The following is a 57,671-nucleotide window of genomic DNA, read 5'->3' on the forward strand; positions in this document are numbered from 1 at the left end:
GTTACATAAAAATGATGGGGGCAGAGGGATTAACCGATGCAACCAAAATTGCCATTCTGAATGCTAACTATATTGCCACTGCTTTAAAAGAAAACTATGGTATTTTATATACCGGCGAAAACGACAGGGTGGCACACGAGCTGATTTTAGAATGCAGGCACCTGAAAGCTTCGGCTGGTATTACTGAAGAAGATATAGCTAAACGATTGATGGATTATGGGTTCCATGCGCCAACACTTTCGTTTCCTGTGCACGGAACCTTAATGATTGAACCAACTGAAAGTGAATCGAAAGATGAACTGGATCGATTTATCAGTGCTTTAAATTCAATATTTGATGAGGTTAAGGAAGTGGAATCAGGCGAGGCAGATCAGCTTGACAATGTATTAAAAAATGCACCTCACACAGCCGAAAGCGTTTGCTCCGACGATTGGAATCATGCCTATGGTAGAGAAAAAGCAGCTTATCCATTAAGCTGGGTGCGCGAAAATAAATACTGGGTGCCGGTTGGCAGGGTTGATAATGCCTGGGGCGACCGAAACCTTATTTGTACCTGTGGGTCGCCTGAAGAGTATGAAGCTTTTACTGAAAAATAGAAAGTAACGAATATTATAGTAAAGCCGTCTGTATTTTCAGGCGGCTTTTTTATTTTTGCAACATGATTTCATTTCCCAATGCTAAAATAAATATTGGTTTAAATGTGGTTGAAAAACGTGCTGATGGCTACCACAATATTGAAACCCTGTTTTATCCGGTTGGCTTGTGCGATGTATTGGAACTGGCCGAAGCAACAGAACCTGCATTTTCATCATCGGGGATTGAAATTGATGCGGCACCCGAAAATAACTTGGTGTTTAAGGCCTACAAACTCTTAAAAACGGCCTATAACTTACCTCCAATTAAATTTCATTTACATAAGCTTATTCCTTTTGGTGCCGGTTTGGGAGGCGGGTCGGCTGATGCTGCTTTTGCCCTAAAAATGCTAAACGAGTTTTTTCAGCTTCAACTTACTGCTGAAGAACTCAGGCAGTTTGCTTCTAAAATTGGTGCCGATTGCCCTTTCTTTATCGAAAATCAACCGACATTTGCCTATGGCATTGGCAACCGGTTTAAACCAATAGAACTGGATCTTTCGGACTATAAAATTGTAATTGTTAAACCCAATGTTTCGGTTAGCACCCCACAAGCTTACAAAAATATTGTTCCCCAAAAAGCTCAGTTTAATCTGTTAAATATTGCTACTTTACCGGTTGACGACTGGAAAGATGTAATAAAAAACGATTTCGAAAGAAGTGTTTTGCCACAATTTCCGGAAATAGCAGAATTAAAGGAAAAACTCTATCAACTGGGGGCAGTGTACGCATCTATGTCGGGAAGTGGTTCTGCTGTTTTTGGCTTATTTCGCCATTTGCCGACTGATTTAGCTAATAGCCTACCTAAAGGTATTTTTATTTACCGATAAGCCCGGACGTTTACCGACCTTAAGAACTCATTAACATTTTTTTTATTCTTTTTAACAAAAGGTAATGTAACCTTTGTACACGTTAATAGTCTATTTAACTGAAAACAAGAAAACAGAAAAAGTCCTTAACGAAGGCAGATTTTGAAAACAAACAATTAGTTAGAAACAGTAAAAAACGAAAACATGAAAACTAGAATTAATTTAAAAGCAGTTGCATTAATGATAGGAGTGGCACTAGCAATAGGAAACGTAAACGCAACTGAAAAAGTAACAAAAGCCTCAAGTCATGAAAACATTATTGAAACATCGCTACTTCTTGAAGATTGGATGACCAGCGAAGCTATCTGGAATACTTCTGATGCCATACAATTTGTTGATGCACAGGAAGAAATGCTGGAGCTTGAAAACTGGATGACAAACAGCGAGATTTGGGATGTAGCCAATGTTTGGAGTAACCTGGAAACAGAAGCAGGTCTTGAGTTGGAAGAATGGATGACAAATGACGTAGCCTGGGAAGTAAACAACGGCCCTGCCTATGAAACAGAGTATGAAGACAACTTAAGCCTGGAGAACTGGATGGTTAATGATACAATTTGGAATTAATATTTTCTTTGGAAAAGTTTGATAAAAAGAAAACGCGATTAGTTTTATTTGGATTTTTGAGGGTTGCCGGAAGGCAGCCCTTTTTTGTGCAATGAAGGAAGTGCTTGTAATATTTATTGTGGAGTTTATTTAAGCAAATAAACTTATTTCTTTGAGGCCCATTCATCTTTTGTGTGAATAAATGGTTCTGCATGAGTGTTCAATACCATAATCACTTATATTTGCTCTGCTTTGTAAATTAAACTAATCTTGACTAACGTAAAAAACATAATTTTCACCATTGTCTTAGCCAGTTTTTGGTTAAGTACGTTTTCACAAGATGTTACATTTTCTCAGTTCTACGCTAACCCTGTGTATATGAATCCTGCATTCTCCGGTACAAGCGGTGTGCCTCGGGTGGCAATCCAGTATCGAAATCAATGGCATGGCTTTAGTAATGCTTACAATTCATACAGTTTTGCTGTTGATATTCCGGTAAAAAAACTACGCGGAGGTATTGGATTAAACTTTCTGAATGATGTTCAGGCTAGTGGTGCTTTAAGTGTTCTTTCCATAAATGCTGCCTATTCAGTTGGTGTTCAGTTGAATGAGAATATGTGGATGAATGGAGGATTGCAGGTGGGGTACGTAAGAAATTCATTAAATGTAAACGACCTGATATTTGCCGACAATCTGGATTCGAATTTTGGCAATCATGGCACCTCGGGAGAGCTGAATTATTTAAGCTCGCCCAATAACTCTTACCTGGATTATGGAATTGGTTCATTAGTTTTCAGTAAACGAATTTTTATGGGTGTTGCGGTTCATCACCTAACAGAGCCAACCCAGTCTTTTTCTGATGATGATAATTATGGAGAACCAGTAAAGCGGAAGTTTTCTGCTCATATGGGAGCTCGATTACCGGTATATCTGCACGGACATCAACGAAAAAAAATGGACATTTCGCCTCAATTAATTCTGCAAAGCCAGGGGGCTTTTCAGCAGGTTAATTACGGACTTTATGCGGCCCGAAAAGGAATTGCACTGGGCACCTGGTTCAGACAAAATTTTGGCTTGCGTTACGATGCCGTAATTTTTGTGATTGGCTTTGTCCGTAACCGAATTCAGCTCACTTATAGCTACGATTTAACAGTGTCGGGTTTGTCAGGCGCAAGTGGCGGAACAAGCGAGGTTTCGTGTACTTTCTTGTTAAAACAGCATAAAAATATCAGAACCTTACCTTTCTTCGACCGCTATGACGAGGAGTTTGGCGAAATGTGATTACCTTACCAAAAGAACCTGCCCTTTTTGGTTATGCTCAAAGCCTTGAATATCAAAATAATTCGACATCCATATGTAGTTGCCCATTGGTGCCGGGTCTCCGTTTTTATTGGTTCCGTCCCACGGATGATCGGGTGAGTCCGATTCAAAAATTAACTGCCCCCATCTGTCGAAAATTTGCAGGTTAAAGCGCGATTCATCTGCTCCCACACCAAGTGGCATAAATGTTCTGTTTTCCGCAATTTCGCTATCAGGTCTGAAGGCATTGGGGGTGAAAACCGAAAACGGAAGTATTTTTATAAGTAGTTCTGCGGTATCTTTGCACCCATAAATCGATTCGGCTATCATTTGAGCATTGTATTCGCCCAGTTCGGTATAGGTGTGAACCGGATTTTCTTCACTCGAAAGTGACATATCTCCAAAATCCCAGTTATAATAAGCGGCCAGTTCCGATTGGTTAAAAAATGAAATATCAGCGTGCTCCAACAAGGCCACCGGAAAATCAACTTCAAACGCGGCTATGGGTTTGGGATGTATCCATAACCACTTGGTTTTGGTTAATGTATCGGTACAGCCGGTTTCTGTAGAAGTCGCAATTAGGCTTACATCCATTCGTCCCGAATCGGGGAAGAAATAGACAGTACTGTTGCCTTGTGGATATGGGAATGAATCGGTAAGCCAATAAAATTTAAGCATCTCATCTTTTGGCTCGGCATAAATTTCGGTAGCCAAGGGCTGGCATCCTTCTTCATTGTCAACAAAAAAATCAAAATGTGGCTTTCTTTTTAACAGCACTTCTGCCGGTTCGCTTATACATCCGAACTCTTCAACAAGCAATTGAGCCCTGGCGATAGGCAGATCTATTGCCACCGTTATGGAGTCGTTTCCAGTTCCTGACTGGTGTGCCCCATCAAAACTCCAATGGCAAATTGACGAATCAATATTATTGATGTATACCAGTTTGGCCGAATCAGAATGACAAGATAACTCGTCTGCTTCAATTACTGCTTCCGGGGTTGGAAAAACTTTAATCATACTGTCGATTTTAAATCCAATCTGGCATCCTGACAAGGTGTTTGTAATTAGTAAACTGACGTCGAAAAATCCGGTAGAGTTATAAAAGTGCTCCACTTCCTGCTGGTTGCTTGCAGGAGAGCCATCGCCAAAATTCCACTCAAACTGCAGGGCATCTTCTACTTTCAATTCTCCTGTAAAAACTACGGTCAACGAGTCGCATCCGTTGGCTTTTTCTGTATCTAAGGTAAAATCGGGGTTTGCCCCCAATAGCGAAGCTGTGGTGTCGCTCCAACAGCCATTTTCTTCAACAAACAACAAAATGTACGGATTGGTATTGTAGGCGCCAATTGAAACAATAAAGTTATCCCAACTTAATGAATCGATCAGGCTTGCGCCGCCATAATCCCAAAAGTAGTTGGCATTGCTGGTGGCATTTCCTGTATATTTCACTTCGCGCGAGTAGCCTTTGCATTTATCGTCGGGATTTTCAACAAACTCAAATGCAGACGTAGGTGTAGGGTGAAAGGCAATAGTAATAGTATCGCCTGTCAGGCAGCCATCTGTGGTCGTTAACTCATACCAAATGGTGTAGACACCCCAGTTCCGCACTTCAACAGATGTACTGGTTTGTTGCGCATTGATAAAAGATAAATCGGTGTTGTTGCATTTCCAGCTAAAACTGCCGTCGTATTTCCAGACTTCTTCCGGAGCATCGGTAATAGAAAGAGTAAGTTCTGCTTGTTTTGCTCCACACAGGTGTTCTTTCCCACTAATTTCAACTTTTGGAACCGGAAAAACAACCAGGTTCATGGTGTCGCGGGCCGGGCAATTGTATTTGTCGAATACAGTAAGCCGGTATTCGTCTGTTTCTCTTGCTGTGTAAAGCTGATTCGTGGAAAGCGTATCATCGTTTTGGTTTTGCCAAAGGTATTTTTCAAATCCAGCTTTCCCATTCAAATCGATGCTGTAAGGAAAACATCCTTCATCGTGTTCAACGCCAAGCTCAATTTCCGGAGAGCTCACAAAAACATAAATCGAATCTTCCAGTTCGCAGCCGTCAATTGTTGTTGTGCGAACTTTGTACTTGCCACTGGTGGTTACTTCAAGTGTTTGAGTAGTGTCGCCACTATCCCAGGCATAAGTATCAAAATAAGGTCCGGCGTCCAACACCCGGGTTTCTCCATCACATAATAAAAGGGTATCGCCATTGAAGTTTATACTTTCTCCAAGGTCGAGCACGAGGTCTAAATTAAAACCAACACCGTAGCCATACGATTCAACGCCTCCGTAACCATAAACGTAAGCCAGAAAACCTCGATCCTGATTAATGTTATGAATGCGATAGGTTCCTCCCGAAATTGCTTTTTGGGCATAAGAATATTCGCTGTTGGGGAAAGGGGTAAAATCTGCAGGAATTGGTGTATCATCAAAACGAATATTATCGACCTCTGAAGTAAGCGAGATGATGTTTACATAATAACCTGAGATATTATCGGATTTATAAGTAACAAAGGTAACGTCGTTTTTCGATTGAGATGTTGAACTCAACACAATCATAAATGGATCTCCATTACCACCGGTATAGGTAAAATCGACATCACGCGATTGACTGAATTGAGCAACTAAAATTGGCTGTTCAGAATAAATTCGAGAGGGTTCATCGTGGTAAAGAATTATTTCTTTGAACTCACTTTTATTTAACGTGAAAGAACTTTCTCCTGAGATATGAACGGTGGTATTATCTTTTGCCGCCATAATTCGATATCGATCCGACTCGCGTGTGCGTAAGGGAACAGCATAGTATTCGCGTCCCCACGACTGAATTGGCGGTATCTGTTCGTAAAGATGGTCCCAGCAACAATCGCCGGTAGGTACGGCAGTGGCTAATGAGCCTGAGTAAAGAGCAATGGGCTTATCGCTTTGAATAAAGCTTTGGGTTAAGTCGCCCTGATTGGGGAGGTTGTAATCATTTTCCGATTGCACCTGAAATACCTCTCCTTTATTAAGCTCAATCAGTATTGAGTCGCCGGCTGCTACTAACTGATCTGTTTCTTTGCTCGGAATAATAAGCACGGCTGTGGAATCTTCAGTGGCCACAACTAAAAACTGACTATTTCTGCCATTTCCATAACCGCCCGAATTATTGGTATGTATATCAACATCGTAACACATGGCAAAGTATTCTTTGCCCAGTGATTCTACGGGGTAAATTACCGCAACATCAGCCGAGTTTTGATCATAATTAAGGGCATATAAATTTACCGGTTTTTCCGAAACCAGGTGAATTCCTTTTTCTTCAATATTTTCTGATCCAATTGCTTCAACCATTTCCCAAGGAATACGTACCTGTCGCGAACTGTTAGCAGCAACATTAAAGGTTCCTTCAAAAGGAGTTAAGTCTTTGCCGATAGTAATGGTAAATGTAGTACTTTCCCGCGCTGTAACAGTAATTTCAATGTAATGATTAGTGTTGTAGTTGCGGCTTTCCATAAAGCCAAACCAGAAATCGGTACCTTCGGTTGATTTTTTACACGGGTTGGCGTATTGTGCAAAAGCCAGAAAAGTAAAGCACCAAAAGGCAGTTAATAGTGTAAGTTTTTTAGCCATGATTTAATTGCGGCTAAAACTAACCATTATTCACAAAAAAACCGCACAAAAAAAATGCGCGGTTTTCTATAAATTACAATCGGTTGTTCTATATCGGTCGTATTTCCAACATCAGGTGACGTTTTGGAATAACATCTCCCTTTTTGATATGTATTTTTACGATTTCTCCGTTGAAAGGCATTCTTACCTGGTTCTCCATTTTCATGGCTTCAAGCAATAATAATGTTTCGCCTTCTTTTACCTTTTGTTTTGTTTTTACAAAAAGATCAATAATTGTTCCCGGGATAAATGAATAAATCTCATTCGGGTTGGGTGAAACGTAATTTACCCTGTTTTCAAACTTCTTGGTGAAAGTAGTTTTGTATACAGCGCCCTGAACAACTAAATTTTTGAATTCTTTTTCTTCTGCCATAATGCAAATGTTTTTATCGATTAAAACGGAGGAATTCCATGTTTTTTGGCTGGCATTGAAGCACTCTTATTTTCAGAAACCTGCAATGCATGCAAAATGCGCGCGCGGGTTTCACTTGGCTCAATTACCTCATCGATATAACCTTGAGCAGCCGCAACGTATGGATTGGCAAATTTTTGCTTATACTCTTCAATTTTTTGCTGACGCATTTCTTCCGGATTTTCGGCTTCTGCAATTTCCTTACGGAAAACAATATTGGCTGCACCTTCAGGTCCCATAACAGCAATTTCGGCTGTTGGCCATGCAAAAACAAAGTCGGCACGTAAATGGCGCGAGTTCATGGCAATGTAGCCACCACCGTATGCTTTGCGAACAATAACCGTAATTTTTGGCACCGTTGCTTCACTGTATGCATAAAGTATTTTTGCACCATGGCGAATAACACCGGCATGTTCCTGGTCAACTCCAGGCAGATAACCCGGAAGGTCTTCCATTGTTACAATTGGAATATTAAATGAATCGCAGTAACGAATAAAACGGGCAGCTTTATCCGAACTGTCAATATCAAGTACACCTGCAAGTACCATTGGCTGGTTGGCTACAAAACCAACTGTTTCGCCATTCATCCTACCAAAACCAATAATAATGTTTGGTGCAAAATCTTCCATTACTTCCAAAAATTCAGAGCCGTCGGTGATACTTTTTATCACTTCACGCATATCGTACGGAATTCTTGGATCAGCAGGAACGATATCTTCAACTTTAGTACCTTTTAATGGTGCTTTTGGCTTGTGCGCCAATGCTTTTCTGGAGTTGTTGCGAGGGATGTAACTGATAAGTGTTTTTATCTGTTCGAAACAATCTAACTCGGTTTGGGCATAAAAATGTGCGTTACCTGTTATTTCGGCATGCACGCGTGCACCACCCAGTTCTTCCATCGAAACTTCTTCACCCAAAACAGATTTAACCACCGATGGTCCGGTAATAAACATTTTTGAGATATTTTCCACCACAAAAACAAAATCGGTTAGTGCCGGCGAGTATACTGCACCTCCGGCACAAGGGCCAAGAATTACAGAAATTTGAGGAATTACACCAGAAGCCAATGTGTTGCGGAAGAAAATCTCTCCGTAACCGGCCAATGAGTTAACACCTTCCTGAATACGGGCACCTCCCGAGTCGTTGATTCCGATTAATGGAACGCGCATTTTTAGTGCGTGGTCCATAATTTTGGTGATTTTGCGGGCATGCATTAAGCCTAACGAACCACCGGCAACGGTAAAGTCCTGGGCAAAAATACAAACGGGTTTGTTGTAGATTGTACCGGTTCCGATGATTACACCATCACCATGCAAGGTTTTTCCTTCCATGCCAAAATCTTTGGCGGCATGTTCTACAAATAAGTCGTATTCGTGAAAAGAGTTTTTATCCAACAGGGCAAGGATACGTTCACGGGCTGTGAGTTTACCCATTTTAACCTGCTTCTCAATGGCTTTATCTCCACCACCTTTTTGTACTTCTTTCTTTCTTTTACGAAGATCGAGTACGTTACTTCTTAGTGACATAAAGTATTTTTTTAGTTATAAATTACCCGGTAGCTGACCGGTGTTATTTTTCTTTAGCGTGGGCAAAATTATAATTTTTTTTAATTGCCATGGGCTAATGTATTCCTGTACTACGGAAATTAACCAACATAGGTTCAGCAGCTTCGAATTATTGTATTGTATGTTTGAAAAATTGTTGGTATTTCAAGAAGAAACGTTGCAAATGCAAAAAATTCGGCACTTTTTTATCGGGCAGCCCAACGGTAAACAAAGAAAGCCAGAATAGCGTACATAAAGTTTGGTATCCAAACGGCGATAAACACCGGTGCTGTTCCGCTAATGGCAAATACAGTAGATATTTGCATAAATAAAATGTAAGAGAAAGCTAATAAAAGCCCAAGCCCAATGTGCAGTCCCAGTCCGCCTTTTACCTTGCGTGAGGCAAGCCCAACACCTATAAGTGTTAAAATAAATGCTGAAAAAGGATTGGCCAGACGTTTGTGTTTTTCAATTTCCCATTCAACATAGTTTACACCTCGCATTTTCATCAAATCAATTTCTTTTAACAGGGCGGGAGTGGTAAAGGTTTCCATCTCGTTTTTCAACATCTGAAAATCGCCGGGAGACATATTGAGCGTAGTATCCATGCGGTAGCCTTTTTCAAATGTTTCATGGTCTTCAAAAATATTACGTTTCCAATAGGAGTTAATCACCCATTTGCCCGATTTTTCATCCCAGCGAATGTTTTGAGCTGTAAGCTTTTCGGTAAGTTTTCCTTCCTCAAAATGCTCGAGGGTAAAACGTAAACCAACATTGTTGGAATTAAAACTTTGCATATAAATGTAGGTGCCCGGTTCAATTTGTCGATGAATATTTCGCTCGGTGCTAATGGTGCGGCTTCTAATATATTTGTGCCTAAAATTAATCATGGTTTTATTGGCCGGCGGAATAATATAATTACCAAGAATGAAAGAAAACAGGGCAATAACAAAGGCCGAAACCAAATAAGGGCGCATCAGTCGGGCGTACGAAACACCACTGCTTAAAATGGCAATAATTTCGGTATTGTAAGTCATTTTTGAGGTAAAGTAAATTACCGCAATAAAGGTAAACAGGGGACTAAAAAGGTTGGCAAAATAGGGTATAAAGTTAAGGTAGTAATCAAACACGATGTCTTTTACCGGAATTTCCTTCGACAAAAATTCATCAAGGTTTTCAGAAATATCGAAAACAATGGCGATACTCAGGATCAGACCAATGGCATAAAAGAAAGTTCCGAGAAACTTTTTCGAAATGTAAAAATCTATTGTTTTATACCACTTCATATCTTGTTAAAGTCTTTCTTTTAATTTCAAAACCATTTCATTTTTCCAGCTCACAAAATTGCCATCCTGTATTTTTTGCCGGGCAGTTTTTACCAGCCACAGGTAAAATGCAAGGTTGTGCTGACTGGCAATTTGAGCCCCAAGCATTTCGTTTGAAATAATCAGGTGCCGAAGATAAGCTTTTGAATACTGGTCGACAAACGAAGTGCCATTTTCATCGATGGGCGAATGGTCGTTTTCCCATTTTTTGTTTCTGATGTTTATAATTCCTTTGCTGGTAAACAACATGCCATTGCGTCCGTTTCGGGTGGGCATAACACAATCAAACATATCAATCCCACGGTGTATCCCTTCAAGAATATTTACCGGAGTACCAACTCCCATCAGGTAGCGCGGTTTATTTTCGGGCAGGTCTGCGGTGCACACTTCTGTCATTTCGTACATCTCGTGTTCGGTTTCGCCAACCGAAAGTCCGCCAATGGCATAACCATCGGCGTCAAATGTTTTTACGTTTGCAACAGCAGCCTTTCGTAAATCGGTAAAAGTATTTCCCTGTACAATTGGAAACAACGATTGCGAATAGCCATATTTTGGCACGGTATTGTTAAACTGTTTAAAACAACGTTCAAGCCATCGCTGGGTAAGTTCCAGCGAGCGTTTGGCATAATTGTAGTCGGCATCGCCGGGCGTACATTCATCAAAAGCCATAATAATATCGGCGCCAATGCTTCGCTGAATATCCATTACATTTTCGGGAGTAAACATATGGTACGACCCATCGATATGCGATTGAAAACGCGCACCTTCTTCACTGAGTTTTCGGATATCGCCAAGCGAAAAAACCTGGAAACCCCCGCTATCCGTCAGAATTGGCTTATCCCAACGGTTGAATTTGTGCAATCCACCTGCTTTTTCAATTACATCAATTCCCGGGCGTAAATACAAATGATAGGTATTGCCCAAAATAATCTGAGCTTTTATATCTTCCTTAATATCGCGGGTGTGAATTCCTTTTACTGATCCGGCTGTACCTACCGGCATAAAAATAGGTGTTTCAATTGCCCCATGGTCGGTGGTGAGAACACCGGCCCGGGCACGCGAGTTTTCTGCTGTTTTCTGTAATTCAAATTTCATTAACTACGAATTGCCTGCTTTGTTTATTTAAAAGTTAAGTGCCAATTGTAAGCGATGCAATCAAAAAATATCGATACACACTTTTTTCAAATAAATTTGAGTGGCAAATATAGCTATTTCGCCCGAATAGATTTGATTTCATTTACATAGATAGCTGTTAATAAAAACTAATTACTGTAAACAACTTCGAACTTTTTGAAAAAGATGATATGTGGAATTTTGTTAGTATTGTCGTGTTTTTAATACCGAATTTTTTCAATAGATGATTCAAAATCTGTTTGACACTTTTTATGCCTTGTCTGTTTTGCAGTGGACAGTAGTAGCCGTAGCCTTTTTATTGTGGTTTGGGCGGTTTTTGTATTTGTTGTTATTACCGCTTCGTCTGGTTTTTCGGAAATCCAACACTTCAGTTGAAAAGAAAGAACCTTTATCGGTTCTCGTATTGGTAAGAAACGAAGCAGAGAATTGCCGCGAAACCTTACCCCGCTTATTGAATTTAAAAGCTGAAGGACTGGAAGTTGTGGCCGTTGATGATTTTTCGCAAGACAACACCTTATCGGTTCTTGGTTTGCTTAAACAACAATACGGCAATTTAAAAATATCATCGCTTAGCCAGGAAACACGTTATTCTGAAAAATTGGCGCAAAACGTTGCTTTAAAATCGGCAACTAACAATTGGGTGCTGGTGTACCCGGTGGCTGCGCAAAATGTTTCAGCTGAATGGTTGAGCGGAATGAGCAAGGTTGTTGGAACTGGCGTAGAAATAAAAATAGGTTATTCAACCATTGAGCCCCAAAAAGGCTGGTTTAATAAATTATACCGCATCGAGAATTTTTTTCAGCAGCTTGGCAGTGCCGGTTATGTATTAAACAGACTTGCTTTTGTTTACAACGAAGAAAATATAGCTTTTAAAAAAGAAACCTATTTTAAACTTGGTGGCTATGGCGCTAAAGTGCAGGAGCCCTTTGCGAATTTAGAATTGGTAATAAACCGGTTTATTTCCCGAAAAAAAGCTGAATTAATTTTTAAAGCCGAAACGGCCATCGTGAAAAAGGTGGAAGTTAACCGTCTTGATTTCAAAAACCTGCTCCGGAAAAGTATTCGAATTGATAAACATTTAAGCACCTGGAAACGCCTGGTTTTGAATGCAGATTTACTTAGCGAGGCAATGTACCCCTTGGGAATTACTACAACACTGGCTTTTGTTTTTCCGATTTGGCCACTGGTTGGCATCCTTGTAGTGCTTAAGTTGCTGGTATTCATGGTTATCATAAAAATACTGCAGAATCGTTTGAATGAACGTAAATTATTCATAACTTCGTTAGTGTTCAGTTTTATAAGACCATACTATAAACTTATTTTCAGATGGCATTTTAACCGAATAAGCCGAAATTATAAATGGAAAAACAAGGGGTAATATTATCTGATAAAGCGCGGCAAGACTACGAACTGGTAAAAGCTGCTCTAACCGGAGATGATAAAGCCTTTGCCCGCTTGCTAAACCGCTACAAAGATGCCATTTATTTTATGCTGCTAAAAATGGTGAACAACCGCAGCGATGCAGAAGACCTTACGCTTGAGGCTTTTGGAAAGGCATTTAAAAGCCTGCACCAATATTCGCCCACCTATGCTTTTAGTACCTGGTTGTTTAAAATTGCATCAAATAATTGTATCGATTTTTTACGCAAGAAAAAAGGAGTACACGTACCCATCGATAACAATAGCCAGGATGAAAACAGCGAAACCATAAAACTTCGTTCAAAAGAACCCGACCCCGAAGAAAAATTAATTCGGCAGCAAAAAGCCATTTTGTTAAGGCGGGTAGTACGAAAGTTAAAACCGCGTTACCAAACATTGGTTGAACTTCGATATTTCCGCGAGTTTTCGTACGAAGAAATTGCAAAAGAGTTAGATTTGCCCCTCGGAACAGTTAAAGCACAGCTTTTCAGAGCACGCGAAATGCTGTTTAAAATGATTGAAAGCACCGAGATCGGTCGTAAAGATTAACTTTTTGTATGGATTTAATTCTAAAGTATTTTCCCCATTTAAGCGAGAAACAGTTGGAGCAGTTTGCAAAACTCGAACCCTTGTATGCCGATTGGAATGCCAAAATAAATGTAATTTCAAGAAAGGATTTTTCTGAATTTTACGAGCGTCACGTATTGCATTCGTTGGCCATTGCCAAATTTATTCGCTTTGCCGAAAACACCAGGATACTTGATGTGGGCACCGGAGGTGGTTTCCCCGGAATACCGCTGGCTATAATCTTTCCCGAAGTTCAGTTTCACCTGGTTGATTCCATCGGAAAAAAAATAAAAGTGGTTAATGGGGTATCGCAATCGTTGGGATTAAAAAATGTGCGGGCAGAGCAAATACGTGCCGAGCAATTGCAAGGGAAATACGATTATGTGGTGAGCCGTGCCGTTACACGTTTACCAGATTTTGTTACGTGGATACGAAAAAACATTGCCAAAAAGCAAAACAATCCGCTGCCTAACGGGGTAATTTATTTAAAAGGGGGCGATTTAACCGAAGAAATAAAACCTTTCGGAAAGAAAATATTTCTGCAGGATTTAGATGAATATTTCGACGAACCTTTTTTCGAAACAAAAAAGGTACTGCACCTACCTTTATAAAAAAACGCGCTGAATTTTTCTCAGCACGTTTTGTTATTTCTTATAGACTTAATAAAATCTTATTGGTACTCGTCGCCAAACGAAACGCCCATTTTTCGGGCTTTTTCAATCAACCCGAAATCGGGTTCAACCAGGCGTAATTTACCACCTACCTCTTCAAGCGGTACGGTTGTAAGTTCGTTGTTTTTTACGGCAACCATGGTCCCAAAATTTCCTTCTGCAATAGCTTTTGCTGCAAAGGCGCCGTAACGGGTAGCTAAAATCCGGTCCATTGGTGTTGGTGAACCGCCACGCTGAATATAGCCTAAAACGGTTTCACGGGTTTCAATACCGGTATAAGTTTCAATGGCTTTGGCAACGTGTGTTGCTGCCGACACATTTTTGGGATGATCGATACCTTCGGCCACCACCACAATAGAGTAGGGCTTATTACTTTCGTAGCGGCTTTCAATCTTCTTACAAACCGAACGGATATTGTACGCCAGCTCCGGCAGCAGAATAATATCGCCACCTCCGGCAAGTCCAGAATAAAGTGCCAGCCAGCCAGCATGGTGCCCCATAATTTCAATAATCATAACCCGTTGGTGTGAGTTGGCAGTGGTGTGTAACCGGTCGATGGCATCGGTAGCTATTTGCACGGCCGAGTCGAAACCAAAAGTAACATCGGTGCCCCAAACATCGTTGTCAATGGTTTTGGGTATCCCAATCACATTTAAGCCTTCTTTCGCCAACATACTGGCTGTTTTCATGGTGCCGTTGCCCCCAATACAAACCACAGCATCAAGCCCCAGGTCTTTGTAGTTTTGCTTAATCATTTCGGGTTTGTCAATGTCTTCCCTGGCATTTTTATCCATTTTAAAAGGCTTCTCGCGCGAGGTGCCTAATATGGTTCCGCCAAGGGTAAGAATACCCGAAAGTGCCGATTCTTTCAGGTGAATATAATCGCCATTTATTAAACCCGAATAGCCGGCATTAAAGCCAAGCACCTCCATGCCGTATTCAACTATTGCTGTTTTTCCAACTCCCCTAATCGCAGCATTTAGTCCCGGACAGTCGCCGCCTGCGGTTAAAATGCCAATTCTTTTTGGCTTTGCTGAATTACTCATATCCTCTATTTTGTATTGTCAATCGTTAAAATTGTAGCGAAATTACAAAAGAATGAGTTAATAATTAAACTTACAGGCATCAGGCTCGCGAATTTGATGTAAGCTTTTTTTTCAGCACTTACTTTCCTTGTTCCTTAATTTTGTACATTCGTGACTTATTCGCTAGAATAATTAATTTAATCTTTAACCAATTAAATGTAAGAGAAATGAAGAAGTTTTTTTCACTTTTGCTGGCTGTTGCCTTTGTGTTTTCACTATCGTGTAAAAGCACCAAAACAGGGGGTTCTGCCGGTTTAAATCAATTAACAAAACAAGAAAAAGAAGACGGTTGGGTGTTGCTTTTTGATGGTAAAAGCAGCGAAGGCTGGCGCGGAAACAACAAAGCGCATTTTCCTGCCGGATGGGAAATTGCTGATGGCACACTGCATTGCAAAGCTTCGGGGCAGGGAGAGGCCGGAGCCCGCGATGGCGGCGACATTATTACAACCAAAGAGTATTCGAACTTTCATTTAAAGCTGGAATGGAAAATTGCACCCGGCGGAAACTCCGGAATTTTTTACCTGGGACGAGAGCAGGAAGGATGGCCAATTTATAAAACGGCTCCTGAAATGCAGGTGTTAGATAATGAGCGCCACCCCGATGCCTTGTTGGGAAAAGATGGCAACCGTAAAGCCGGTTCCTTGTACGACCTTATTCCGGCAAAACCACAAAATGCCAAAGCTGCCGGCGAGTGGAATTCTGTTGAGGTTATTTGCTACAAAGGTACCGTGGTGCACAAGCAAAATGGCGAGACAATTGTTGAATACCACTTGTGGACCGACGACTGGAAAAAGCTGGTAGCCGGTTCAAAATTTCCCGGATTGAACCCCGATTGGGCAGATGTGCCCAAACAAGGTGTAATCGCTTTGCAAGACCACGGCGACGATGTGTGGTTCCGCAATATAAAAATTAAAGAAATGAATTATTAGGCTTCGTAAGCTGATATTGAATGGCCCGGTAGACCTCTGCCGGGCCTTTTTAGTCTCATAAAGTGTCATTACTGAACAGGCAGTAACTTTATCACTCCGGATTATACCCCGAATCATTTAAAATTTGCTGAAAATCGTAATTTGCCATCAGTTCAGGCAAAGTTACTTCTGGGTGTTTTTTCATGTACTGTCGCACAATTTGCCAGCCAATCCACACCCCGGTCCTTCCGGGCGAGTCGAGTGGAAAACCACTGGTTGTAGGTGCCGGGTTTATGTATCGAATAACATTCATGCGTTTGGTGGTGTACAGCATTTCGTGCTCAATGAGGTAGGTCCACATTTGTGGCTCGTTCATTTGGCACCATTCCAGCTGTTGTGTGGTGTAGCCAATTTTTAACGAATCTTCCATATCGGGCAGCATGGCATCAACTAAATACATCAGTTTGCCCTTTTCAACCATATTGCCCAGCAAGTTGGAGGCACGGTCGGCATGTTCAAACTCGGTAATACCCCAGGCAAATGCTACATCCGACAGAATTTTGTCTTTGTGCATATTTAGTATTTTGTACTGCGGGGTGGTATTTAGTTGCTGGTAGTAAGGGCAATTGCGCCCCAGGTATTTGTCGAGGCTAATGCCAATAATGTTTTCGGCTGTTACCACCGATTGGTTAAAGCCTGAAATATAAGTGTAAATGGTTGGCAGCTCTTTTTCAGGAAAATGGTAGCTGTAATATTTAAAGGCCTTTTTCAGGTCGTTGCTAAGTTCTGTGGGCTTGCTAAAAGCCGAGTCGGTTTTCGTTTTCACATCCGTAATAAGCGAGTCGGTAAGAAAAAGTCGCATAAGTTCGGGAAACAAGGTATCGCCTAAGCCACCCACTTGAATCACCCGGTAGGTGTACAGCTTAAAAAAGTCGGGATGGGCATTGCTCAGCTCAGCCATTGCTGCCAGCGTATCTTTTCCATCAAGCGCAAAAAGAGCCTCGCCAAACGGAACTACCTCAACCTCTTGGGTAATATCCGAAATGCTCACTTTCAAGGTATTTCGTTTGCATGCGAAAAATAGCAGGGCAATAACACCCATTAAAACCACCGTTTTTATCCACTTCATTTTACAAGAAATTTAAATCAATACGCTTACACTTCTTATTTATTGCAAAACTGAACTAAAAATTGGAGATTTGCAATTGTCAATTTATTGAAAACAAACTTCGGGTTTCTCCCGATAATAATCGGGACGACTTCCGTCTAATTTTTTGAAATGAAAGTTGCAATAGCACAATTAAATTACACCATCGGCGATTTTGAAGGAAATGCGTCGAAGATTATTGCTGAAATTGAGCGCTCGAAACAAGCTGGTGCCGATCTGGTTGTTTTTTCCGAACTGTCGGTAACGGGTTATTATCCGCACGATTTGCTCGAGAAAAAAGAGTTTATTGCCAAAGCCGAAGCCGCTGTGGCACAAATAGCCGGCTATTGCCAGGGCATTGCTGCCTTGCTTGGTACGCCCCGAATAAACGAAAACGAGCGGGGCAAAAAACTGTTTAACTCGGCTTTGTTTTTAGCCGATGGCGAAATAAAAAGTGCACACAACAAAACCCTGCTGCCAACTTACGATATTTTTGATGAATACCGCCACTTTGAGCCCAACCACGAGTTTAGCCTTGTGGAGTATAAGGGAGAAAAAATTGCAGTAACCATTTGCGAAGACCTGTGGGACGAGCAACCAACCGCTAACGAGTTTGGTAAAGATAAGTTGTATGCTGTTTCGCCCATGGAGGAACTGGCCCGGTTAAAACCCGATTTTGTGGTTAACCTGTCGGCATCGCCATTTTCATACAACCAGGAAGGTTGGCGAAAAAATGTGCTGGTGAATAAGGCTAAAAGTTATGGAATACCGGTGTTGTATTGCAACCAGGTGGGGGCACAAACCGAACTGGTTTTCGACGGTGGTTCGGTTTATATTGATGCAAAGGGAGAAATTGTAAAAGAACTTCGCTATTTTGAAGAAGACTTTCGGCTAATTGATACACAGAATATTGGCGAGAAAGAATTGCAGCCAAAGGTTGATTACATCGAGAAAATACACGATGCTCTGGTGCTGGGTATTCGCGATTATTTTAACAAAATGGGCTTTAAACAGGCAACACTGGGCTTGTCGGGCGGGATTGATTCTGCCGTTACCGTGGTACTTGCCGTTCGTGCCCTGGGGGCCGAAAATGTTCGCGTATTGCTTTTGCCATCTAAATACTCGTCGGACCATAGTGTGAATGATGCCCGTGAATTGGCTGAAAACCTGGGGATTCGTTACGATGTGGTAAATATTCAATCGGCAGTAGACCGGTTTGAGCACACGCTGGAACCGCTGTTTGAAGGCCGTTCTCCCGATGTAACCGAAGAAAATATTCAGGCCCGGGCACGAGGCATTTATATGATGGCGATTTCGAATAAATTTGGGCATATTCTGTTAAACACCACCAACAAAAGCGAGTGCGCGGTAGGCTACGGCACGCTGTACGGCGATATGAATGGAGGCCTTGCAGTGTTGGGCGATGTGTATAAAATGGATGTGTTTAAATTGTCGAGGTTTATGAACAAGGATGGCGAAATTATTCCTGAAAATACCATTGTTAAACCACCATCGGCAGAATTACGCCCCGATCAGAAAGACACCGATTCGTTGCCAGACTACAAAGACCTTGATGCGATGCTCTTTAATTATATTGAATTAAATAAATCGCCCAAAGAGATTGCAGACCTTGGTTTTGATGAGGCTGTGGTACGGCGTGTTATCCGGATGGTAAACATGAATGAATACAAACGATTTCAGGCAGCACCGATTTTAAGAGTAAGTTCAAAAGCATTTGGCTTTGGGCGAAAAATGCCATTGGTTGCCCGATATTAGGTATGTCTTTCAGCCACAGGAGTTTTATGTGAACTAATCCATGATATTATTCAGAAGTCGTGTAAATTAACTGTTAAAAAGCAATCAATTTTAACAATTTTTTTTAGCTTTGATGCTATAAAACATACAGCTGAGTATATGTTAAATTCAGAAATTGGACTTAAAGATCTGGTTGATAATCAAAAATCAATTTTTTATTTACTTGGGCAGGACGATAAAGACGAACTGCAGCATCATATCTCGCTTTCGCACTACAAAAAGAATGAATTTATTTACAAGGAAGGCGATAAACCAAATGGTTTTTTGGTGCTGATTGATGGCAAAGTAAAGATTTTTAAAGAAGGTGTTGGCGGTCGTGAACAAATCATTCGAATGACTAAGCCTTTGGGCCTGATTGGTTATCGGGCCTTGCTGGCCGATGAGACGCATAATGGCTCGGCCGTTACTCTGGAAGAGTCGCTGGTGTGTACCATTAGCCCTGATTTTATTTTTAGCCGGGCCCTTAAAAACACCGATTTTTCGTTTAAAATTATCCGAAAGCTATCGAAAGAGCTGGGTTTCTCGAATGCCCGTACTGTAACGCTTACTCAAAAACATATTCGCGGGCGTTTGGCCGAATCGCTGATTTTACTGAAAGATAAATATGGTTTTGAAAATGATGGTACTACCTTAAAAGCTTATCTGTCACGCGAGGATATTGCCAACCTATCGAACATGACAACTTCTAACGCCATTCGCACCCTGTCGACTTTTGCCAACGAAAAGGTAATTGCAATCGATGGTAGAAAGATTCGTGTGCTGGATGCTACGCGGTTGGAGCGAATAAGTAAACTGGGATAAAATTTTTACCAAATAGCTATTATGCCATCCGGGTTTTCGGGTGGCATTTTTTATTCCTGAACATACACCCGTTTTACCCGCTGCGAAATTCCGGTAAGTATTTCGTAAGGTATGGTGCCGAGTTGTTCCGCCAAATCCGATATTGAAATGTTTGCGCCAAAGAGTTCAACGCAATCGCCTGTTTTTGCTTCCGTTTGGCTTACATCAAGCATTAGCATATCCATGCAAATATTGCCAACTATTGGTACAAGCTTTCCGTTTACAAACGCATGGCCGTTGCCATTGCCAAGTTTGCGGTTAATCCCATCAGCATAACCCAGCGGAACAATTGCAATTTTTCCCGCTGAAGCCAAAGTTCCTTTCCGGTTGTAGCCAATTGTTTCGTTTTTGCCCACGGTTTTAATTTGTGAGACGGTGCTTTTTAAAGTGCCAATATTTTTAAGTGGCCGCCCGGTTTGCGATATCCCATACAGCCCAATGCCCAAACGAACCATGTCCATCTGGCTGTGTGAAAAACGTTCAATACCGGCAGAATTCAGGATGTGCAGGTCGATTTTGTAATCAAAAGCACTTGTAAAAAGTCCAGCAGCCGAATGAAAACGCTCAATTTGTTGCTTGGTAAAATCATCAAGAGCTGCTTCGTCGCTGGCAGCAAGATGCGAAAACACCGATTTTATGGTAACCGGACTGTTTTTGATTAAGGAAATCAGCTGAGTAATTTCCTTATCGTTTTTCAACCCAAGCCGGTTCATGCCCGTGTCAATTTTTATATGTATCGGGAAACCTGTTTTTCCAAAAGTAGCAACAGCTTTTGAAAACTGCTTAAATAAGCTGAGGCTGTAAATGTTTGGTTCCAGGTTAAAATCAATCATATTCTGGAAACTGTCTTGCTCCGGATTCATAACAACAATCGGAGTCGTAATTCCTGCATTGCGCAAATGTACGCCTTCGTCGGCCACAGCTACGGCCAGGTAATCAACATTTTGGTGCTGTAAAAGCCGGGCAATTTCCACATCGCCACTTCCATACGAAAAGGCCTTAACCATCACCATTATTTTTGTATTCTTGTTGAGTAGCTTCCGAAATGTATTCAGGTTGTGCACCAGGGCGTTTAAGTTAATTTCAAGCACCGTTTGATGTGCTTTCTGCTGCAACAGTGCGGCAATTTTTTCAAATTCAAACTGGCGGGCACCTTTTAATAAAAGGGCTGCTGATGAAAAGTTTTGACGGCGAAAGTGTCGCTCGAATGCTAAACGATTGGGGAAAAACTCACTTTCCAGTTTAAATAACTTTTGGTATTTGTACAACTCCGGCCCAATGCCGGTAAGTTTGCTAATTCCCCATTCCTGAAGAAGCTGGTTTACTTTTTTATATAGTTTCTCGGCATCGATACCGGTTTGTTGTATGTCGGATAAAATTACCTGCTTTTGCAAATGCGCTTTAGCTGCCTGCTGTTTTAAAACCGACAGAGCAATGCCCAGCGAATTTAAATCAGAGTTATAGAAATCGTTAATCAGTAAACTATTGTTAATGCCCTGTTTTATTTCAAGACGCATGGCAACCGTTTGCAATTGACTAAAAATGTGAAGAAAGTCTTCTGGGTTCAGGTCTAACGCTACAAGCACGGCAAAACAATGGCAGGCATTTTCAATAGCCGAATTATCTGAAAAAGGTATGGTAAAGGAATACTCTGAATTACTAAATCTGGCTTGAATAAGGGTTTGCTGATTCTGACCAGTCACCGTAAAGCCGATTTTTGCGTCGGTATTATTTATTGCCCAGCTAACTGCTTGTATTTTGTGGGCTTTACAGAAATTTTGTATTTGGTTTGAATAGCTGTAATCAGCTCTGAACAGCAGCTGTTTTGTGCTGTGGAAAAGCTTCAGCTTCTCAGCTAATTTTTCTTCTAAAGACGAGAAATTCTCCTGGTGGGCATCGCCAATATTGGTTAATATACCGATATCCGGATTTACAATTGGTGCAAGTTTTTCCATTTCTCCGGGCAACGAAATACCAGCTTCAAGCAGGGCTAACTCATATTGCTCGTCAATAAGTAAAGCCGACAAGGGGACTCCAACCTGTGAATTGTAACTTTTCGGACTGCGTACAATTTTAAAAGTTGTTGAAAGCAGATCGTAAAGCCATTCTTTAACGATGGTTTTTCCGTTGCTGCCTGTAATGCCAATTACCGGTTTTATAAACTGTTTCCTGTTATAGGAAGCAAGTTTTTGCAAAGCCAGGCCTGTATTTCTTACCAAAATAAAACTGGCTTTATCACTAATAGCACCCCGTTCTGATACAATAAAAACCGGAACCCCTTTTTTCAGAAGTTGATCGATGTAGTTGTGGCCGTTAAAAACCGGTCCACTCAAGGCAAAAAATGCAACACTTGAACCTCCAAAAAATGTTCGACTATCAGTAATAACCGTATCAATGGTATTGTTGAAAAATGAAGAAGACTTAAATAATTCGCCATCAACCGCATTGGCTATTTCTGTAACCGTAAATTTTTTCATTCTGCACGGGTTGCTTTGGTGTAACACCTGCGACACAGCGGTTCGTATATGTCTTTTTCGCCCAATAACACCACTTGTTCTTTTTCCGATAAGCGATGAGAAAACTGGGCAATGCTACCACAACGAACACAAATAGCATGCACTTTTGTAATGTAATCGGCTACGGCCATTAAACCCGGAATTGGACCGAATGGTTTGCCTTTAAAATCCATATCAAGTCCGGCTACAATTACCCTTATTCCCATGTCGGCCAATTGGTTTACCACATCAATAAGTCCCTTGTCAAAAAACTGTGCTTCATCAATTCCAATTACATCAACATCGCCGGCCAGCAATAAAATATTTGCCGAGTTTTCAACCGGTGTCGATCGGATAGAGTTTTCATCGTGCGACACCACTTCTGTTTCCGAGTAACGTACATCTACCATCGGTTTATAAATTTCAACTTTTTGCCTGGCAATTTTGGCACGTTTCAAACGCCTGATCAGTTCTTCAGTTTTTCCTGAAAACATCGACCCGGCTACTACCTCAATTGTGCCCACTTTTTTGTGGCTGTTTACATCTCTCTCAATAAACATTTATCGTTACTCTTTTTTGTAAAGAACTTGTCTTACAGGGTATTTTTATTTACTACTTTTACAAAAATAAAATTTACACGCTTGTTTGGGTACTATTAATCGTTATAAATTTACCAACATTGCGTTAAAAGCTTGGGTGCATGGACAATAAAAAGTTATTTAAATTTTTGTATAAAGACATCGCAGAAATTGAAGAGCTGTTTGATGAAAAAGGGGCAGATGGTTTTGATAAAATGGAACTGGAGTTTTTGAGAACGAGGTTTAATGGAGCAAAGCACATCATTCGCCTTTTGAGCGAAGAAAGTGAAGAAGTTCAGCCGGATGTTCAGGACGAAACAATGGTTGCTGCTAAAAAAGAACCTAAACAAACTGAAACAATGGCAGCAGAGCCCGAAAGTATTTCAATAGAAAAACCACTAAGCAAAGACGAGCAGGAAAGTTTGGAGGCTTTACAGGATTTTGAGGAAGAATTAAAAGATAATGAAACGCTAAACGAAAATCCAACCGAGGAGGAAAAGCCTGAGCAGAACCTTGAAGACGAAGAGGAAGAAGAACAATTGCCAGAGGAGGAAGAAGCAGTTAAAGAAGAAAATAAAGCGGAAATGCTGCCGGAATCAAAGGAAAGCGGCGAAGGTGAGGATTTAGCGGAGGACATTAAAAATGAGGCCTTGCCTGAAGATCCCCGGGAAGAGCAGGAAGACGTGAAACAGGAACCCGAGACGAACGTTCGAATTGGTGATCGGCAGCTGAAAGAAAAGTCGGTTAATGATTTGCTTGGGGGAAAGGACTTGAATAAATTGGAATATAAAATATCAAACAGCCCGGTAAAAAGTTTGCAGGCGGCCATTGGTATAAACGACCGTTATCAATACATCCGGGAATTATTTGATGGCAGCGCCGATAGTTTCTCTACCGCAGTAGGAGAACTTGATAATCTAAATAATATAAACGAGGCGGTTGCTTATTTGCAGCAAAATTACAAATGGAAAAAAAACGAAACAAGCCTCAAGTTTGTTAATCTTGTAAAACGCCGTTTCCCCAATGGATAACGAAGCCCGATTGATACTGGTGCCAACGCCAATTGGTAATCTTCAGGATATTACTTACAGGGCGGTTGAAGCATTAAAAACTGCAGATATTATTTTGGCTGAAGATACACGTGTATCGTCAAAACTGCTGAAACATCTCGAGATTGACAAAAGGCTAAGCGCACATCATAAATTTAACGAACATAAAACAGCAACTTCCATTGTTTCAAAAATAGAACAGGGAAATGTGGTAGCCTTAATCTCTGATGCAGGAACTCCTGCCATTTCTGATCCCGGTTTTTTATTGGTGCGCGCCTGTGTTGAAAAAAATATAAAAGTGGAGTGTTTGCCCGGACCAACGGCACTAATTCCTGCCCTTGCTGTTTCGGGCTTGCCAACCGATAAGTTTGTTTTTGAAGGATTTTTACCACAGAAAAAGGGAAGGCAAACCAGACTGAAATTATTAGCCGAAGAGCCCCGGACTATGATCTTTTATGAGTCGCCATACCGGTTGGTAAAGGCCCTGGGGCAGTTTGCCGAATATTTTGGTGCCAACAGAAAGGCCTGTGTTTGCCGCGAGCTATCGAAAATGTTTGAAGAAGTAAAACGAGGCACGGTTACAGAACTTGGTGAATATTATACCGAACGTCAGCCAAAAGGCGAAATTGTAATTGTTGTTGAAGGCAAGGCGTAACAGACCAAAACTGTTTTGCTGTTAGAAAACAAATTAATGGGTAAAAAGTATACACATCTGTTTTTCGATTTGGATAATACCCTGTGGGATTTTAAAACCAACTCGAAATATGCCATGCGGGCCACTTTTACAGCCCTGAGTCTGGGTGAATATAAAATTGATTTTGATCGTTTTTTTCAAATTTACTCCCTCCACAACGCCAATTTGTGGATAGCTTATCGTAAACGACAAGTAAGTAAAAAAGACCTGATTCGTCAGCGCTTTCAGCTTACTTTTGAGGCTTGTGGCATAAAAGATACAGATCCTTTAATGGCCAACGAGCTGTATCTGCAAGAAATGCCACGGCAATCGCATTTAGTTGAAGGGGCAAAAGAAGTATTAAATCAATTACGGACCAAAGGATATAAGTTGTACATTATCACCAATGGTTTTAAAGAAGTGCAGCACGCAAAGCTTTTAAAGGCAGGCCTCGATGGCTATTTTGAAAAGCTATTCATATCAGAAGAAGTAAAAGTGCCAAAACCGGGATGGGAAATTTTTGAATATGCAATCAAGTCATCAAATGCCAAAAAGAAATCAAGCCTGATGATAGGAGATGACTGGGATGTGGACATTTGTGGTGCCTTAAACTTTGGAATTGATGCTGTGTATTTAGCCAAAGATGGCAGTTCTTCGAAAATGGATCTCAGTGCTGAAAAATCTGATGTCAGGACAATTCAGCATTTAAACCAGTTAATGGATTTTTTATAGCGAATCTTCATTCTTCCCTTATTGAAGTGCTCCTTCAAAAAACAATCAGTATCGTTTTATTGTAATTTTGGTTTTCAGGTTGGGAGAAACTGTGAGCGGTGCTAAATTAGTATCTATTATTTATAATATCTTTTCAGTAGATTGTAGTTTAGCGTATTTGTAAAAATCGGCAGGGTGTGTTTTTTAAAAGGGGTGTTGAATAAAATATCGACCATGTTTCGGTTTTTGGTATCTTGACATTAGGGGGTGATGTTGGGTGAAAGTGTGTTTTTTCGGAAATAGTAGTTTGTAGGTAATATTAATTTAAAATAGCTTTGATGCTTGCTGCTCTGGGTTGTAGACATTTTTGTCTGTTTTTTTTCTAAATGTCGTTATTACAGTAAGTTGTAGTAAGTTCTTGTGCTAAGTTATATTTTATTGATTAATACAAAATGATAGCTGGTCGTGCTGAACTGGATGATTTTTATTAGGTATTTTGAAAAAAAACTTACATTTTCTTTAAAAACTCAAATCTTCTTTTAATATTTGTAACTGTTAAAAAAATTAACTGTTTGTAATTTTAACAAACGATGGGTAATTGTTGGTTATTTGGATTTGGGGGAATCTGAAGATAATTACAAAATAAATGCTGTTTAATTATTACTTAAAATTGTTTCTATGAAGGGGGAAATTTTTCAAGTGATTTCGTACAAAAGACTTTATTTATTAAGAATGTAAATAAGTTATGATTGCTGCTCAATCATCTGCGGCAGCTATTTGTTTAATCCGGCAGTAATGGTGGTGTTGATAAATGGTTGGTTAGGCGAGATGTTTTGTGTGGTTTTGTAATTGTTAAATTTTTTAACAATTAGCGAAGTCTGTTGTAACTATTTCAAAAGCTAATTAACAAGAACAAAATTTTATTCGCTGTTTAATTAATAAATCTATGATTGGTAGAGTAATACAATATTTTTTGTTTAGTACTTTTTTAAAAAGAAGTAATGAAAATGTAGCGAAAAGACATTGCCGGGAGGTGCTCACTCTACATTTACTCACAATTACCCTTCGTAGAAACTTAAATCCTCCCGGCTACTTTTAAAAACTAAAAATGCTTAAAACAATTTTTATAGCGCTTTAATTAATAACTTAAAATTATTTCTATGAAAAAAATTGCGATTTTTTTATCGATTCTCCTTTTCATGGGTAATTTGGTGGCAAATGCTCAAACGAAGACTTTAACCGGTACGGTTACTTCTGCTGAGGATGATGCTCCTATTCCCGGGGTTTCGGTATCTGTGAAAGGAACTACCCTTGGTACAATTACCAATTTGGATGGTGGATTCGAATTAAAAGCACCAGATGACGCAAAAACGTTGGTGTTTAGTTTTATTGGAATGAAAGTGCAGGAAGTTGAAATTGGTTCTCAAACCAGTTTTGCTGTAGCTTTGGAATCTGACATGATTGGTATTGACGAGGTTGTTGTTACTGCACTTGGTATCAGTCGCGAAAAGAAGACCCTTTCTTACGCTGCACAAGATGTTAAAGCTGAACAGCTTGACATTTCAGGTAATGCCAACATTAAATCATCTATCGTAGGTAAAGTTGCCGGTGTTCAAATGGTGGGACAACCAGGTGCAAAACTGGGTGAAAATGGTACTGGTAGATTACGTATTCGTGGTGCTATCTCGCTTACCTCTGATGCTGACCCATTGTATGTTATCGACGGTATTCCTGTTGATGATCCGAATGCGGTTGACATGGGCGATGTTGAGTCGGTTAACGTACTGAAAGGACCTAACGCTACTGCACTTTACGGACAACGTGCTGAGTATGGTGTTATCATGATTACTACCAAAAAAGCAAAACAAGGCGGTATTAGTGTTGAAATTAACAGCAATACTACTTTTGACAAAGTGGCTTACTTGCCAGAATACCAAGACCTTTACGGGCAAGGTTACGATGGTGAAGATGAGTGGACAACATTAAATTACGATGCTGGATTCGCCGGAAGAGCATATCCTGAAGAGTGGAGTATTTTTGATGGTCGCCGTTTTGTTTACAGTGGTTATGCCGACGAAAGTTGGGGACCTGCTTTTGATGGCGAAGACTACACGCCTTGGTACGCCATGTGGCCTGAAAGCCCATACTATGGTGAAACAAGAAAATGGGAAGCACAACCAGATAACATCAAAGATTTCTATGATACAGGTGTAACCATGAAAAATTCTATTTCGATTAGTGGCGGAGGTGAAGACTTTACAGGTCGTTTGTCGGTTACTAATTTGAACCAGAATGGTATTATGCCTGAATCGGAATACAAGAAGAATACAATTAGTGGTGCTTTCGATTTCGACGTAACAGATAAATTACAAGTAGGTGTTAACTTCAATTTCTCAAAATCGTTCTTACAGGGTGATTTTGCCGATGGTTACTCAAACCAAACAACAGGTTCGTTTAACTCGTGGTTTGCCCGCGATGTTGATATGAGCAAATTGAAAGAATTAAAAAACCTGCAAACTACAAGTGGATACCATGCATCATGGAACTACTGGGGACCTTTTTACTCAACCTATTTTGGTACAGAAAAAGGTGCTTTCTGGTTTAACCCATACTGGTACCTGCAAGAGTATCGTAACGAGAGAGATCGTATCCGTTTATTAGCTGACGTACATGCTACATACAATTTTAACGAAAACTGGAATGTAAAAGTAAATGCATCAACCAACTTGTACAATTACAAGCAATTCTGGAAAGTGCCTTATTCAATAGAGGCTGCTTCAGATCCGCATTTGTATAATACATGGAACTCTGGTTTTGGTAACACCCGTCAAATGGAGATGGAGAATAACTACAATGCTATGGTTAACTACCAGAACGAATTCGGCGACTTTGATATTGACGCTACTGCCGGTACTACTTACCGTACAAACGAATACGACCGTTTCAGAGCGAATATGCCAACTGATAGTAAAACACAAGGATTAGTTTTGCCTGATGTTTATACCTACAGTAACACAAAGTTGCCAGTAACTGCCGAAACTTACAAGTGGGAAAAGAAAGTAGTTAGTGCTTATGCAAGAGCTTCTGTAGGCTGGAGAGATATGGTATTTGTAGATGCTACTTATCGTCAGGACTGGAGTTCTGCACTGCCTGAAGGTAAAAACGGTTATGGTTATCCATCAATTGGTTCTTCATTCATTTTTACCGAGTTAATTGACGACGACTCAATTCTTTCTTTCGGTAAATTGCGTGCAGGTTGGGCACAGGTTGGTAACGACCTTGCTGCAATGCGTTTGAACCAGGTTTATCCTTTGTCAAGCAGCCCATATATGGGATCTCCACAGATGTATACCAATACTCAAATGGTAGATCCAAACATCAAGCCATCATTGAATACATCAATGGAATTTGGTTTTGATGCAAAATTCCTGAACAACAGAGCAGGTATTAGCTTTACATACTTTAACGAGGTTCGCGAAGACGAGATTATTCCTATCACCATGTCTTCTGCAACAGGTAATACTTCATTCTTAACCAATGCCGGTAAATCAAAACGTGATGGTATTGAATTAGTATTGGACGGAACTCCGGTACAAACTGATGACCTGGTTTGGAATATCTCGGTTAACTTTGGTACAAGTAACCCGGTTGTTGAAGAACTTCCTGGTGGATTAACTTCAATGAATGCTCCTGGTGGAACTGACGATTGGGGTAATGTTCGCGTGGTGCACGAATTGGATGGTGACTGGGGACAGTTAAGAGGCCGTACTATTCGTACCGACGACAACGGAAACTATGTAATTAATGCTGCAACCGGTACTTATGCTTACGATACTGACCATTACTATGGTTCTATCCTTCCTGATTTCACCGGTGGTATTTATAACTCGTTAACTATTAAAAAGCTGGTTAATATTTCAGCTTCTATCGACTTCCAGAAAGGTGGTAAATTTTTCTCACTTTCTGAAATGTGGTCAGGTTATTCAGGTTTAACAGCAGAAACTGCTGCTCTTAACAACAATGGCAAAAACATTCGTGATGCAATTGAAGACGGTGGTGGTGTGCACATTACTGGTGTAGATACTGATGGCAATCCATACGACGGTTACCTGGATGCAGTAACTTACTTCGCCCAGTTCCAGGATAACGCAATTGCTACTCCTTATGTACACGATGCAAGCTACATTAAACTAAGAGATGTGAGTGTAACAGTTAACCTTCCTAGAAAATGGATGAGCAACGTATTTATTAATTCTGCTTCGGTTGGTTTCGTTGGACGTAACCTTTGGATGATTGCTGTTGCAGATGATAACGTACACGGTTGGGACCCTTCAGAATTGTCGGAAGCTTACGGTGAAAACGCTGGTCTGCCAGGTACAAGAAGTTATGGTTTCAATGTTAAATTAACTTTTTAATTGAATAAAACATGAAAAAGATATTTATAGCATTATTAAGTATTGTGTTGCTGAGCACCGGGTGCGACGACATCGACTTCGGCGATACAGATCAAAATGTGAATGGTCCGGCAGAGGCGAGCACATCGGCACTATTGTCTGGTGCCATCACAAATTTTAGTACCCGTCAGGGTAGACCTTACCGAATTACTCCAACATTAAATGTACAGTATTTAGTGCAGTTGGTGTATAACCAGGAAATGTTGTATGCCGACGGAGCCGGTTTCTGGCAGTCGTACTACGTACAAACAGCTTCAAACTGTCAAACAGTTATCGATATTTGTAACGATCCTGAAAAAGCTACTGATCCAACAGTATTGGCCAACGGAGCTATTGAAAATCAGAAAGCTGTTGCCATGATTTTTAAATCGGTAATCTTTAAACGTGTAACCGACCTTTTTGGAGATGTACCTTATACTGAGGCATTAAATTCAGATATTCTGACTCCGGTATACGACGACCAAAAGAAAGTTTACGAAGGTATGATTGCCGACGTAAAAGCTGCACGTGATATGATTAACACATCAGCTGCCGGCCCAACAGGAGACGTTATTTATATGGGCGATATGGTAAAATGGCAAAAATTTGCCAACTCGTTCCTGGTTAGTTTAGGAATGCAGGTTACTAAAGCCGATGCGGGTATGGCTCAGTCTACTGTAACTGAAGCACTAAACCACTCAGCTGGTGTATTGGAAGATGTTGCTGATGATGCCATTTATACTTTCGATGTGGCTAATGATTTCCCTAACCCATGGGAGTGGATGCGTCCGGCTGACTATGGTGTGTCTGCTGAATTTATTAGCGCATTGCGTGGCGATGGTTTTACATCAAATACTACTTACGACGAACGTATCCAGTATGTTGCTGCCGATCCTTCGTTAGATGGACTACCATACGGTTATAAAACTTACGAAGCAGATAACTCGCCTGTTGCAGGTGTTATTTATGCTGCCGATACTCGTTTACCATTGTTAACATCAGCTTATACTTACCTGCAGCGTGCTGAAGCTGCTGCTCATGGTTGGACCAGCGAAGATGCAGGCGCAATGCTTAAAATGGGAATTATGAACTCGTATGCCAAAGGTGCTGCCGTTTACGGTGTTGAAATTGGCGACGGTGCTGCTTATGCCGATGCACGTGTTGCCGATATGGCTACTGCTGCCGGTGGTGCACTTCAGGTTATTGCCGAAGAAAAATGGGTTGATTTATTCCCATTAGGTTACGATGCATGGAGCGAATGGAGAAGAACTGACTATCCAAAACTTACTCCTGCTGCCGATGCCATTAACGATGGTAAAATTCCAAGAAGGTACAATTACCCAAGTGGCGAAGCTTCGTTAAACCCAACGGGTTACGATAAAGGTGTTGCTGCTCTTAATCCGGGAACCGATAACAATACTTCACGTTTCTGGTGGGATAAGTAATTGAGTCAATCAATTAATACAATATAAAAAGAGGTGGATTTTTCCACCTCTTTTTTTTGCATTAAAACCTGAGACTATGTATAAGGGGGTATCTCTTTTACAATTGCGTTTTATAAACTGGTCGTTTTTAGCCATTCAGGGAGCTATGGTGTGGGTGAAGGTTCCGAGGGGTGTGTTGAAATTATATAGTCGAAGACCTATCCACCCAATTGTTTATTTCGTTTAAAATAAAACAGGCAAATTATTCTGCCAAGTAGTTATTTTTTATAATTTTAGTTGACAGACAATCTTGTTCAGGCAGCCGATTTCGAAGAATCTTTAAAAACCAGAGGTATGTATTTAAAAAAAGAACTTTATAGCCTGATTAAATCCGACGAAAGTATTTTTGATTTTATACAGGAAGGTGCGCTCGATGGCCTGTGGTATTGGGATTTGGAAAACCCCGAAAACGAATGGATGAATAAACGGTTTTGGGAAGTTCTGGGGTACAATCCTAACGAGATGCCACATAAAGCCAGTGCCTGGCAACACATAATAAACCAGGATGATTTAAAAAAAGCTTTGGAAAAGGTTCAGCAACATTTGGCTGATCCTGATATTCCGTACGACCAGGAAGTACGCTATGCCCACAAAAATGGTTCTACCGTATGGGTGCGTTGCCGCGGAATAGCTATTCGCGATAAAAATGGCAAGGCTACACGTATGTTGGGAGCTCATCAGAATATAACTGCCCTAAAAAATACAGAAGAAAAACTGCGCGAGGAAGAACAACAACTTCGCAAAAATGAAGAACTGTACCATTTTATTACTGAGAATACCAGCGATGTTATTCGTTATCAAACACTTGCCGGAGAATTTAGTTACATTTCTCCAAACATTAAAGAGCTAACAGGATATACTTTTAAAGAATACCTGAATTTTGGGCCACTGGAAAATGTTGTTCCCGAAGATCATCAGATTCTAAAACAAGCTGTTCACGATTTTAGGAATGGTAAAGATGCATTAACGGTAGAATATCGAATATATCATAAAAATGGAAACCAGATATGGGTGCAATCCCGTATTAAAGCCATTCGCGATGAGCACGGTAAAGCGCATTCATTACTGTCCACCTCAAACGATATTACTGCACAAAAGCAACTACAAATTCAACTTGCTGAAAGCGAAGCCAGGTTCAGATCGATTGTGGAAAATTCGACTCCCATTATATTTTCAATTGACAGGAGTGGTAAGTTCATTCTGTCAGAAGGCAAAAGTTTATCGGTACTAGGCTTAAAGCCCGGGCAGGTGGTAGGTATGTCTGCTTTTGAGCTTTACAAAGATTTTCCGGAAATAGTGCATGGTATTAAAGAAGCACTGGCCGGCAAAACCCATAGGGAAACCATAAATGTTGGGGACGCATATTTTGATATTTTTTACTCCCCCAACAAAGATGCAGCGGGCAATATCGCTTCAATTACCGGCATGGCAATAGATATTACCGAGCGAAAAGCCAATCAGGCAAAACTCAAAAATATTATTGAGAGGAGCACTAATCTTTTCTATTCTCACTCAGTAAACGGAAAAATGACTTTTATTAGTCCGCAGGCCAAAGAAGTGCTGGGTTACGAACTGGAAGATTTGATGAAACATTGGACAAATTTTATTACAGACAACCCAATGAACACAAAGGCCATGGAGTATACACGAAAAGCTATTGAAACAGGACTCCGACAACCACCCTATGAGCTTGAAATGCAACGAAGAGATGGACGAAAGCTTATGGTGGAAGTTCGGGAAGCACCGGTGGTTGAAAATGGAAGGGTGGTGTCTATTGTTGGTGCTTTAGCCGATATTACCGAACGAAAAGCTTTTCAGGAGGCGTTGTTGAAATCGGAGGACAACTACAAAGCGCTTTCAGAAAATGCAAAACATATAATTTTAAGGCACAAGCTTAGCGGAGAAATTACCTACGCCAATAAGTACGCTGTGAACTACCTGGGAATACCTAAAGAGAAATTAATTGGAACCGATATTAAACAATTAATTGGTGGCAAGGTTAGAGAAGAGCAAATTAAGCAGATCAAACTCTTTAAAGAAGGCAAATATGATAAAAACTACAGTCACCAAACTGAAGTAACGCTTGACTTACCCAGTGGCGAAAAACGTTTCTTAGATGTTATTGCCAATCCAATTTCTACAGCAGATGAAGAAGATTCAATACTTATTTCTGCTTATGATATTACTGAACGAAAGCAAGCCGAAATTGAGTTAATTCGAGCCAAAGAAAAAGCAGAAGAAAGCGATCGGTTAAAATCGGCTTTTCTGGCAAATATGAGCCACGAGATTCGCACCCCAATGAATGGTATTCTGGGATTTGCCAATTTGCTGCAAGAGCCCGGTCTGTCAGGAAGCACGCAAAAGAAATACATCGAGCTCATCGAGAAAAGCGGAAAGCGCATGCTCAATATCATAAACGACATTATTGATATCTCGAAAATTGAGGCCGGCTTAATGGATTTTAATTCGGTAGAAACCAATATAAACGAGCAGATTGAATACATCTACACTTTTTTTAAACCCGAGGCCGAAGCAAAAGGGCTTACTCTTTCCTTCAGTTGCCCACTACCTGCACAGGATGCCAGAATTAGAACCGATCGTGAAAAAGTATATGCAATTCTTTCTAATCTTGTAAAAAACGCTATAAAATACACACAAAGCGGGTCGATAGCATTGGGGTATAGCCTAAAAAATAAGAATTGGACTAACCAACTGGAATTTTATGTAAAGGATACCGGAATTGGGATTCCGAAAGACCGGCAGGAAATGATATTCGACCGTTTTATACAGGCGGATATTGAAGATAAAATGGCACAACAGGGAGCTGGATTAGGTTTGGCAATAACCAAAGCCTACGTAGAAAAGCTTGGTGGCCAAATAAAGGTAGAAAGCGAACAAGGCAAAGGCTCTTGTTTTTACTTTACACTGCCATATTATGCAGAACAGGAGGTGAAACACCCAGCAAATGAGAATATTGCAGCAGAGACTGGCAAAACAATTCCGAAATTGAAAATACTGATTGCCGAAGATGATGAAGTATCGGAATTGTTGCTTAAGGAAACCATAAAAATGTACGGAAGGGAGATTTTAAAAGTTAAAACAGGTACTGATGCTGTTATGGCTTGTCGTAATAATACTGACCTCGACCTGATACTAATGGATATTAGGATGCCTGAAATGGACGGATATCAGGCAGTAAAAGAAATCCGAAGTTTTAATAAAGAGGTGATTATTATTGCACAAACTGCTTATGGACTATCGGGCGAAAAAGAAAAAGCAATTAAAACAGGATGTAACGACTACATTGCAAAACCCATTGCTGCATCTCAATTGCAGGCGCTTCTACAAAAATATTTTGCTGAAAATCTGAAATAATACCGCAGGTATTGCTAAAAAAATGAGTTGTGAGAGTTTGTAAAAGCTTATTTTCATAAAATATTTTTAATTTTACGCATATTAGTTAGGTTCTCAACATGCATTAAACATTGCATATGTTCAGTAAATAGTCTATGATTAAAGACGTGTAGAACTGCAAGGTCTGTCATAAACTTTGAATACAATATGGTTAGTTGTATGTGGTGCTGTTACAATATGTTAGATTGTAAAACATAATAATTTGAAATCAACCAAATGAATTTGAAACTCCAAATTAAACCTGTCTTGCTATTGTTAATTGTGGTATTAAGCGCCTGTAGCGATGATGATGAGGGTTTGCAGCATCGTGATATTGCCGGAACCTATCAGCTTACCGAAACCAGTTGGGCAGGGCTATATGCCGATGAAAATGGTGCTGCAACCATTGGTGAAATTAGCACAAGTGATTGTGATTTGCACTCGAGCATTGAAATTTCAAAAAGGGGCGAAGTTACCCTTATCGAATATACGGGTGAAAGCTGTTCCATTCAAAACATAAAAACCGGTAATTGGGTGGTTACGCAAACTTTTTTTGGAAGCTTCATTGGCGAAATACAATTTGAGGGCGACGACCGGTTGTTTAACCTGCTTGAAATTGAACACCAGGAAAATACCATAACCGATATCCGGATTACACATGATGTAGTTGACCTGCCCGAAAATTACGAGAATTTGATTTACCGGTGGGAATACTCAAGGATTGAATAAGAGAATAAGTTTATACTAGTTGCCTGGTTGCGTTTACGTTTTCCTCTTCTTCTTTTTAGCTGCCGGAAACAATACATTGTTCAAAATTAAGCGATAGCCCGGCGAGTTGGGGTGCAGGCTCAGGTCAGTTGGCGGGTCGCCAATAAGGTGGCGGTAGTCTTCAGGGTCGTGGCCACCATAAAAGGTCCAGAATCCTTTGCCCTGTTCGCCATGGATGTAGCGGGCTTCGTTGGCTGGTTTGTTTTCGCCCATCACCAGCACATTCGATTTTAATACCTCTTTTCGATAGGCTGTGGTTTGCCCCATAAAGCCTTTAATCAGGTTGTGGTGGTTTTGGCAAAGCATGGTTGGTATGGGGTCCCATTTGGCCGAAAAATCGAATAAGGTGAAAAAATCGTTTTCGCGGGCCACATGCCGGTGGTCGGTAGCATCGATATCTGAAAACTCGTACACATAGGGGCTTTTTTCCAGCTTAAAATTTTCGAAAGCAAAGGTATTGCCATAATCGAGTTTTTCGTCAGCGTTGGCTTCCATCGGGTCGCCATCAAACATATTCTCGCAAATATCAACACCTATCGAGGCCAGCGAAATATCGTAAGTGTCGGTTGCGGCACACATGGCAAACAAAAAGCCACCATTTTGCACATATTTCTGAATTTCGCGGGTAACAAACGATTTCATTTCCGATACTTTCATAAAACCCAGCATCGAGGCCAGCTCCTTATTGATGCGCACTTCTTGCTGGTACCAGGGCATGTGCTGGTACGAACGCCAAAACTTCCCGTGTTGCCCCGTAAAATCTTCGTGGTGCAGGTGCAGCCAGTCGTATTCGGTAAGGTCGCCATTTATAATTTCTTCGTCGTAAATAATATCGTAATCAATCTCGGCATAGCTTAGTACCAAAGTTACGGCATCGTCCCATGGCTGTTTATTCGGTGGCGAATACACTGCAATTTTTGGTGCCTTGTTCATTGCCACCGCATCCTGGTTTACATCGGGCTGGGCAATTTCGTTTAAAATTCCCGATGCCTGCACATCACTGATGGTTTCGAAACTCACCCCTCGTATTACGCACTCGTTTTCAATTTCGGGGTAGTGTTGCATTAAAAAACTGCCGCCCCGGTAATTTAAAAGCCACTTTACCTCCACATCTTTTTGAAGTACCCAGTAGGCAATGCCGTATGATTTTAGGTGATCTTTTTGCAGCTCATCCATTGGTATCAGCAGATGAATGGCACCGGCATGTACTGAAAGAAAAAGCAGTACCGGCAACAAGAATATTTTTAGTGGCGTGCGCATTTGTTTTTGTATTAGTACATTTAACAAGGCATTTGGTTCATTCGGTTTTTCAATTTCAGAACGAAGCAGCACCCGGTTCTATTGTTGCCAGAAATCATCCGTAAAAAACCGTTAATCATTATTTTTTAGTTGTTTAAAACGGTGCATCGCTGGTTGATGTATTTTGTTTGTCGAATCCGCTATTGGTGGTCATTCCGGCAGCCATGTCATCATCATCCTCATTCATTGATGAGCCAAAGGTTTGTACCTGACCTGAGAAATCGCCATGATCGAACTGCGGATCGAGATCGGAGAACCGGGCCATTTCTTTCTGGAAACGCAATGGTACATCGGCTGTGGCACCGTTACGGTGTTTGGCAATAATCAATTCGGCTATACCCAACAAGGAGTTCCCCGATTCGTCTTCCGTAATTCCAAAATACTCGGGGCGGTGAATAAAACATACAATATCAGCATCCTGCTCAATTGCTCCCGATTCACGCAGGTCAGACAGCTGTGGGCGTTTTCCCTCGCGCGATTCAACGGCACGGCTTAACTGCGACAGGGCAATAATAGGTACATCCAGCTCTTTGGCAATGGCTTTCAGCGAGCGCGAAATCATACTCACTTCCTGTTCCCTGCTTCCGCGCGTGTCGTTTCCGGCAGTCATCAGCTGCAGGTAATCAACAATAATAATGTCAACATCGTGCTGCATTTTCAGGCGCCGGCACTTGGCCCTGAATTCAAAAATAGAGAGGGCCGGCGTATCGTCAATAAAAATAGGTGCTTCGTCCAGCGTTTTAATCCGCTGGTTTAGCTGTGCCCATTCGTAGTCTTCCAGCTTACCGGTTTTAATTTTTTCGCCACCCAGTTCCGACTCCGCTGAAATTAAACGGTTTACCAATTGTAACGACGACATCTCGAGCGAAAAAATCGCCACGGCCTGCCGGTGGTCAACCGCCATGTTTCGGGCCATGGATAGCACAAAGGCCGTTTTACCCATTGCCGGACGTGCAGCCAGAATAACCAGTGCCGAACGTTCCCACCCCGAGGTAATCCGGTCAACGGCGGTAAATCCTGAAGGAACTCCGCTTAGGCCGTCTGGTTTGCTCCGGGCCGCCTCAATTTGAAGCACTGCCTGGTTAAGAATGGGTTTAATGGGCACGGTTTCTTTTTTGATATTCCCTTCTGAAACCTGGAATAGAGCCGATTCTGAAAAATCAATCAGGTCGTCTACATCCAGGGTATCATCGTAGGCTTTGGTTTGAATCTCCGATGAAACGCGAATGAGTTCGCGCTGCATAAACTTCTGTGCAATTATTCGGGCATGAAACTCGAGGTGAGCTGCCGATGCTACACGCCGGGTAAGCTGGGTAATGTAGGCCGGGCCGCCAACTTCGTCCAGCTGGTTGCGGTCTTTTAGCTCTTGGGTAACCATTAACAGGTCAACCGGTTTTTCTTTCCCCGACAGGCTTTTTATGGCATCAAAAATTTTTCGGTGTTCTTCCTTATAAAAACTGTTGGAGTCGATGGTGTCGGCCACAGTTACGTAGGCGTCGCGCTCTAGCATAAGTGCCCCAAGCACCGCTTCTTCCACATCAATTGCCTGCGGCGGAAGTTTGCCGTATTGGGCATTAATTTGCTCTACTGTATTTTGTTGCTGATTGTTGTTTTTTCGTTGTGCCATAGTTTTGAATGTACTTCAAGTGTTTTCCGCAGACCTGTTTAAGCAGACCTCAAAAATAGAAATTAACGGTGCTTGTAACAAGTGAATCTTTTCTTGATTTTCAACGGGTGCTATTCACAATTGTTAATAGGTTTTACGCCAGCTTGTCTTCAATAATTTGTGTAATTATTGTTTGCAACGTACTTCCCATTGCTGCAATTTGTTGCGGAATAAAGCTGGTTGCTGTCATTCCGGGGGTGGTGTTTACTTCCAAAAAATAGAACTCATTGTTTTTTAAAATGAAGTCGACACGCACAATGCCCGAGCATTCACATAAATCGTAAATGTCGGCTGTTAGCTTTTTACATTTTGCTGTAAGCTCTTCAGGCAGGCGGGCAGGGGTAATTTCTTCGGTAGCTCCCGGCGTATATTTGGCTTCGTAGTCGAAAAATTCGTTTTGCGGAATTACTTCGGTAATCGGGAAGATTACTTTTTTGCCTCCTAAACGAACGGCGCCACAGGTAAACTCGTGGCCATCAATAAACTGCTCTACAAGCGCTTCATCGCTTTCTTGCCAGGCTTTTTCAATAGCGGCCTTTATCTGGCTTACTTCTTTTACCTTGGTAATTCCAAAACTCGATCCTCCGGCATTGGGTTTTATAAACAGCGGAAGGCCCAGTTGCCCGGCAATTGCTTCCGGATGTATTGTTTCGCCGGTTTTAAATTTTTGAGAAACCGCCATTTTAATACCAAAGGTACGCAGGTAGTTGTTGCAAAACCATTTATTAAAGGTTAGCGACGATGAATGCACATTACAGGTAGAATACGGAATATTCAACAACTCGAAATACCCCTGCAGAATTCCGTCCTCGCCTGGTGTGCCGTGGATAGTGATGTAGGCAAAATCGAATTTGATTTTTTTCCCATCGCAGGTAAAGCTAAAATCAGCTTTATCAACTTCGGCAATTTTCTTTTCGTCCTGAAAAACATCCCATTGTTGCCCCTGCATTTGCACCAGCCAGCGATTAAATTTTTTAGTATCAATGGCTTTTAAAATATTGGCACCGCTTTTAACCGATACAACAAATTCTGATGAATCGCCACCGGCAATTACAGCTATATTGGGTAGTTGTGTTTTACTCATTTCTGTTTGCTATATAATTTTCCCATTTATCAATTGCGCTGGTCATATCTTCTGGCAGCTCCGAATTGAATAACATTTTTTCTCCTGTTGTGGGATGAATAAACCCAAGAGTTTTGGCATGAAGCGCCTGGCGGGGTAAGGTTTTAAAACAATTTTGTACAAACTGGCGGTATTTGCTAAACGTGGTACCGCGCAGAATTTTATCGCCACCGTAGTTGGCATCGTTAAACAGGGGGTGGTTTATGTGTTTCATGTGCACTCTAATCTGGTGTGTGCGTCCGGTTTCCAGTCGGCATTCAACCAGCGTAACGTAGCCAATGCGGCGTAGTACTTTGTAGTGCGTTACGGCATGTTTTCCATAATCTTCTTCCGGAAAAACGGTAAATACCTGTCGGTTTTTCAGGCTTCGCCCAATGTGGCCGGTAATGGTTCCTTCGTCGTCTTTTACACTGCCCCATACCAGTGCATGGTAGCGGCGCTCGGTTGTTTTTTCAAAAAATTGCAGGGCTAGTTTATTCTTGGCCATTTCGGTTTTTGCCACTACTAAAAGACCCGAGGTATCTTTATCGATGCGGTGCACCAACCCGGGGCGCGGGTCTTCGCTGTTAAATAAAGGCAGGTCTTTAAAGTACCAGGCTAAGGCGTTTACAAGTGTTCCGGTGTAATTGCCATGCCCGGGGTGTACTACCAGGCCTGGAGGTTTATTGATTACAATTAACTGGTCGTCTTCGTAAACAATATTTAAGGGAATATCTTCAGGTATAATTTTTAACTCCCTGCGCGGAAAGTCCATTACAATTATAATTTCTTCTCCGGGTTTTACTTTATAGTTGGGCTTTACGGCATTCCCGTCTACCAGAATATTTCCGGCATCGGCAGCGGCCTGAATACGGCTTCGTGAAGCGTTTTCAATTCGGTTGGAAAGAAATTTGTCAATCCGAAGTGGCGATTGCCCGGGATCTACCGATAAGCGGTAGTGTTCATACAAACCACCTTCTTCCAGTTCGTCATTCTCCTGCGTGTAGTCTTCCATGGTGTTATAAATTTCTTTCGTAGGCTTTGTTTATTTTTTCTTCATCGGTGGTTAACCAAATATCAACCGACGAACCTGTTTCAATTTGTTTGGTAAATTTCGGGTTTGGCAGTTGTTTCCATATTTTTGCACTTAACGAGTCTTCCGCTGTTTCTAATGTTTTATCGAAAATTATTGCACCGGTATTCAGTAATGCATCGGTAAGTGTTGATTGTGCTTCCTGCAGTGTAAAACCGGTAAGGTCGGGTAGTGCGGTTTTCATATTTCCCTGGCTGCGTCCAATAACCAGGTCGAGGTTGGTGCCTTTAATAATTTTTTTCCCTTCAGTTACCTCAACCGAATCTTGCATAACTTTTAATACCAGGTCGTTGTACTCTGATGGTTGGTAGTAAATATTTTCAACCTGTGAGCCAAGTGCCTGAATAAGCACCTGCGCCTGCCGGAAAGAAATATCGGTTAATCGCGGCAGGATGACCTTTTCTGGTTCAAGCGAATTTATTGTAAGCCTGATCACCCGGTTTTCTTTAACTCGTGAGTTGGCAAGTGGCAGCTGGTCGACAATTGTTCCGGGGGCAAAGTTTTTGTTGTAAACCGAATCGATTACCTCAACTCTAAGCTTGTTGGCCCGGGCACTCATGCTTGCCTCCTCGAGGTTTAAGCCTGTTAATGCCGGAACGGGGTATGAAATGCCGTGTTTGGTATAAAACATTAAGCTTTTTAATGTTACAAACAGCACAATGGCTACCAGCACAATGGCAACAAAAAAGTGTTTGATAAAAGTACGGCTAGTGATAAATTTTCCTAAACTCATAGCAGTTTTATGGTACTTATTAAAGAGAACAAAAATAAGTCAAAAAAAGTATGTTGAAAGGATTTTGGACAGAAACAAACATCAAATAAGTGCAGAATGTGTGAAAGTTGACCTTTTCGACATTTTAAAATGGGATGGTAAGAATATTGGAGGTGGCGCACCTTTACAAGCATGTATAAACACGAAAAGGTAAAGAACTGAATTCTTTACCTTCCCGCAAAATATACTAAGATCTTTTAATTATCTTTTATGTCTTGGCTCGTCTGAAACGCTCAGTTTTTTTCTGCCTTTTGCTCTACGGGCTTTAATTACTTTACGACCATTAGCTGTCGACATTCTCTCTCTAAAGCCGTGCTTATTCTTTCTTTTTCTATTTGATGGTTGAAATGTACGTTTCATTTCTATAAAGTTTTACTTGTTTCTATTCAGAATTTTCGGACTGCAAAAATAGTTCTTTTTTTATTTCTTCCAAAAACTTCAGTGTTTTTTTATTTAAAATCCCGCTTTTTGTTTTGTTTCTTAAAATCAGTTGTTTATCTGTTTTTGCAAAATCATTTTTTGCCTGATTGCAGGTGTTTACTTAAAATCAGTTTTCTTTTTTTACTGAAAAGCGGAACCCAATACCGTGCAGGTTGGTAATTTTTACCGAAGGGTCGGCTTTAAAGTATTTTCGTAAACGCGAGATAAACACATCGAGGCTGCGTCCCAGGAAATAATCGTCTGATCCCCATACTTTTTCAAGTATTTCGTTTCGGCTGAGTACTTTGTTTGTGTTTTTTGCAAAAAAACGGATAAGCTCTGCCTCTTTCAATGTAAGGCTGCGTGTTTCGCCGTTCAGTGTTAACGAAAGATCGTCGAAATGAAAATCGAAGTTTCCAATTTTTATTACAGCGGCCGATGTGTCGTTAACAGGTTGCGACTGACTGCGTTTAAGAAATATTTTAATTTTCAGCAGCAGTTCTTCCATGCTAAAAGGCTTGGGGATATAGTCGTCGCCACCAATGGTTAAACCTGTAATTTTATCTTCCGTCATGCTGCGGGCGGTTAGAAAAATTATGGGAGTTTGTTCGTCGGTTTTGCGTATGGTTTCTGCAACCTGGAAGCCATCAATTTTCGGAAGCATCACATCTAAAACAATTAAATCGAATTGATTTTCCTTAAAAAGCGAGAGGGCCATTTCTCCGTCGGATGCAACTTTAACATCGTAATTGTTTTCCGTTAAATTGTCTTTTACAATAAAGCTTAGTGCCTCGTCGTCTTCAACCAATAATATTTTAAATGCGTCTTCTTTCATGGTTTATTTCGGAATGGTTAAACAAAAAATACTTCCTCCTTTGGGATTTTCAAGAACTTTTATTTTCCAGTTATGGGTTTTTACAATTTTAAATACATAGTCGAGGCCAAGTCCAAATCCTTTTACATTATGCACGTTTCCGGTTGGTATTCGGTAAAACTTTTTAAATATCCTTTTGCGATGTTCCTTCGGAATTCCAATGCCATTATCAATAAAACTTAACTCAATAAGCGCCGGCTTTTCTAATAATTCGATTTTTATCACAGGGCTATTCTCGCAATATTTTGCAGCATTTTCAAGAATGTTGGAAACCAGGTTGGCAAAATGAAATCGGTCGGCCATAATCTCATAATCAGCTTGCTGGCCTGTCAGTTGAACTTGTGCATTTTGCCCTGCTTTTGATCGTTGAAACTGTTCACATGCATCCTGTAAAAACTGGTTTAGATTTATTTCCTCAAGATTTAAATGGATGCGACTTTTTTCTATAGATGCCAGGTTTAGCACTTTCTCCACATTTTTCGAAAGACGGTTGGTTTGTTCTTGAATAATGCGTGTGTAATTAAAAAGCCGTTCGGGCGATTTTAATATATTTTCATCGTTAATAACCGTAGCCGCCAGTGCAATTGACGATATGGGAGTTTTTAATTCGTGCGTAAGATTATTGATAAAATTTTTCTGAATTTCGGAGAGTTGGCGCTGACGAATAATGACCCATAAAGTGTATCCGAAAAAGAAGATGACCAGGGTTAATAAAGCCGTTAAAAAGTACCAGATAGACAGTTGCGAGAAAAAATACGATGAGCGGTTGGGAAAGTGTAAGCCAAAATAATTGGAGTAATTCTCGTTTAAAGGGAATGAATAGGTTGACAACTCCTCGTTATCATCTATGCGTACCATTGTTGTTTCGTCCATCTGTTCCTGCCCGGGATTGTAAATGGCAAATTCAAAATCGGAATAAATGTCGTGCCGTTTAAATTGGGTAATCAGGTTTTGTTTTAAAAGATCTTTATCGATAGCTACGCCCACATTAACCAGGTAAGTGTTGTTCGAGATTACCTCAACCGGGGTAATGCTGTCGAAATTTTCGGTGGTTCCGGTGGCCAGCATCACCTGCCAGGCAACCTCTTTTAATGCCACGCTGGCGCTCTCCTGAAATTGTTTCTCTGAAAGGTTATACGAACTGCGTATAAACGCAAATTGCACCAGAAATACGCCAACAACAGATACAGTTGCCAGCATTATTATGTATTTAAGCGCTTTACCTTTCATTTAACATTACTTTAGCCACGAAACTACATATTTTTTTATTTGTCGCCTGTAGTTAACAACTCATTAACAAAATATTGCATTCGGTTAACAGCACCTATACCGAAGCATTTTTACATTTGTTTCAGATTATTCTCAACAAACAAATTTAATGAATATATTATGAAACGAACTTGAACTTATTTAATCATAGCTACACAAACAAGAATGATTAAAAAGGTTTATGTGAGTTCCTGAATGTCTTCAAACTTATTGAACATTCAGAAATCAAAAAATTTTAAAAAGATGAAACGAATTTTACAATTATTGGCCGTATTTTCATTGGTTGTTGCTTTTCATTCAGCAATGGCTCAGGGAAGTGCAAAAATTGTGTTTGAAGAACAAACCCACGACTTTGGAAATTTCAAAGAATCAGATGGTGTTCAAACCACATCTTTTTCGTTTACCAACAATGGAGAGGCTCCATTGGTACTCTCGAATGTACGTGCATCATGCGGTTGTACCACTCCGAAATGGACCCGCGAGCCAGTTGCTCCCGGACAAAAAGGAAGTATTGATGTAAGTTATAATCCTAAAAACCGCCCGGGCTCGTTTAACAAATCGGTAACGGTTAGCTCAAACGCCGAAAACCGCACTGTTGTTTTACGCATCACCGGGAAAGTTGAACCACGCGAAAAGACCCTGGCAGAAAAGTATCCGCGAAAAATTGGTGCTTTACGGGTAAAATCAAACTACCTCTCGTTTGCCAAAATAAAAATGGGCGAAGTGGTGACAAAAGAGCTGGAGCTGGTTAATGATACTGACAAACCTGTTGAAGTGGGTTTCCGAACAGTGCCAAAACACCTTCAGGCTAAAGTTGAACCAGAAACTATTCCTGCAAACGGTACAGGTAAACTTATTGTAACTTACGATTCTGATGCCGCCAATACTTTTGGTTTTGCTTCGCACCGTATATACCTGTCGCTTGATGGTAGCAACGATTACAAAAGCTCGGTAGGTGTTAGTGCAACAATTGAAGAGGATTTCTCTCACTTAACTCCTGAAGAGCTGGCAAATGCGCCGGTTGCTAATTTTAATGAAAAATCGGTTGATTTTGGAGAAATGAAACAAGGCGATAAAAAAGATCATACCTTTACCTTAACCAACGATGGTAAAACAGATTTAATTATCCGCAGAGTGCGTTCTTCTTGCGGATGTACTGCCGTGGCACCTTCGAAAAAGGTTATTGCTGCAGGCGAAACCGCACCTATAAAGGTAACTTTCGACTCGCGCGGAAAGCGTGGCCGCCAAAGCAAATCAATTACTGTAATTACCAACGACCCGAAAACACCAACTTCAACACTCCGAATTTCGAGCAATGTTGTTGTGCAAAGTGCAAGCTAAGTTTATTTAAAGTCAATAATACAAGAGGTGTTGCAGGTTTAACTTGCAGCACCTTCTTTTTTGCTGTACTTTTGAGCGATAAAATTTACCCTAATGTCAGAAACAGATAAGCACCATATCGAAAACGATCCTCAGTTTAAAGGTCTGAATGTAAACTCCGGAGTTGAGCAACCCGAAACGGTAAACAACGACTCGGTAAAGCGCTTTTTACAGAAAAAACGAAAACTGCTTCCGGTTGAAGAATATGTAAATGGTATTTTGAAAGGCGACATTACGCTGCTAAGTAAAGCGGTTACGCTGGTGGAGAGCTCAAAAGCCGAACATCAGCAACTGGCGCAGCAGATTATAAAAGCCTGTCTTCCGCACAGTGGAAATTCCGTGCGGGTAGGAATTACAGGGGTGCCTGGAGTAGGTAAGAGTACATTTATTGAAGCACTTGGAAAGCTGCTTACCAGCCGCGGTGAAAAATTAGCCGTATTGGCTATCGATCCGAGTAGCGAACGAACAAAGGGAAGTATTTTGGGTGATAAAACCCGGATGGAAGAGTTGGCCAGCGATAAACTGGCGTACATTCGTCCAAGTCCGTCGGCAGGGTCGCTTGGTGGAGTAGCACGAAAAACGCGCGAAACCATAATCTTGTGTGAAGCAGCAGGGTATACCAATATTTTTATTGAAACGGTGGGAGTTGGACAAAGCGAAACAGCAGTGCACTCCATGACCGATTTTTTCCTTTTATTAATGCTTGCAGGCGCCGGCGACGAGCTTCAGGGGATAAAACGCGGCATAATGGAGATGGCCGACCTTATTGCCATTAATAAAGCCGATGGTAACAATGTGGAAAAAGCAGAAATGGCAAAAGTGCAGTATAAAAATGCCATTCACCTGTTTCCAAAAAAAGATTCAGACTGGGAGCCTAATGTGCTAAGCTGTTCAGCCTACAATAAAGTGGGAATTGAGGATATTTGGGGGCAGATTGAAAACTATAAAAAGCTCACAAAGGGCAACGGTTACTTTTTCAGGAAAAGAAATGAACAAGCTACCTACTGGATGCATGAAACCATTCAGGAACAATTAAAACGGAATTTCTACGACCATCCGGAAATTAAAGCCCAGTTACAGGTGCTGGAAAATTATGTGCTTGCCGACAAAATGAGCTCCTTTGTTGCTGCCGGAGAATTACTTGACAGGTATTCGAAATTAAAATAAGTCAACACATTTAAACCCGATGTTTTGGTTGTTCCGGGTTTTGTCGAACTAAAGCCTGTTCAAAACAATCGTCTTCCTTGGGTAAAGAAGCATTACGTTTCAATTAAAAAGTGGCAATTGGCTGATTGTTGAATTTCACGGGTAATCCGGCAAACTTTCCTGTTTTACATCTTTTAAAAGCTTTTGAAAAGAAGTAAATTTGTAAGAACCTTTCTGATTGTGAGGTGTTACTTACATAAATCAAATATCAATAAATTTTAAAAAATAATGAATTACGATGTTATAGTTATAGGTAGCGGCCCCGGTGGATATGTTACAGCAATTCGCGCTGCACAACTGGGGTTTAAAGTTGCTGTTGTTGAAAAGGAAAATCTTGGAGGAATTTGTTTGAACTGGGGGTGTATTCCCACCAAGTCGTTACTAAAAAGTGCACAGGCTTTTGAATATGCCGCACATGCTGCTGATTATGGAGTAACTATTGAAGGAGAAGTAAAACCTGATTTTGAAGCAATGGTGAAGCGAAGCAGAAATGTAGCTGATGGCATGAGCAAGGGGATTCAGTTTTTATTCAAGAAAAATAAAGTAGAATCGATATTTGGCTGGGGAAAACTTACAGCTAAAAATACGGTTGAGGTTACCGCCGAAAATGGAAAAAAGACTTCGTATACGGCAAAACATATTATTCTGGCTACCGGAGCACGTTCGCGCGAGCTGCCTAATTTGCCACAAGATGGTGAAAAAATTATTGGCTACCGAAAAGCATTAACCCTTGAAAAACAACCTAAAAGTATGGTGGTTGTTGGATCTGGAGCTATTGGCAGCGAATTTGCCTACTTTTACCATACCATTGGCACAGCAGTTACGCTTGTTGAGTTTATGCCAACCCTGGTGCCAAACGAAGATGCTGACGTGGCAAAACAACTGGAGCGCAACTTCAAAAAATCAAAAATGAAAGTGATGACCAGTTCGTCGGTTGAAAGTGTTGATACATCGGGCGAAATATGTAAAGTTACAATCAAAACAAAAAAAGGAGAAGAGGTTGTTGAAGCAGATGTTGTACTGTCGGCTGTTGGAATTTCTCCAAATACTGATGGGATTGGTCTGGAAGAACTTGGTGTAACCACCGAGAATGGCCGCGTAAAAGTTGATGAATATTACAAAACAAATGTTGAGGGGGTTTATGCCATTGGCGATATTGTTGACGGTCCGGCGCTGGCTCACGTAGCTTCGGCTGAGGGAATAACTTGTATTGAAAAAATTGCAGGTTTAAATCCGGAGCCGGTTGACTATGGAAATATTCCGGGATGTACCTATACAAACCCTGAAGTATCATCGGTAGGCTTAACAGAAGCTAAAGCAAAAGAAGCAGGCTACGAAATTAAAGTGGGTAAGTTCCCTTATTCGGCCAGCGGAAAAGCAAGTGCAGCAGGCCAGAAAGACGGTTTTGTTAAACTGGTTTTTGATGCCAAGTACGGAGAATTGCTTGGTGCACATATGATTGGCGGAAATGTGACCGAAATGATTGCTGAACTGGTAGTAGCTAAAAAACTGGAAATTACCGGACACGAGCTGCTAAAAACCATTCATCCGCACCCAACCATGAGCGAAGCAGTAATGGAAGCTGCTGCTGCCGCCTATGATGAGGTTATTCATATTTAAATAATAATTAAGTAATATAAAGTAAAGAACCCGAGGTGTTTAGCTTCGGGTTTTTTTGTGTGTTAAAAACCGAACAAACGACACTAATGTTCGAAACGTTTATAAAAAGCTGAAAATCAATTAGAAAGTTTTTGTATTTAAGAATAAATTTTAATTTTGCCTGTCAGACATCAACTACAGAGACCGTATTATTTCTCAGAATTACTATTGTTAAATGAGGGAGATATTCTTTAATAAAAATTCGAAATAAATGAAAAAACTAACATTGGTAGTGGCATTTTCTATGCTGCTTCAAATTGTATTTGCAGGTGGTTTACTAACCAATTACAACCAAAGTGCACAATATATTCGGATGATGTCGCGAAATGCATCATTAGATATTGATGCGGTATTTTACAATCCGGCGGGCTTGGTAAAAATGGAAGATGGCTGGCATTTTGCCTTTTACAGCCAAACTATTTTTCAAACCCGCGATATTGATACACAGTTTCCAACTTTGAATACAAGTCACTACGAAGGTAAAACAACAATACCTATTTTTCCTGATTTGTATGCAGCCTATAAAAAAGACAAGTGGGCATTTTCATTAGGAATAGGGCCAATAGGTGGTGGCGGAACAGCAGAGTTTCCCGGAGGAATTCCAACACTGGAGATTCCTTTTTCAATGTTACCGGTTGCCTTGTCTGACTTAGCTTTAATTAACCCGGCTTTAGCTGTTACAAGTTACGACCTTGATATGGCATTAGAGGCTTCATCAACATTTTGGGGTATTCAACTGGGTGCATCTTATGCACTAAACGATAAATTCTCGGTTTATGGGGGTATGCGCTTAATGCCATCAGTAAATACTTACGAAGGAGCTATTCGCAATATCCAGATTAACGGAACACCTGCTGTGGCCTGGTTAAATGGGTCTGCTACGCAACTGAGTACAATGGCGGCAAATCTCAATGCACTAGCAAATTTGCCGGAAACATTGGCCCCAATTCTTTCCGTTGCTGGAGAGTTTACATTAGATCAGTTGGTGGGGGCAGGCCAAATGGATCCGGTACAGCAAGGTCAAATTGAGGCAGGTTTGCAATTAATGGGACTTTCATCTGAGCAAATTGCGGCTATGAATCTTAACCAGATAAATGGTGCATATGTGCAAGCCGCACCTGGTTTTATTCAAAATGCACAAACGCTTAACGGAACAGCACAAACACTTACCGGAACCGCCGGGCAAATGAACGACAAAGAGGTGAAAACCAAACAAAAAGGCATGGGTTATACCCCGATAATTGGTGTTAATTTTTCGCCGAACGACGACTGGAACTTCGCTGTAAAATACGAGTTTAAAACAAAGCTTGTATTGGAAAACGAAACCGAAGTTGATCAAATGGGCTTGTTTCCTGATGGAGCAGAATCTTCAAACGATGTTCCTGCAATTTTTACGGCCGGTGTTGGATATCGTGGTTTAGACTGGTTAGAAGCACAACTTTCCTATAATATGTATTTTGATAAAGATGTTGATTATGGGTACAATATCCGATATTCAACAATGGGCGAGCAGGTGCACCGCGATATTGATGGCAACTATTGGGAGCTGGGCCTTGGATTGCAGTTTAATGTAAGTGATAATTTTGCTTTTAGTGTTGGTGGATTACGCTCGAAAAATGGTGTATCACCACAGTACCAAAGCGATTTTAGTTTTAGTAATTCGTCGCATACCCTGGCTGGTGGTATTATGTGGAAAATTACTGACAAACTTACTTTTGATGCCGGTATTTCAAATACTTTTTATGAAGACGATACTGTGACATTTAATCATGCAAGTGTTGGAAGTTATGACGAAACGTTTGGCAAAACAACCTTGAGTATTGCAGCCGGTATTTCGTACAGCATATTTTAAACCAATAACAATATAACGCAAAAGCGGAGGACATTTATTGTTCTCCGCTTTTTTATTGCTTAGCATTTGGTTTAAATCGCTTTGGCTTCAATATGGCAATCAAAGTCCATGTTTACAACAAAGTCTACCGGTGCAGTATTCGTGGTTCCTGAAACGGTAATTGTAATTTCTTTAGTTGAATTAAGAATTGAGGCCGCCTGAATAAGTTTAGCGTTATCAACTGATGGTTTAAAGGTGTTGTTCTCTCTTGAAATATCTGTTAGCGAAACCAGTATGCCCACATTGTCAACAGAAACATCAAGCGTTTTAACCAGTTCTCCTTCTCCCAAATTGCCAATAACTAACTCCAGTTCATTGATGTCAATCGATTTTAGTTTGTTCAAATAATCTGCGATCTCGCTAATGTCGCTGAGTTTTGTAGTTTGTGTTTCAGAAAATGCGAAATCGGCGCTGGCTGATTTTTGAATACTGGCATTCGTTTCAACAACGGCTACCGGAATGTTCATCGAAAGGGTTGTGTCAAACTCAATGGTATTGGCATCTTCAATTTTGTCGCACGAAAATAACGACAGTGCAAAAACTAATAATACAAAATAAATGTTTTTCATGTGATTTGTGATTAATGTTAAAGCGGCAATATAAGGCATTATTGTACCTGTGTCAATAGCAAAATAAAAAAAGGGTTGATTTTTATCAACCCCTTTTGGAAGAACTAACTGTGAAATTACTGGAATACCTACTCCAGTTCAAAAATTTTATTGTAGACTTCGTCGTTAATAAGCTTGGCTGTAAGTACAAACTGTTTGGTGCCGGTTGCTTTTAAATCCGAAAGGTCGTAGCGAAATTCTTTTGTAAACCAGGCCTCGCAAAGATCGCCATTGGCATTATGCCTTATTTCGAATGTTGGAACGGTGGAGCTACTTGCTGTCCATGGGTGCATACGGGCCAAATCAATTGTGTGTTCCTGGCAGCCACCGCTGTATGAAAGTTTAAAGTATAAACAATTACCATCTACATAAGCTTCATGAATATGAACAGGGTCGCGGGCCAAACTGTCGTAATTCTCAAAATATAAATCAATGTATGGCGAACACGATAATTCTTCAACGTAAGTTACTTCGCAGGGAACTCCCTGGCTGCATCCAACCATTACATTGGTTAATTCGGTGTATGTAATAAGTACGCGTTGCCCCTGTGTAAAAGTAAAATTCTCGGGGTAATAGAGCGGAAGAACTTTGTTGCCGTTGTCAAGTTCAATAATAAATCCACAGTCGCCTGCCCCAGCGTAATCAACAACAGTTCCGGTTTCGTCAAACGAAAGTATTTCATCATCCTGGCAACTGGTAAATAGAATAAGAAATACGGATAGTATTACGACTAATCGTTTCATGGCATTATAAATTGTTTTTGGTATAACGTAAATAACTTACGTTTATTTTCTATTCCTCTTTTTCCGGGTTTTTTACGGTTCCCAGGAATAAAATAGCACCAGTGTCTTTTTCGGTAATGGCATATAAAAAAGGCCGGTTTACGTTAAATTGCTTATTTTGTGGACCTACCGAGGTAAGTTCAATAGCTACTACTGTTACTGCTGCAGCTTCAGTACCCTTTTCATTTACTTCAATAAAAGTTTTATGCTTTACGTAGTCGATATTCAGATTGCCATTTTTGTTGATGCCGGTAAAGTCAGCTTGCCCTCTTCTAAATGCAATTCCCATCCCCATATCGCTTAGTACATCATTTAGTTTTATTTCGTATTTATATTTTAGACGAGGAAGCTTTAGGTCAATATTAACAGTGTCGGTAAAGCTTGCCATCCATGTTTTCCAATTGCCAACACTTAACTCCTCAACAATATCTTCTACCGAATTTTCTGCTTGGGGAAGAAATACAAACATGTTGTAATTACCGGCACCATAGGCTAGTTTAACGGCCTCGAATAAATTGTTGGAGTAGTAAGGCAACGATTCTGTTTTTATCATGGTGGGCACATTAATTGCTGTTTCGCTGTTCAGATAAAATGGCAGATTTTTCGTGTTGTCTTCGTCAAATTCGGTTTGCCAAATGCCTTTAAAATAAATAGCATTTAGTAAAAACATAACATGTTCGGCACTAATATTGTCCAGTATTTTATCTATTTTATTGTGCGTTTTATCTGCTACCCAATTATTAATGGTTTCTAAAGCCCGGGGCGAATTAAAGTCCAGGCCTTCTACCTCAGCGTCATAATAGTTTTGGTTGGTAGAAACAAAATCGCGTTCAACGGCAAAGCCATTTTTGTAGTAAATGGCATTGGCAATTTCTAAAATAACCTTTGGGTCGAGCGATTGCAGAGCAGCCACTAGCGAAGCATACGATTGATTAATTTCTTCGGGTGTTAAACCATAAACTTTAAGGGTTTCTTCCATCGCCTTTTTTGTTTCGCCATTTGCCCCGTTGTATGTCATGGCCAGCGCCAGGCTAACGCTGAGTGGCGACACCATAATGTTGTCGTATTTTTCTTCTTCGTCATATATTTTCTGAAAAAGTTCAAGCCCGAACTCATTTTCTGCTTTAACAAGTTGTGCCGACTTCTCGTCCAGTTCTATTTTTTTTATTGGATCGGTACCATCGTCGTTGCTGTTGCATGCACTTAAAAATAACAAGGCAATTCCAAGAATTACCGAAATGAATGGTTTCATAATCAAACGTTTTAGCAAATTTACAAACCATAGATGCAAAAATGCAAGTTAAGGTTGCGTAACGAATGTTAAAACGTTTTTAAGAAAAACAACATGTGCAGAAAAATGAAAAAAGAAATTGCAGAAGCACGCAACCTTTTTTTTAGGCAGTACATCTAACCTGTGATTTTAATTTGTGAGGACCTACTGTTAAAGCAGATGCCAAAAAGTAAGATTAGAGCAGAAGCATTATTATCTGTACTTTTGGGTGAACTTTGCGAAAGATTTTGGAAGACCTGAAAAAAATAATAAAAGATTGTGCTTCGGGGAAACAGCGTGCACAAGAACAACTATACCAAATGTTTGCGCCTAAAATGTTTGGAGTATGCTTGCGCTATGCTAAGGACAACACCGAAGCAGAAGATAATCTGCAGGAAGGATTTATTAAGGTGTTTCAATATATTGATCGGTTTAGGCACGAAGGTTCATTGGAAGGTTGGATACGAAGAATAATGGTAAATGTATCACTCGAAAAATTCAGGAAACAGCATTTAATGCATCCTGTTGAGGATATTAGCAAGTTCGAGAGCCAGTACATTTCAGACGATATACTTGCCGCAATATCGGCCAAGGAGTTAATCGCTCTGATACAGGAATTGCCTCCGCGTTACCGTATGGTTTTTAACCTTTTTGTAATAGATGGGATGAACCATCAGGAGATTAGTGATGAAATGAAAATAACGGTGGGAACATCGAAGTCGAACCTGGCAAGGGCCAGAGATATTTTGAAACGTAGAGTGAAAGAACTGTACGGAGATATTGAAACAAGTAATTACACTGCCGGATGAGCAAGAGACTAAATATTGACGATTCGATTAAAGAAAAATTGGACGGCTTTTCTGCTGCTCCGCCACCACATGTTTGGACAAATATTCAAACAAACATGGCTGCCCGGCGCAAAAAACGTCGTTTAGCTTATGTCGGTTGGATATCGGCAGCAGCAGTGGTGGTGCTGGCATTCATTGCCGGGTGGTATTTTAGCGGGCAAAATACTATCGTGCAACCAATGTTGGTTGAGCAGCAACAAGCTACAGCTAAGTCAAATGCCGGTTTGTCAGCCGCTCAGGATGCCGAAATTGAAGGAAAAGCCGAAACGTCAGCAGGTATTTCTGAACTTATTGCAAATTCAAACACCGAGCCCATAACTGCAATAATTATTTCTGAGAACTCAACGGCAGAGCAACCCGGGCGTGATGGAGAAATACCGGAAACAACAGGAGGTGACGAAAAATTAGATGAGCACTACAGTTTGTTGCAAAGTATTGATGCATTTTTAGCTAAAAATATGCCCGATCTTAGGTTGCAACAAGTACAGAACAAACCTGTTGAGCCTTATTTAACAGCGGCTGATGAAGTGTTAATAGCATCGAATATAAAAACATTTGAAACGGTAAAAAACAAAGAGAATGGATGGATTGTTGGCGCACACGTGTCGCCCGGCTATTCATCGCACTCAGCGCAACATAAGGATACTTACTCACAGAATATGACCTACCAAAGCGATAACGGTGGAGGAAATGTGGGAGGAGGAATATCGGTGCAGTATAAAACCAGTAAGCGCTTACGTGTTGAAAGCGGTGTTTACTACGCTAAAGATGGACAGAAAGCAAAAAATTCGTTTAATTTATTTGCGTTTAAAAATGATGCTGATTATATGACCTCACCAGAGTTTTCGTATGATGATGCACAGCCCGCTTTTTCAAATGTTGTTACCGCAGGAAGCGAAGGAATTGCCATGAACAGTACTGCCGGAGTAATAAAAATGCAAGCTACCCCACAAGGGGCGCAAATTGCTGCTAATTTAGAAACAGACAAGGCCCGGGCTGATAATGTATTGTATGCCGATGGCGAGTTTTCGCAGGTTTTTGAATTTGTGGAAATTCCGTTGTATTTACGTTATAGCATTTTGGATAAGCGCCTGGGCATTGAATTGCTTGGTGGGGTAAATGCCGGATTTGTGATTGGAAATAACGCTTATCTTGATAATAACTATGGTGTGCAAAACATTGGTAGCACTGCAGATATTTCAACGCTGAATTTCTCCGGAACATTAGGTGTAGGTGTAAACTATATGCTTGGTAAACATTTCTCGCTGGCACTCGAGCCGCGCATAAATTATTACTTAAACTCAATCAATAGCAATCCCGATGTGGATTACCGGCCATATCGTTTGGGTGTTTATACCGGAATATATTACGAGTTTTAAGGCCATGCTAATGCTAAGCTTCCGGATCAAGCAGCCATTTTAATGCCGCTTCTTTTGTAGAGAATACTTTTACCCTGAATCCAATTTCTCTATTCACTTCCTGCTCAAACAGCAAAGATGCTGCGGTAGAAAAAGGATCGTTAATAACAATGCCCTGTTTTTTTCCATTAACAATGTCTACAATATTGCGCATAAAGTCAACAATAAGGCTCACATCGTTAGGTGTCATTTTAAACCGAGCTTCAGTGTAGTCTGATAAAAGATTATAGCCGCCTGCAGTAAACTCCGGCATTTTTAAAAACTCGTTCACCCAAACATATCCTATGTCTTTTTCTTCAAGAATTCCGTTATGCTTATACAAAATAAGCTTACGTGAATGATCGGATGTTACTGAATAATTCATCAAGTAAATGTGTGCTTTGTTTCTTCTATTTTGTTGTTTTTTGTTTGTGACGTCTTATTAAAATTAATTAAAAATCATTGATATTCAAAGTGTTGTGTGGTTTTTTTGTTTGGTTTTGCATACTATTATTATGTACGAAGGAAGATATTGGATAGCGCTATGCAGAAGCAAGTAGGCCTTAAGAGGGCATTATTATAAACTAAAGGTCAATAAAAAACTATAATGAAACAGTTATCTACGTTTACGATTAAAAACTCATTCCAACAAGTAAAACTGTAAACCTCATGAGAATGTGAAATTTTAAGTTTTAAAGACTGAATTCACACAATTACAGCAAAACAACAGTAATTCTTTTATATTTTTGACCCCAATTCAACAGGGCCTAAACGATTCAGCTGGTAATCCATGTGGTGTTCGTTTTACACAAATAATAAAAAAAGTACGGAGTCTTTTAATTTTTTTAAATGAAAACTGGAATTTATATCACAAATACCGAAAGCCAAACAGGAAGATCGCTTGTAACGCTTGGTGTTTTAAAAGTTTTGCTTTCAAAAGTAAGTAAGGTTGGCTACTTCCGACCAATTATTAACGATTATCCAAAAGGAGTTCACGATAATCATATCGAAACCATGTTAACGTATTTCAACCTCGATATGGAATACAAAGATGCCTATGGCTTTACCATGTCGCAAGTGGTTAAGTATAAAAACATGGGGCAGGAGGCACGTTTGATTGACCAAATGATTGACCGTTATAAAAAGCTGGAAGAGCAGTATGACGTGGTGGTGGTTGAAGGCTCTGATTTCGAAAACAAAGGTATTTCTTTTGAATTTGATTTGAATGTTGAATTTGCCAAAAACCTTTCAGTTCCTACCATTTTGGTAAGTTCGGCAAAAGATAAGCAGATGGATGAGGCCATCTCAAATCTTGATTTGGCTGTAAAATCATTTGCTGAAAAAGATGTGGTTGTGCAATCGGTTGTTATGAACCGGGTGAAAGCCGGAGATTGCGAACAGATGAAAGCCGAACTAACGAAAGTAATTCCAGAAGGTACGTCAATTGAAATTATTCCGGAAATAAAAAAATTGGGAAGTCCAACCATCCGAGAAATATACGAAGCCATTGGTGGTACAATTTTATTGGGCGAAAACCTGTTGTGTAAACAAGCCGACCGCTACGACGTAGGAGCTATGCAGTTGCGAAATTACCTTGATCGGGTGGAAGAAAACAGCCTGATAATTACACCTGGCGACCGTTCTGATATTATTTTGGGAGCTTTACAGGCCAATGCCTCATCAAATTACCCAAACATAGCAGGTATTGTGGTTACCGGAGGTATTGCCCCCGAGCCTCAGATACTTAAACTTATTGAAGGTTTGCCAACTATTGTTCCTATTATTTTGGTGGATGATGTAACTTTCGTTGCTGCCAATAAAATAGCCAATGTGAAACCAAAAATTACACCCGGTATAACACGAAAGCTCGACCTGAGTATTTCTACTTTTGAAAAGTATATTGACACTGAATTCCTGATTGATAAATTCAGAAGTTTTAAAACAGATGTGGTTACCCCGCATATGTTTCAGTACAACCTGGTGGCCAAGGCAAAATCGAAAAAACAACACATTGTTTTACCCGAAGGAACCGACCCACGTATTTTACTGGCCGCAACCCGTTTGGTAGACCAGAATGTTGTTGAAGTTACCCTACTCGGAAACAGAGAAGAGATAATAGCTAAAGCTGCCGAAATTGGTGTGAAGATTAATGGAAACATTAAAATTGTAGACCCTGCAAAATCAGAACATTACGAAGATTACTGGAGAACCTATCACGAGCTGAGAAAGCACAAGAACATACCCGAAGATATGGCACAGGATGCGCTGGCAGATGTTTCTTACTTCGGAACCATGATGGTTTATAAAGGCCATGCCGACGGAATGGTATCGGGTGCAGCCCATACCACAGCGCATACAATTATTCCTGCCTTACAATTTGTAAAAACAAAACCGGGAGTTAAAACCGTGTCGTCGGTGTTTTTTATGTGTTTAGACGACCATGTTTCGGTAATGGGCGATTGTGCAGTTAATGTGAGCCCGAATGCCGAGCAACTGGCAGAAATTGCTGTTTCGTCAGCCGATTCGGCAAAAGCATTTGGCATCGACCCAAAAGTTGCCATGTTATCGTACTCTTCAGGTACATCCGGTTCGGGAGCAGAAGTAGATAAAGTACGTGCTGCTACCGAAAAAGCGATCAGCATGCGCCCGGAACTAAAAATAGAAGGACCAATACAGTATGATGCTGCCGTTGACCC

The 57,671-nt window shown here is 40.7% G+C and carries 45 protein-coding genes (2 of these 45 cut by a window edge); 24 read left to right on the forward strand and 21 right to left on the reverse strand.

What is annotated here, in order from left to right; translation table 11 throughout:
- From gcvP to QZ574_RS10755, 4 genes are all read left to right on the forward strand, one after another.
- A protein-coding gene (gcvP, locus tag QZ574_RS10740; RefSeq protein WP_297089484.1) for an aminomethyl-transferring glycine dehydrogenase crosses the window boundary here: on the forward strand, positions 1 to 596 show its 3' end. It extends 2,284 nt beyond the left edge of the window; 596 of the gene's 2,880 nt are visible here — the last part of the coding sequence; its start codon lies off the left edge, out of view; the stop codon is at positions 594 to 596.
- A gap of 62 nt (positions 597 to 658) precedes the next feature.
- Entirely contained in the window at positions 659 to 1,462 is an 804-nt protein-coding gene (ispE, locus tag QZ574_RS10745; RefSeq protein WP_297089485.1) for a 4-(cytidine 5'-diphospho)-2-C-methyl-D-erythritol kinase, read from the forward strand.
- Between the two features lie 183 nt (positions 1,463 to 1,645).
- Positions 1,646 to 2,065, forward strand: a complete 420-nt coding sequence (locus tag QZ574_RS10750; RefSeq protein WP_297089486.1) for a hypothetical protein — start codon at positions 1,646 to 1,648, stop codon at positions 2,063 to 2,065.
- Between the two features lie 249 nt (positions 2,066 to 2,314).
- Positions 2,315 to 3,325, forward strand: a complete 1,011-nt coding sequence (locus QZ574_RS10755; protein WP_297089487.1) for a PorP/SprF family type IX secretion system membrane protein — start codon at positions 2,315 to 2,317, stop codon at positions 3,323 to 3,325.
- On the opposite strand, the gene QZ574_RS10760 is transcribed toward QZ574_RS10755, so the two are convergent.
- From QZ574_RS10760 to tgt, 5 genes are all read right to left on the reverse strand, one after another.
- Positions 3,326 to 6,949 carry a PKD domain-containing protein gene (locus tag QZ574_RS10760; RefSeq protein ID WP_297089488.1) on the reverse strand — a complete coding sequence of 1,208 codons (3,624 nt, stop codon included), beginning with the start codon at positions 6,947 to 6,949 and terminating at the stop codon, positions 3,326 to 3,328.
- 88 nt (positions 6,950 to 7,037) lie between these two features.
- Positions 7,038 to 7,361: a biotin/lipoyl-containing protein gene (locus QZ574_RS10765; RefSeq protein ID WP_297089489.1), complete on the reverse strand. Its 324-nt coding sequence runs from the start codon at positions 7,359 to 7,361 to the stop codon at positions 7,038 to 7,040.
- A 20-nt stretch (positions 7,362 to 7,381) separates the two neighbouring features.
- A complete protein-coding gene (locus QZ574_RS10770; RefSeq protein WP_297089490.1) occupies positions 7,382 to 8,926 on the reverse strand; it encodes an acyl-CoA carboxylase subunit beta in 1,545 nt (514 codons plus the stop codon).
- 224 nt (positions 8,927 to 9,150) lie between these two features.
- Positions 9,151 to 10,230 carry an LptF/LptG family permease gene (locus tag QZ574_RS10775; protein WP_297089491.1) on the reverse strand — a complete coding sequence of 360 codons (1,080 nt, stop codon included), beginning with the start codon at positions 10,228 to 10,230 and terminating at the stop codon, positions 9,151 to 9,153.
- Positions 10,231 to 10,236: 6 nt separating this feature from the next.
- Positions 10,237 to 11,364, reverse strand: coding sequence for a tRNA guanosine(34) transglycosylase Tgt (gene tgt, locus QZ574_RS10780; RefSeq protein ID WP_297089492.1), 1,128 nt, complete (start codon positions 11,362 to 11,364; stop codon positions 10,237 to 10,239).
- Between the two features lie 262 nt (positions 11,365 to 11,626).
- On the opposite strand from tgt, the gene QZ574_RS10785 reads away from it, so the two are divergent.
- From QZ574_RS10785 to rsmG, 3 genes are read left to right on the forward strand one after another with little or no spacing between them, the layout of a single operon-like run.
- Complete coding sequence (locus tag QZ574_RS10785) at positions 11,627 to 12,781, forward strand: glycosyltransferase (RefSeq protein ID WP_297089493.1); 1,155 nt, start codon at positions 11,627 to 11,629, stop codon at positions 12,779 to 12,781.
- Positions 12,763 to 13,371, forward strand: coding sequence for a sigma-70 family RNA polymerase sigma factor (locus QZ574_RS10790; RefSeq protein WP_297089494.1), 609 nt, complete (start codon positions 12,763 to 12,765; stop codon positions 13,369 to 13,371). Before QZ574_RS10785 ends, QZ574_RS10790 begins: the two co-directional genes overlap by 19 nt.
- Before the next feature lie 8 nt (positions 13,372 to 13,379).
- Positions 13,380 to 14,000 (forward strand): 16S rRNA (guanine(527)-N(7))-methyltransferase RsmG, encoded by a 621-nt coding sequence (gene rsmG / locus QZ574_RS10795; protein WP_297089495.1) that lies wholly within the window; start codon positions 13,380 to 13,382, stop codon positions 13,998 to 14,000.
- A 59-nt stretch (positions 14,001 to 14,059) separates the two neighbouring features.
- On the opposite strand, the gene QZ574_RS10800 is transcribed toward rsmG, so the two are convergent.
- Positions 14,060 to 15,106: an ATP-dependent 6-phosphofructokinase gene (locus tag QZ574_RS10800; RefSeq protein WP_297089496.1), complete on the reverse strand. Its 1,047-nt coding sequence runs from the start codon at positions 15,104 to 15,106 to the stop codon at positions 14,060 to 14,062.
- Positions 15,107 to 15,312: 206 nt separating this feature from the next.
- Here QZ574_RS10800 and QZ574_RS10805 point away from each other — a divergent pair, with 206 nt between their 5' ends.
- Positions 15,313 to 16,074: a DUF1080 domain-containing protein gene (locus tag QZ574_RS10805; RefSeq protein WP_297089497.1), complete on the forward strand. Its 762-nt coding sequence runs from the start codon at positions 15,313 to 15,315 to the stop codon at positions 16,072 to 16,074.
- A 91-nt stretch (positions 16,075 to 16,165) separates the two neighbouring features.
- Here QZ574_RS10805 and QZ574_RS10810 read toward each other — a convergent pair whose 3' ends face one another.
- Positions 16,166 to 17,182, reverse strand: coding sequence for a hypothetical protein (locus QZ574_RS10810; RefSeq protein WP_297089498.1), 1,017 nt, complete (start codon positions 17,180 to 17,182; stop codon positions 16,166 to 16,168).
- 150 nt (positions 17,183 to 17,332) lie between these two features.
- Between QZ574_RS10810 and QZ574_RS10815 the strand changes: the two genes are divergently transcribed.
- A complete protein-coding gene (locus QZ574_RS10815; protein ID WP_297089499.1) occupies positions 17,333 to 18,976 on the forward strand; it encodes an NAD+ synthase in 1,644 nt (547 codons plus the stop codon).
- Between the two features lie 138 nt (positions 18,977 to 19,114).
- Positions 19,115 to 19,816 carry a Crp/Fnr family transcriptional regulator gene (locus QZ574_RS10820; protein ID WP_297089500.1) on the forward strand — a complete coding sequence of 234 codons (702 nt, stop codon included), beginning with the start codon at positions 19,115 to 19,117 and terminating at the stop codon, positions 19,814 to 19,816.
- Positions 19,817 to 19,866: 50 nt separating this feature from the next.
- Here the strand turns inward: QZ574_RS10820 and QZ574_RS10825 are convergent, their stop codons facing one another.
- A complete protein-coding gene (locus tag QZ574_RS10825) occupies positions 19,867 to 22,332 on the reverse strand; it encodes a bifunctional UDP-N-acetylmuramoyl-tripeptide:D-alanyl-D-alanine ligase/alanine racemase (RefSeq protein WP_297089501.1) in 2,466 nt (821 codons plus the stop codon).
- Positions 22,329 to 22,910, reverse strand: coding sequence for a thymidine kinase (locus QZ574_RS10830; RefSeq protein WP_297089502.1), 582 nt, complete (start codon positions 22,908 to 22,910; stop codon positions 22,329 to 22,331). The genes QZ574_RS10825 and QZ574_RS10830 overlap by 4 nt, the downstream gene beginning before the upstream one ends.
- 140 nt (positions 22,911 to 23,050) lie before the next feature.
- Here QZ574_RS10830 and QZ574_RS10835 point away from each other — a divergent pair, with 140 nt between their 5' ends.
- From QZ574_RS10835 to QZ574_RS10865, 7 genes are all read left to right on the forward strand, one after another.
- A complete protein-coding gene (locus QZ574_RS10835) occupies positions 23,051 to 23,959 on the forward strand; it encodes a hypothetical protein (protein WP_297089503.1) in 909 nt (302 codons plus the stop codon).
- On the forward strand, positions 23,952 to 24,632 hold the full coding sequence (gene rsmI / locus QZ574_RS10840) for a 16S rRNA (cytidine(1402)-2'-O)-methyltransferase (protein WP_297089504.1): 681 nt from the start codon (positions 23,952 to 23,954) through the stop codon (positions 24,630 to 24,632). The genes QZ574_RS10835 and rsmI overlap by 8 nt, the downstream gene beginning before the upstream one ends.
- Positions 24,633 to 24,668: 36 nt before the next feature.
- Entirely contained in the window at positions 24,669 to 25,382 is a 714-nt protein-coding gene (locus QZ574_RS10845) for a YjjG family noncanonical pyrimidine nucleotidase (RefSeq protein ID WP_297089505.1), read from the forward strand.
- 1,139 nt (positions 25,383 to 26,521) lie between these two features.
- Positions 26,522 to 29,776, forward strand: a complete 3,255-nt coding sequence (locus tag QZ574_RS10850; protein WP_297089506.1) for a SusC/RagA family TonB-linked outer membrane protein — start codon at positions 26,522 to 26,524, stop codon at positions 29,774 to 29,776.
- 11 nt (positions 29,777 to 29,787) lie between these two features.
- Positions 29,788 to 31,239, forward strand: coding sequence for a SusD/RagB family nutrient-binding outer membrane lipoprotein (locus tag QZ574_RS10855; RefSeq protein ID WP_297089507.1), 1,452 nt, complete (start codon positions 29,788 to 29,790; stop codon positions 31,237 to 31,239).
- 333 nt (positions 31,240 to 31,572) lie between these two features.
- Positions 31,573 to 34,653 (forward strand): PAS domain S-box protein, encoded by a 3,081-nt coding sequence (locus tag QZ574_RS10860; protein ID WP_297089508.1) that lies wholly within the window; start codon positions 31,573 to 31,575, stop codon positions 34,651 to 34,653.
- Between the two features lie 255 nt (positions 34,654 to 34,908).
- Positions 34,909 to 35,400 (forward strand): hypothetical protein, encoded by a 492-nt coding sequence (locus QZ574_RS10865; RefSeq protein ID WP_297089509.1) that lies wholly within the window; start codon positions 34,909 to 34,911, stop codon positions 35,398 to 35,400.
- Positions 35,401 to 35,433: 33 nt separating this feature from the next.
- On the opposite strand, the gene QZ574_RS10870 is transcribed toward QZ574_RS10865, so the two are convergent.
- From QZ574_RS10870 to QZ574_RS10905, 8 genes are all read right to left on the reverse strand, one after another.
- Positions 35,434 to 36,699, reverse strand: a complete 1,266-nt coding sequence (locus tag QZ574_RS10870) for a hypothetical protein (RefSeq protein ID WP_297089510.1) — start codon at positions 36,697 to 36,699, stop codon at positions 35,434 to 35,436.
- Between the two features lie 133 nt (positions 36,700 to 36,832).
- Positions 36,833 to 38,365: a replicative DNA helicase gene (gene dnaB, locus QZ574_RS10875; protein ID WP_297089511.1), complete on the reverse strand. Its 1,533-nt coding sequence runs from the start codon at positions 38,363 to 38,365 to the stop codon at positions 36,833 to 36,835.
- A gap of 133 nt (positions 38,366 to 38,498) precedes the next feature.
- Positions 38,499 to 39,488, reverse strand: coding sequence for a D-alanine--D-alanine ligase (locus tag QZ574_RS10880; RefSeq protein ID WP_297089512.1), 990 nt, complete (start codon positions 39,486 to 39,488; stop codon positions 38,499 to 38,501).
- Positions 39,481 to 40,521: an RluA family pseudouridine synthase gene (locus QZ574_RS10885; RefSeq protein ID WP_297089513.1), complete on the reverse strand. Its 1,041-nt coding sequence runs from the start codon at positions 40,519 to 40,521 to the stop codon at positions 39,481 to 39,483. The genes QZ574_RS10880 and QZ574_RS10885 overlap by 8 nt, the downstream gene beginning before the upstream one ends.
- A gap of 4 nt (positions 40,522 to 40,525) precedes the next feature.
- Positions 40,526 to 41,332 carry a PASTA domain-containing protein gene (locus tag QZ574_RS10890; protein ID WP_297089514.1) on the reverse strand — a complete coding sequence of 269 codons (807 nt, stop codon included), beginning with the start codon at positions 41,330 to 41,332 and terminating at the stop codon, positions 40,526 to 40,528.
- A 240-nt stretch (positions 41,333 to 41,572) separates the two neighbouring features.
- Positions 41,573 to 41,731: a 50S ribosomal protein L34 gene (rpmH, locus tag QZ574_RS10895; RefSeq protein ID WP_163345235.1), complete on the reverse strand. Its 159-nt coding sequence runs from the start codon at positions 41,729 to 41,731 to the stop codon at positions 41,573 to 41,575.
- Positions 41,732 to 41,918: 187 nt separating this feature from the next.
- A complete protein-coding gene (locus QZ574_RS10900; protein ID WP_297089515.1) occupies positions 41,919 to 42,626 on the reverse strand; it encodes a response regulator transcription factor in 708 nt (235 codons plus the stop codon).
- A gap of 3 nt (positions 42,627 to 42,629) precedes the next feature.
- Positions 42,630 to 43,895 (reverse strand): HAMP domain-containing sensor histidine kinase, encoded by a 1,266-nt coding sequence (locus QZ574_RS10905; RefSeq protein WP_297089516.1) that lies wholly within the window; start codon positions 43,893 to 43,895, stop codon positions 42,630 to 42,632.
- 282 nt (positions 43,896 to 44,177) lie between these two features.
- Here QZ574_RS10905 and QZ574_RS10910 point away from each other — a divergent pair, with 282 nt between their 5' ends.
- From QZ574_RS10910 to QZ574_RS10925, 4 genes are all read left to right on the forward strand, one after another.
- Complete coding sequence (locus QZ574_RS10910; RefSeq protein WP_297089517.1) at positions 44,178 to 45,275, forward strand: DUF1573 domain-containing protein; 1,098 nt, start codon at positions 44,178 to 44,180, stop codon at positions 45,273 to 45,275.
- 93 nt (positions 45,276 to 45,368) lie between these two features.
- Positions 45,369 to 46,481: a methylmalonyl Co-A mutase-associated GTPase MeaB gene (gene meaB, locus QZ574_RS10915; protein WP_297089518.1), complete on the forward strand. Its 1,113-nt coding sequence runs from the start codon at positions 45,369 to 45,371 to the stop codon at positions 46,479 to 46,481.
- Between the two features lie 267 nt (positions 46,482 to 46,748).
- Entirely contained in the window at positions 46,749 to 48,140 is a 1,392-nt protein-coding gene (lpdA, locus tag QZ574_RS10920; protein WP_297089519.1) for a dihydrolipoyl dehydrogenase, read from the forward strand.
- A gap of 250 nt (positions 48,141 to 48,390) precedes the next feature.
- Complete coding sequence (locus QZ574_RS10925; protein WP_297089520.1) at positions 48,391 to 50,031, forward strand: hypothetical protein; 1,641 nt, start codon at positions 48,391 to 48,393, stop codon at positions 50,029 to 50,031.
- A 71-nt stretch (positions 50,032 to 50,102) separates the two neighbouring features.
- Here QZ574_RS10925 and QZ574_RS10930 read toward each other — a convergent pair whose 3' ends face one another.
- From QZ574_RS10930 to QZ574_RS10940, 3 genes are all read right to left on the reverse strand, one after another.
- Positions 50,103 to 50,639: a hypothetical protein gene (locus tag QZ574_RS10930; protein ID WP_297089521.1), complete on the reverse strand. Its 537-nt coding sequence runs from the start codon at positions 50,637 to 50,639 to the stop codon at positions 50,103 to 50,105.
- A gap of 128 nt (positions 50,640 to 50,767) precedes the next feature.
- Entirely contained in the window at positions 50,768 to 51,421 is a 654-nt protein-coding gene (locus QZ574_RS10935) for a NigD-like N-terminal domain-containing protein (RefSeq protein WP_297089522.1), read from the reverse strand.
- Positions 51,422 to 51,470: 49 nt separating this feature from the next.
- Positions 51,471 to 52,712 carry a serpin family protein gene (locus QZ574_RS10940; protein ID WP_297089523.1) on the reverse strand — a complete coding sequence of 414 codons (1,242 nt, stop codon included), beginning with the start codon at positions 52,710 to 52,712 and terminating at the stop codon, positions 51,471 to 51,473.
- A gap of 254 nt (positions 52,713 to 52,966) precedes the next feature.
- Between QZ574_RS10940 and QZ574_RS10945 the strand changes: the two genes are divergently transcribed.
- Positions 52,967 to 53,539 (forward strand): sigma-70 family RNA polymerase sigma factor, encoded by a 573-nt coding sequence (locus QZ574_RS10945; protein ID WP_297089524.1) that lies wholly within the window; start codon positions 52,967 to 52,969, stop codon positions 53,537 to 53,539.
- Positions 53,536 to 54,957, forward strand: a complete 1,422-nt coding sequence (locus QZ574_RS10950) for a hypothetical protein (protein WP_297089525.1) — start codon at positions 53,536 to 53,538, stop codon at positions 54,955 to 54,957. The genes QZ574_RS10945 and QZ574_RS10950 overlap by 4 nt, the downstream gene beginning before the upstream one ends.
- Before the next feature lie 13 nt (positions 54,958 to 54,970).
- Here QZ574_RS10950 and QZ574_RS10955 read toward each other — a convergent pair whose 3' ends face one another.
- Positions 54,971 to 55,360, reverse strand: coding sequence for a hypothetical protein (locus tag QZ574_RS10955; RefSeq protein WP_297089526.1), 390 nt, complete (start codon positions 55,358 to 55,360; stop codon positions 54,971 to 54,973).
- Between the two features lie 464 nt (positions 55,361 to 55,824).
- Here QZ574_RS10955 and pta point away from each other — a divergent pair, with 464 nt between their 5' ends.
- On the forward strand, positions 55,825 to 57,671 hold the 5' portion of the coding sequence (gene pta, locus QZ574_RS10960) for a phosphate acetyltransferase (RefSeq protein WP_297089527.1). It continues 247 nt past the right edge of the window; the window shows 1,847 of its 2,094 coding nt (coding positions 1-1,847); it begins with the start codon at positions 55,825 to 55,827; its stop codon lies off the right edge, out of view.

Origin of the sequence: uncultured Draconibacterium sp., from assembly GCF_913063105.1 — a bacterium.
Taxonomy (GTDB): domain Bacteria; phylum Bacteroidota; class Bacteroidia; order Bacteroidales; family Prolixibacteraceae; genus Draconibacterium.

Coding starts and splice junctions, on each gene's coding strand:
- ispE (WP_297089485.1), top strand. CDS start 659: ATGATTTCATTTCCCAATGCTAAAATAAATATTGGTTTAAATGTGGTT.
- QZ574_RS10750 (WP_297089486.1), top strand. CDS start 1,646: ATGAAAACTAGAATTAATTTAAAAGCAGTTGCATTAATGATAGGAGTG.
- QZ574_RS10760 (WP_297089488.1), bottom strand. CDS start 6,949: ATGGCTAAAAAACTTACACTATTAACTGCCTTTTGGTGCTTTACTTTT.
- QZ574_RS10765 (WP_297089489.1), bottom strand. CDS start 7,361: ATGGCAGAAGAAAAAGAATTCAAAAATTTAGTTGTTCAGGGCGCTGTA.
- QZ574_RS10770 (WP_297089490.1), bottom strand. CDS start 8,926: ATGTCACTAAGAAGTAACGTACTCGATCTTCGTAAAAGAAAGAAAGAA.
- QZ574_RS10775 (WP_297089491.1), bottom strand. CDS start 10,230: ATGAAGTGGTATAAAACAATAGATTTTTACATTTCGAAAAAGTTTCTC.
- tgt (WP_297089492.1), bottom strand. CDS start 11,364: ATGAAATTTGAATTACAGAAAACAGCAGAAAACTCGCGTGCCCGGGCC.
- QZ574_RS10785 (WP_297089493.1), top strand. CDS start 11,627: ATGATTCAAAATCTGTTTGACACTTTTTATGCCTTGTCTGTTTTGCAG.
- QZ574_RS10790 (WP_297089494.1), top strand. CDS start 12,763: ATGGAAAAACAAGGGGTAATATTATCTGATAAAGCGCGGCAAGACTAC.
- rsmG (WP_297089495.1), top strand. CDS start 13,380: ATGGATTTAATTCTAAAGTATTTTCCCCATTTAAGCGAGAAACAGTTG.
- QZ574_RS10800 (WP_297089496.1), bottom strand. CDS start 15,106: ATGAGTAATTCAGCAAAGCCAAAAAGAATTGGCATTTTAACCGCAGGC.
- QZ574_RS10805 (WP_297089497.1), top strand. CDS start 15,313: ATGAAGAAGTTTTTTTCACTTTTGCTGGCTGTTGCCTTTGTGTTTTCA.
- QZ574_RS10810 (WP_297089498.1), bottom strand. CDS start 17,182: ATGAAGTGGATAAAAACGGTGGTTTTAATGGGTGTTATTGCCCTGCTA.
- QZ574_RS10815 (WP_297089499.1), top strand. CDS start 17,333: ATGAAAGTTGCAATAGCACAATTAAATTACACCATCGGCGATTTTGAA.
- QZ574_RS10820 (WP_297089500.1), top strand. CDS start 19,115: ATGTTAAATTCAGAAATTGGACTTAAAGATCTGGTTGATAATCAAAAA.
- QZ574_RS10825 (WP_297089501.1), bottom strand. CDS start 22,332: ATGAAAAAATTTACGGTTACAGAAATAGCCAATGCGGTTGATGGCGAA.
- QZ574_RS10830 (WP_297089502.1), bottom strand. CDS start 22,910: ATGTTTATTGAGAGAGATGTAAACAGCCACAAAAAAGTGGGCACAATT.
- QZ574_RS10835 (WP_297089503.1), top strand. CDS start 23,051: ATGGACAATAAAAAGTTATTTAAATTTTTGTATAAAGACATCGCAGAA.
- rsmI (WP_297089504.1), top strand. CDS start 23,952: ATGGATAACGAAGCCCGATTGATACTGGTGCCAACGCCAATTGGTAAT.
- QZ574_RS10845 (WP_297089505.1), top strand. CDS start 24,669: ATGGGTAAAAAGTATACACATCTGTTTTTCGATTTGGATAATACCCTG.
- QZ574_RS10850 (WP_297089506.1), top strand. CDS start 26,522: ATGAAAAAAATTGCGATTTTTTTATCGATTCTCCTTTTCATGGGTAAT.
- QZ574_RS10855 (WP_297089507.1), top strand. CDS start 29,788: ATGAAAAAGATATTTATAGCATTATTAAGTATTGTGTTGCTGAGCACC.
- QZ574_RS10860 (WP_297089508.1), top strand. CDS start 31,573: ATGTATTTAAAAAAAGAACTTTATAGCCTGATTAAATCCGACGAAAGT.
- QZ574_RS10865 (WP_297089509.1), top strand. CDS start 34,909: ATGAATTTGAAACTCCAAATTAAACCTGTCTTGCTATTGTTAATTGTG.
- QZ574_RS10870 (WP_297089510.1), bottom strand. CDS start 36,699: ATGCGCACGCCACTAAAAATATTCTTGTTGCCGGTACTGCTTTTTCTT.
- dnaB (WP_297089511.1), bottom strand. CDS start 38,365: ATGGCACAACGAAAAAACAACAATCAGCAACAAAATACAGTAGAGCAA.
- QZ574_RS10880 (WP_297089512.1), bottom strand. CDS start 39,488: ATGAGTAAAACACAACTACCCAATATAGCTGTAATTGCCGGTGGCGAT.
- QZ574_RS10885 (WP_297089513.1), bottom strand. CDS start 40,521: ATGGAAGACTACACGCAGGAGAATGACGAACTGGAAGAAGGTGGTTTG.
- QZ574_RS10890 (WP_297089514.1), bottom strand. CDS start 41,332: ATGAGTTTAGGAAAATTTATCACTAGCCGTACTTTTATCAAACACTTT.
- rpmH (WP_163345235.1), bottom strand. CDS start 41,731: ATGAAACGTACATTTCAACCATCAAATAGAAAAAGAAAGAATAAGCAC.
- QZ574_RS10900 (WP_297089515.1), bottom strand. CDS start 42,626: ATGAAAGAAGACGCATTTAAAATATTATTGGTTGAAGACGACGAGGCA.
- QZ574_RS10905 (WP_297089516.1), bottom strand. CDS start 43,895: ATGAAAGGTAAAGCGCTTAAATACATAATAATGCTGGCAACTGTATCT.
- QZ574_RS10910 (WP_297089517.1), top strand. CDS start 44,178: ATGAAACGAATTTTACAATTATTGGCCGTATTTTCATTGGTTGTTGCT.
- meaB (WP_297089518.1), top strand. CDS start 45,369: ATGTCAGAAACAGATAAGCACCATATCGAAAACGATCCTCAGTTTAAA.
- lpdA (WP_297089519.1), top strand. CDS start 46,749: ATGAATTACGATGTTATAGTTATAGGTAGCGGCCCCGGTGGATATGTT.
- QZ574_RS10925 (WP_297089520.1), top strand. CDS start 48,391: ATGAAAAAACTAACATTGGTAGTGGCATTTTCTATGCTGCTTCAAATT.
- QZ574_RS10930 (WP_297089521.1), bottom strand. CDS start 50,639: ATGAAAAACATTTATTTTGTATTATTAGTTTTTGCACTGTCGTTATTT.
- QZ574_RS10935 (WP_297089522.1), bottom strand. CDS start 51,421: ATGAAACGATTAGTCGTAATACTATCCGTATTTCTTATTCTATTTACC.
- QZ574_RS10940 (WP_297089523.1), bottom strand. CDS start 52,712: ATGAAACCATTCATTTCGGTAATTCTTGGAATTGCCTTGTTATTTTTA.
- QZ574_RS10950 (WP_297089525.1), top strand. CDS start 53,536: ATGAGCAAGAGACTAAATATTGACGATTCGATTAAAGAAAAATTGGAC.
- QZ574_RS10955 (WP_297089526.1), bottom strand. CDS start 55,360: ATGAATTATTCAGTAACATCCGATCATTCACGTAAGCTTATTTTGTAT.